The sequence below is a fragment of the Georgenia wangjunii genome (assembly GCF_036421975.1).
Lineage (GTDB): Bacteria > Actinomycetota > Actinomycetes > Actinomycetales > Actinomycetaceae > Georgenia_A > Georgenia_A wangjunii.
Window position 1 is genome coordinate 335,394 of the sequence record NZ_JAZGON010000002.1, and the last position, 57,000, is coordinate 392,393.

The following is a 57,000-nucleotide window of genomic DNA, read 5'->3' on the forward strand; positions in this document are numbered from 1 at the left end:
TCCAGGTCGTCACCCTGACCAACGGTGAGGACGTGCCGGTCGCGGTGGGAGCCACGTCGCCGTTCGGCGCACGGCAGACCGCCGCGCTGGCGCCGGGCCGCAGCGCGTCCTACGCGTTCACGACCCGCCAGGTCGGGATCGCCGGCGGCTCGGTCGAGGTGAGCGCCGAGGCCACGGTCGACGGCGGCGTCGTCAGGGACTCGACGGCTCTCACCTACGGGGCGTCCTCCTGCGGATGACCTGAGCGGTCGCACGGCGCGCGCGCCGCGGACGGGGGAGACCCGTCTGCGGCGCGCGTCGTCGTACCGGGCCCCGTCAGCGGCGGTTCGTCAGGCGGCGCCGCAGCCGCGCGCGCAGGCCCCGGCCCCTGTCCGGGTGGACGAGCGCGAGGGGGCGCCGGTGAGCCGTCCCGGCCGGCGGGACGTCGAGGCGCAGGTCGGCGACGACGTCGAGGTCCGGCCGGTCGGGCGGCCCGCCGAGGACGCGCCCGCCGAGCCACACGGTGCGCAGGTCGTCGCCGTCGATCTCGAGGACGGCGACGTTGTTGTCGAACCACGGGCCGGCGATGCCGTGCCAGCGCCACGGCGGCTCCGGCACCCGCGCCCAGCGGGACATGAGCGCCCCGACCGGGCGCGCCGCGTGGGACCCGACGGCGGCGAACGCGCGCAGCGCCCGGGGGAGGGGGTTGCGGATGGGGGAGCACACGAGCTGGAGCATCCGTGAGCCGGAGGCGCGGTCCACCTCCGTGATGTAGGAGAAGTGGACGTCACCGGAGAGGAAGAGGATCGACGCGGGCGGGGACCCACGGCGCCCGTCGGCCACCTCGGTCACCATCGTCGCCACCGCGGTGAAGGCGCGGTTGAACGCACCCCAGTGCTCGAGGTCGAGACCCTGGCGCAGCCGCTCGCCGAGGCCCGCGAGTCGCCGGCCGAGCCTCCCCTGGGCGACGGCCTCGTCGAGGGCCTCGATGTGGTGCAGGCCCATGGGCAGGAGGAACGGCAGCGACGTCGCGACGAGGAGGTGCTCGACGTCCCCGGTGAGCTGCGTGTCGAGCCAGGCCATCTCGTCGTCGTCGAGCATGGAGCGGTGCTGCGGGTCAAGCTCGCGGGCGGCGCGGGAGTCGACGACGACGAGCCGCGAGTCGCCGAGGTCGTGCGTGTAGCTCCACCGGTAGCTGCGCGGGTCGGCGTCGGCGCGCTCGGCGAAGGCGTCGACGGCGTCGGTGAGGTCCACCTCGCGGTCGGTGCCCTCCTGCCGGCGCTGGAGCTCGACCCACAGCGGGTCCGCGGCGCGCTCGGCGCGCGAGAGGTTCCCGAGGTGCTGGTACACCCAGTACGAGCCGAGCCCGGCGACGATCCGCCCGTGCCACCAGCTCGTCGCCTCCATCTGGGTGCGCCACGTCTGGGACGTGTTCCAGTCGTCCCGGACGTCGTGGTCGTCGAAGATCATGAGCGAGGGCAGCCAGGAGAACAGCCACCGCAGGGCCGGCTCGCCCCAGGCCAGGCGGTACAGGTGCGCGTACTCGGCGAAGTCGGCGAGCTCGTCACCGGGTGCTTGCGTGATGTCGCGCCGCGCGGCGATGAACTCCTGCATCGCGTCCGACGTCGCGTCGGCGTAGACCTGGTCGCCGAGGAGGAGGAGCAGGTCCGGCGCGGAGGCGAGCGGCCCGGTGTCTCCGTCGGCGATGGCGAGCGCGTAGGTCCGCAGGGCGTCGACGCCGTGGCTGACGTGGTGCACCGGGTCGTGCGGCACGCTCGTGCGGCACGAGCCGAACGCGACGCGCACCGGTCCGTCGCCCCCGGGAGTGGCCAGGGTGCTCGCGGGAAGGGTGGTGCCCGGCTCGGGCCAGCAGACCTCGTCGTCGACGAGCACCTCGTACGCCCGGCGCTCGCCTGGGCGCAGGCCGGTCACCTCGACGAGCGCAAAGTGGTGCCCGTGAACGGCAAAGGTGCGGGCCGACCACGCGACGTCGTCGTCCCGCTCGGGCAGCCGGACGGTGACGACCGCCGCGGCGGCCGTCTGCACCCACACGGCCGCCGACGTGGCGTCCACGCGGCGGACCATCGGGCCGAGCACGAGTGCGGGCATGGAGGCAGTGTGCCTACGCCGGGGGCTCGTGCGCACCTGAACGGCGTGACCGGGACGGCGCGCGCCAGCAGCGCGAGCGGAGCCGAATCCGCCTCGACCCTGGCGGCGGCCGGGTGTGCGCGCTAACATCGACCCGTACGACGCGCTCCGCCCCTGCCTTCCGACGATGACGTCCGGACCCTTCGACGACGACCTGGCGGCAGGGTCACCGGCGCCGCCACCCGCTGTGCCCGCTCCACCGCGTCGGCCGAGGAGTCCCCCCGGCCACGCCCCGAGACCCCGAGGTGACAGGTTGAAGCACTCCACGTTGCGTCATGACCACCGTTTCAGGAGGCCGCGCGTCGCCGCGGCGATCGCCGCGCTCGCGCTCGTGCCCATGTCCCTCGGGGCGCTGGCGCCGGCCTCGGCCGACAGCGCCCCCGTCGCGGCCCCGGCCGTGAGCGTCGCCGCGGCGCCGGACGACGGGCTCGTCGGCGAGTTCGTCTTCTCGCAGACCGCCGGCGCCACGGTGGAGAACACCGCGACCGGCCCCGGCGCCGTCGGCGACGCCCGCGTCGTCAACGGCACGGACGCCCTGTGGACCGGGGACTCCCTCGTCTTCACGGGCGGGGCGAAGACGAGCCCCACGGCGAGCTGGGTCGAGCTCCCGGACGACATCCTCGCGGGTGCGGAGTCCGCGACCGTCACGTCCGAGGTCAAGATCGACGCCTCGATGAAGAACACGTACAACTTCCTCTGGAACATCGGCAACGACGCCAACGAGACCTACTACTTCGTCTCCGTGCGGGACACGCCCCGCACCGCGATCACGACGACCTCCGGCGGTGGCGAGGTCAACGCACGCGCCGGCGCCGGGCTCGACGCCGACCGGTGGTACAGCCTCACGTCCGTCATCGACGGCGAGGCCGGGACGATCAGCTTCTACGTCGACGGCGTCCGGGTGGCGTCCGCGCCGACGACGCTCACCCCCGCCTCGATCACGGACCAGTCGCTCAACGCGATCGGCCGCTCGCCGTGGCCCGACCCCATGTTCATGGGCGAGGTCTCGACGTTCCGGGTCTACGACCGCGCCCTGAGCGCTGACGAGGTCCGCGACGTCTCCGAGGCGGACGCCCTCATCCACGAGGAGAGCTTCGCGGCCGCCGCCCAGGCGGTGCTCGACGACGTCGCGCCCGTCACCGTGAGCGACTCGACCACCGTGCTCCCCAGCTACGACGGCGTCATCACGTGGGCGTCCGCGAGCGAGGGCCTCGTCGTCGCCGCCGACGGCGCCACGCTCACGGCGGTCCAGCCCGCCCCCGGCGAGCCGGCCGCCCACGGCACGCTCGTCGCGACCGCCACCGTCCGCGGCGCCACCGCGACCGTCGAGGTGCCCGTGACGATCGAGCCCGTCCCCGCGGCGGAGGACGCCTACGGCTACCTCCTCGTCCACTTCATCGAGAACTCCGCCGGGTACGCGGAGAAGATCTACCTCGACGTCTCCCACGGCGACAACCCCGAGCAGTGGGACCCGCTCAACGGCGGCGCCCCCATCCTCGCCTCGCACCTCGGCACGACCGGCGTGCGCGACCCCTTCCTCACGTACAACCCCGAGACGCAGACGTACTACATCATCGCCACCGACCTGCGGGTCTTCGGCGGCGACCGCGGCTCGGGCTCGTGCGTGGAGTGGTGCTACTGGTCGAGCCAGGGCAGCACCGAGCTCAACGTGTGGGAGTCGACGGACCTCGTCACGTGGAGCGACGTGCGCCAGATCGACCTCGGCGTCGGCGCGGCTCCCGAGATGGGCATGGCGTGGGCGCCGGAGGCGACGTGGGTCGCGGACTACGACGGCGAGGGCGAGGGGGCGTTCGTCTTCTACTGGTCCTCGAACGTCTACGCGAACGAGGCCCACACCGGCACGACGTACAGCCGGGTGCTGTGGGGCGCGACGACCGACTTCACGCAGGAGACGTACTCCTACGGCGGCACGTTCGTCGACGAGGCCGGGATCAACAACATCGACACGACGATCGTCCAGCACGACGGGACGACGTACCGGGTGACGAAGGACAACACGGCGGGCCGCGGCCTGTACATGGAGTCGACGGACGACGCCCGCTGGTGGGAGGCCGGCACGGAGTGGACGACGCTCCAGACCCGCATCGGCGCGGAGTGGGCCGGCGGCAACGCCGGCGGCGTCGAGGGCCCCGCCGTCTTCAAGAGCAACGACGAGGACCGGTGGTACCTCTACGTCGACGTCATCCCCACGGTCGGCTACCGGCCCATGGTGACGACGGACCTCGACGAGGGCTGGGACCTCCTCACGAGCCCCGACTTCTACATGGCCCCGAGCACGAAGCACGGCGGCGTCGTCTCGCTGACGAAGGCGCAGTACGACACCGTGCGCGCCGCCGACGCGACGGGCGGCGTCGCCGACGACCTCGGCACCGTGACGGTGGAGGAGGGGGCGACGGCGGACGAGCTCGCCGCCGCGCTCCCCGCGACGGCGGAGGTCACCCTCGCGTACAACCGCGGTACCGCCCAGCTGCCGGTGGACTGGGACGCGTCCGCCGTGGACGCGTCGACGGCCGGCGAGTACGAGGTGACCGGGACGGTGCGCTCGATCGGCGCCAACCTCAACCAGTGGATCGGCGCGGGCGGCTCGACGGCGTGGGACGCGCCCGACCGGGTGCCCTACAGCTCGACGGCGATCACCGTGACCGCCACCGTGCGCGTGACCGAGGCGGCGAGCGAGGGACCGGCGATCGCGGTCACGGCCGACACCCGGTGCGTCGCGGGCAAGGTCGTCGAGGTCGTCCGGGTGACGAACGAGTCGTCCTCGTCCGTCGAGGCCGTCATCATGACGTCGCACGGGACGCGCACGACGACGGTCGCCGCCGACCGGGCCACCTCCGTCACCTTCAGCACGCGGGCCGGCTCGGTGCCCCCCGGTGAGGCCCGTGTGACGGCGACTGCCGCGGGCATCGCGGGGACGACGACGCAGACCGCGCCGTTCGCCGCGCGGTCGTGCAGCTGACGGTTCGATCCGGCGGCTGACGGCTTGCGGCTGACGGCCGTCGCTCTCAGAAGTCGATGCGGACGACGGCGCGGCGCGGCGTGGGCCGGCTGACCTCGGTGAACCCGGCGGCGGCGAACATCCTCGCCGTGCCGACGTGGAGCTCCTCGGAGATGACCGCCGTCGTGAGGATCGGGTAGCCCTCGAGCGCGTGAGCACCGCGGTCGCGGGCGAAGTCGACGGCGGCGCGGGCGAGGGCGTGGGCCACGCCGCGGCGGCGGTACGCCGCTCGGGTGACGAAGCACGTCACCGCCCACACGCCCGCGTCCGTCCGGTCCTCGTCCCGGCCGAGCCACGGCACGCGCTGGCTGTTGCGCACGAGGCCGGTGTACGCCGGGCGGGGCTCGACCGCGCACCAGCCGACGGGCTCGCCGTCGAGGTAGGCGACGAGACCGGACGTGGCCTCGGCGTCGGGTTCACCGGCGCGGGTCTGCGCGCGCATCCGCTCGGCCCGCTCCTCCGGTGCGGTGCCGGCGAAGGTCTCGCGATGCGCCAGCTTGGACCGCTGGCAGTAGCACCGCGAGGACGGCCCGCGCGTGCCGAGGACCGTCTGGAGGTCCTCCCAGCTCGCCTCGTTGGCCGGCAGCACCGTCACGCTCTCGCTCGTCGCGCTCATGGGCCCGATTGTGCTCCCCGGCGCCGCGGCAGGCGCCCCGTTCGGTCGTACTCGATGCCGTTCGCCGTGGTCCCGCCGAGCCTCATCGGTGGCCGCGCCCTTTCGCGTCGGCCGTGCTCGGTGCAACGGGCACGGCGCACCGTTCGGGGCGCGGTCCCACGTCGGAAGGGGCGCGCTGTGCCGTTGGGAGCGCGGTCCCTCGTGGGAGCGGGCCTCCCGCTCCGCTTCCGCCGCACGGTCACCCGGTGGGTGGCGCCTCGGCCGCGCGCCGGAGCTCGGCGAACGCCTCGGCGAGGGCGGCGGGCGTGTAGTGCGCGTTGAGCCCGCTCGGGTTGGGCAGGACCCACACGCGGGTCGCGCCGATCCGCCGGTCCTGCTCCCCGAACGTCGCCTTCGGGAGGTCGAACGCGGTGCGGTAGGCGGTGACGCCGAGCACGGCGAGCCACGCCGGCACGTAGCGCTCGACGTCGGCGACGAGGCGCTCACCCCCGGCGCGGAGCTCGGCTGCGGAGAGCTCGGCCGCCGTCGCCGAGGCGCGCGCGACGACGTTCGTCACCCCCAGACCGAGGTCGAGCAGCTCCAGCTGCTCGTCCGGACCGAGCTGACGCGGCGTGAAGCCCGAACGGTGCAGCGCCGGCCAGAACCGGTTGCCTGGCCGCGCGAAGTGGTGCCCCGTCCACGCCGAGTACAGGCCGGGGTTGATCCCGCAGAAGAGGACGCGGAGCCCCGGAGCGATGACGGTCGGGAGCGTCCGGTCGGCGGCAGCTTCGAGCTCGGCGCGCGTGGGGCGCCGGGAAGGCGGCGGGGTCATGCACGGCACTCTAGGACGGCGCGCGCCAACGCGGCCTCGGGTAGTGGGAGGACGCGGCGGGAGGGGTGCGTGCTTCGCGCGACCCCTCGCGCTTCAGGGCGCGAGCTGGTGCCTGGGCGGCGCCGTCACCCGCGGGCGAGGAAGTCCGACACCAGGCGGTGGAAGTCGTGCGGGTGCTCGACCGCCGGCACGTGCCCGCACCGCCCAAGGACGTGCAGGCGGACGTCGCTGAGGTGGTCGAGCAGAGGCAGGGCCGCCGGGCGCAGGGGAGTGACGCGGTCCTGGGCGCCGTGGACGAGCAGCACCGGCGCGCGGACTGCCGCCAGCGTCTCCTCCGACAGGGTCAGGTCTTCGGCCCACCGTGCCCGGGGCGGGGGGAAGAGCGTCGCGAACGCGGCCTCGCCGGCCTGCATCGCTGCGGTCCGGGCCGCGACCGCCGACTCCGTGACGAGCGACCGGTCCAGCAGGAGGCGGCCCAAGAGGTCCCGCGCGCCGTCTTCGGTGGCGGGGGCGGCCCACAACGCGTCGAGCTCGGCCGACAGCGGCGCCCCGGGGGTGCCCATGGTCGACACCGGCACGACGTGCGTGACCTGCTGGGGCCGCGTGGCCGCCAGCGCCAGGGCGACCGCGCCGCCCATGGAGTGGCCGACGACGGCGTACGAGCGGTGCCCGAGGGCGTCCATCAGTGCGCCGGCCTGCTCCGTCCACAGCCGTAGCCCGCCTCGGGAGCCCGGCGGGAGCGGCGTCCGGCCGAAGCCCGCCTGGTCGGGGGCCACCAGGTGCCGCGACCCCGCGAGCGCCTGGATGGTGGCCGCCCAGGCCCCAGACCCGGTGGTCCCGGGTCCGGAGCCGTGCAGGAGCAGCACCGCGGGTCCGGTTCCGCCCTCGGTGACCTGGACGGACGAGCCGCGGACGGCGACGGTGCGTTCGGCCGTCACCGGCCGACGGCGGACGTGCTCATCAGGCGTTGACGGACTTAGCGAAGAGCTCCATCATCGCCCGTCCGAACTGCGGCATGTCGGGCCAGCCCCGGCAGGAGACGAGGTTGCCGTCCACGACGTCGGGGGCGTCGATGACCGTCGCGCCCGCGTTCTCCATGTCACCGGTGATGGGCGGGAAGCACGCCGTCTTGCGGCCCTTGAGCAGCCCGTACACCGCCGGCACCTGCGCGCCGTGGCAGACGAGGGCGATCGGCAGGTCGCGAGCGAAGAAGTGCTCGGTGATGCGCCGCACGTGCTCGTCCACCCGGATCCACTCGGGGGCCCTTCCCCCGGGGATGATCAGGGCGTCGTAGAGCTCGACGTCGACGTCCTCCCACGGCACGTCGACCGGCAGCTTGCGGCCGTTCTTCTCGACGTACGCGTCGGAGTTCGGGTCGAACTCGTGGATGACGAGCTGCACGTCGCGCATCGTCCTCGATGAGACGTCGACGTCCCAGCCGCCCTCCTGCACGCGGTAGTAGGGGTACATCGTGTCAAGCTCCTCGGCGGCATCGCCGGTCAGGAGCAACGCTCTGGGCACCTGGTTCTCCTCGCACTCAACGTTGGGTGTGGGGTGGCGCTCGGCCACGTCGGACGAGCAGATCGGATCGGATCGGATCCGATCATATGCGCAAGGATCGCGCGCCGCGGCCCGTCCGTCAAGCCCCGGTTGCGGACCTTCCCGGCGTCGGGGCGTCGTCGAACAGCGGACGGAACCGGTCGGCCGAGAGCAGGATGTGCTGACGCATGGCGTAGGCCGCCGCATCGGGGTCGCGCGCCGCGATGGCGGCGAGGATCTCGTCGTGCTCGCCCATGGCCAGGTAGGTGACCTGGGTGTCGTAGAGCAGCCGGAACAGGTGCACGTGCGTGTGCAGCCGGGCGAGCGCCTCGCGGACGAGCTGGTTCCCCGCACTGCGCGCAACGAGGTCGTGGAAGGCGGCGTCGCGCAGGCCGAAGGCGCCGTAGGCCATCGGCTCGTCACCCTTCTCCAGCTCCGCCATCTCGTCGAGCAGCCGGTAGAGCTCGCTGACCTGCGACGTAGTGGCTCGTTCCGCCGCGCGGCGAGCGGCCGCGGGTTCGAGCAGCAAGCGGATCTCGAGCATGTCGTCGAACCGCTCACGGGTGATCTGGGGCGGGATCCGGTAGCCGGCGTGTGGCACCCGGACGACCAGCCCGTCGGCCTCCATGCGGTTGAGGGCGTCGCGGATCGGCGTCTGCGAGACCCCCAGCTCGCGCGCGAGGGCGTCGATCGTGACGCGCGAGTCGGGCACGATGCGCGACGACATGAGCTGACGGAGCAGCGTGTCGTGCACCTCGTCGGCGAGCCGTCCGTGGGATCGCGCGTGCGGCTGCGTGCCGCGGGTCCCACGGTCCCGTCCGATCGTCGCTCCTTCGTCCACAGGTGGGTGCCGCCTTTCATCTCGTTGGCGATCATGGTTGACAGCAGCCGCTTGCCTGCTCCATGATCTTCGCACATCAGATCGTATAGGAAATCAGGGCGTCGTCTCTTGCGCATTGTCGCGCATCGGCCCCGCTAGTTCCTCCTCCGACTGTCTATCTCTGGAGTCTCCATGAGCATGCTCGGCGTCCTGCGTGGGCCTCGGCAGGTTGTGTTCGGCGCCGGGCAGCGGCGCGCCCTGGGGACGCTGACCGCGGCCCTCGGTTCCCGCGCGCTCGTCTGTACCGACGCCCGTTTCGGTGAGACGGCCGAGTTCGCCGAGCTCGTCGGGCTGCTCGAGGGTGCGGGTGTGCGGGTGACGGTGTTCGCCGAGGTGCTGCCGGATGTCCCGGTCCACCAGGTGACCCAGTGCGCCGCGCTCGCCGCGGACGCCGCCCCGGACGTCGTCATCGGGATGGGCGGAGGCAGCTGCCTCGATCTCGCCAAGGCGGTGGCCGTGCTCCTCACTCACGGTGGCGAGCCGTCGGACTACTACGGCGAGTACAGGGTCCCCGGGCCGGTGATGCCTGTCGTGGCCCTGCCGACCACCGCCGGGACCGGGTCGGAGGTCACGCCCGTGGCCGTCCTCACCGATCCCAAGCGCGTCAGCAAGGTGGGCATCTCCAGCCCGTACCTCATCCCGCACACGGCCGTGTGCGACCCGGAGCTCACCGCCGGCTGCCCGCCGGGTCTCACGGCGAGCGCGGGTGCTGACGCCCTGTCGCACGGGATCGAGGCCTTCACCGCGGTGCGCCGCCCGGTGACCACCGAGCTGGCGACCGAGCGCGTCTTCGTCGGCAAGAACGAGCTGACGGACTCCTACGCCCTCATGGCCGTCCGGCTCATCGGGGGCAGCCTGCAGCGTGCCTGGTCGGACCCGAGCGACACGGGTGCTCGTGAGGCGATGATGCTCGCCGCCACCGCCGGCGGGTTCGCCCTCGGCACGGCCGGCACGGCGGCGGCGCACGCGATCCAGTACCCGGTCGGCGCCCTGACGCACACCCCGCACGGGATCGGGGTCGGGGTCCTGCTGCCCTACGTCATGGAGTTCAACCGACCCGTGCGCGTCCCGGAGCTCGCCGCTGTCGCGCGGGCGATGGGTGCGTCCCCGGAGGCGTCCGACGAGGACCTGGCCGACGAGGCGATCGACCGGGTCTCGGCCCTGCTCGCCTCGGTGGGGATCCCGGCCACCCTCGCGGATCTCGGGCTGCCGGGCGACCGGCTGCGCTGGACGGCCGAGCAGGCGCTGGGGGCCGCGCGGCTCGTCGCGAACAACCCGCGTCCGCTCGACGTCGACGCCCTGGAGCAGATCGTCCGCGCCGCGTACACCGGTGACCGGGCGGCCCTGCGCGAGCCCCGAGGGTCATCCTCGCCGGACCTCACCACGACAGCAGGTGCCCGATGAGCAGCACGATGCACGAGTCCATGCGTCCCGTCCTCGACCGCCTCGACGTGCCCACCGACCTGCTGGTCGCCGGTGCCTGGCGCGGGGGCTCGGGCGGGGGACGGATCGACGTCCGCGATCCCGCGTCGGGTGCGGTGCTGGCGTCGGTCGCCGACGCGGGCATCCGTGACGCCGAGGCGGCGGTCGACGCCGCGGCCGCGGCCGCGGCCGGATGGGCGGCCACGGCGCCCCGCGCCCGAGGTGAGCTGCTGCTGCGCGCCTTCACGCTCATGCACGAGAGGAGCGAGGAGCTCGCCCTGCTCATCAGCCTCGAGAACGGCAAGTCGCTCGCGGACGCGCGCTCCGAGGTGACCTATGCCGCCGAGTTCTTCCGCTGGTACGCCGAGGAGGGTGTCCGGCTGCGGGGCCAGGTGGGCCGCTCCCCGAGCGGGGCCAACCGGCTGCTGGTCACGCACCAGCCCGTCGGCATCAGCGTGCTCATCACCCCGTGGAACTTCCCCGCGGCCATGGCGACCCGCAAGATCGCGCCGGCCCTGGCCGCCGGGTGCACCGCGATCCTCAAGCCGGCCACCGAGACGCCCCTGACGGCGCTCGCCGTGGCAGCCCTGCTGCAGGAGGCCGGGCTACCACCCGGTGTGCTCAACGTCGTCACGACGACCCAGCCCGGTCCCGTCGTCGAGACGATGCTCACCGACCGCCGGACGCGCATGCTGTCCTTCACCGGGTCGACGGAGATCGGCCGCCGCCTGCTGCGCACCGCCGCCGACCAGGTGCTCAAGTGCGGGATGGAGCTCGGCGGCAACGCCCCCTTCGTCGTCCTCGCCGACGCGGACGTCGACGCGGCGGTCGAGGGCGCGATGATCGCGAAGATGCGCAACGGCGGCCAGGCGTGCACCGCCGCGAACAGGTTCTTCGTGCAGGGGCCGGTTCACGACTCGTTCGTCGAGGGTCTCGTCGCCCAGATGGCCGCGGTCCGGGTCGGCCCGGGCTCCGACGAAAGCACCCAGTGCGGCCCGCTCATCAACGAGGAGGCCGTGCGCAAGGTCGACGAGCTCGTCCGGGACGCCCTCGACCGGGGCGCCCGCGCCGTGCTGGGCGGGCGCCCCGGAGACGGGGCGGGCTGCTTCTACCCCCCGACGGTGCTGGTCGACGTACCGCCGGAGGCCCGCGTCCTCCACGAGGAGATCTTCGGACCTGTCGCCCCGGTGGTCCGCTTCGAGCGGGAGGAGGAGATGCTGGCGATGGTCAACGACACCGAGTACGGCCTCGTGAGCTACCTCTACACGGGCGACCTCGGCCGCGGCCTGCGTCTGGCGGAGGGCATCGAGAGCGGCATGGTCGGCCTCAACCGCGGGATCGTCTCCGACCCGGCGGCGCCCTTCGGCGGCACCAAGCAGAGCGGCTTGGGGCGCGAGGGGAGCACCGAGGGACTGCTCGAGTTCATGGAGGCCCAGTACATAGCGACGTCCTGGTGACGCCGGACCGCGCGTCAGCAACACATCCAGCAACATCCCCGATGCAGGAAGCAGGAGAACTGATGAGCAACGTGCAGCGAGACCGACGTAGTTCTCGCCACAGCCGCAAGGTGCGGGCGGCGGCGGCGGCCACGTTCGTCGCCATGACCCTCGCGGCCTGCGGCGGCGGCGGCGACGACCCCGACGGCGAGGGCGGGGAGACCGCGGACGCGAGCGGTCCCGCGGCGCCTGCGACGATCCCCGAGCTCACCGACGAGCCACTGGACCTCAGCTTCATCTGGTTCGAGTGGCCCCCCGCTCAGCTGCTCGAGGACTTCGCGAACGCGGAGTACACCAAGGAGCGGCCGAACGTGACCGTCACGGTCAACACCGTGCCGAACGCGAACTGGCACGACGCGATGTTCACGCAGTTCGCCGCGCGACAGACGGACTTCGACATCGCGGTCCTCGACTCGCAGCACATCGGCGAGGCCGTGACGAACGGCAACATCCTCGACATCACCGACTTCATCAACGAGAACATCGAGACCGACGCCTACGACCCGTACCTCCTCGCCGCCTACGGCCAGTACCCCCAGGCCGAGACGGGGCAGCGTGACGAGAGCGCCAAGATGTACGGACTCCCGCTGCTCGGCGACACCTGGACGATGATCTACCGCAAGGACCTCATCGGTGACGAGCCCCCCGAGACCTGGGACGAGATGATCGACGTCGCCGCGCAGTGCCAGGCGGACAACCCGGGCGTCAGCGGACTGGCCTTCCACCAGGCCAACGGCTCCGACGCCGCGGCGGTCACCTACAACACCGTGAACGCCCTTTACGGCGGCAACCTCTGGAACCGGGAGGAGGGCCAGATCGAGGGCGTCATCAACGACGAGGCCGGGCAGAAGGCGATGGACGTCCTCGTCAACGAGATGAAGCCGCTGACCGCGACCGGCTCGGGCAACTGGTTCATCGACGAGGTCAACGCGGCAGTCGCGCAGGGCACCGCGTGCATCGCGTTCAACTGGATCGCTGCCAGTGGCGGCCTGCTCGACCCGGCGCAGACGGTGCTCGGCGAGACGCGCGAGGAGATCCTCGAGAACCTCGGCTTCGCCACCCTGCCGACGCAGGAGACGGACCTCGTGCCGCTCGGCGGCATGGGGATGCACATCTCGGCCTACGCCCCTGACGACCGTGTCGCTGAGGCCCTCAACTTCATGCGGTGGTTCGAGCAGGAGGACATCCAGAAGAAGTGGGCCGCGGCCGGCGGCGTGCCGTCGCGCACGGACGCCCTCGAGTCCCCGGAGTTCCTCGAGGCGGGACCGTTCAACCAGGTCTACGCCGACTCCGTCTCCCGGCAGCGGGACATGTGGAACGTGCCCGAGTACGCCCGCCTCATCGACATCGAGAACACCAACGTCAACGCGGCCCTCAACGGGGCCAAGGAGCCCGAGACGGCGCTCGACGACATCGCCAGGGAGCAGCAGTCCGTGCTGGACGGCGACGGCGGGCTGTGAGTCGACCATGACGACGTCGATCGACGCCCCGGTGCAGGAGGCAGCAGCCGTGCCTCCTGCACCGGGGCGGTCCCCCCGCGTGCGTGACCGCGGCCTCGCCGTTGCCTTCATCTCGCCGGCGATGCTCCTGCTGCTCGGCATGTCGGTCTTCCCGTTGCTGTGGGCCCTGTACCTGTCGTTCACGGACTACTCGGCCACGAGCACCGTGCCCGGCAGCTTCGTCGGGTTCGCGAACTACGCCGACGTCCTGACGTCGTCGGAGGTCCACACGCGAGCGCTGACGACGGCGCTGTTCGTCGCCGGTGCGGTGATCCTGCAGACCGTGCTGGGCTTCTCCATCGCGTACCTGATCTCGCGGCGGACGCGGGGGCGCGGGCTGCTGACCACGCTCTTCCTCGTCCCGATGATGCTCTCGCCGGTCGTCGTCGGGCTGTTCTGGCGCTTCATGCTCGACGCGCAGTTCGGCGTGGTCAACAGCATCCTCGGCTCCCTCGGGATCGAGCCGGTGGAGTGGCTCACCCAGCAGCGGATGGCGCTGATCTCCCTCGTCCTCGTCGACACCTGGCAGTGGACGCCGTTCATCATGCTCATCGCGCTCGCCGGGCTCACCGCGGTGCCCAAGTACCTGTACGAGGCAGCGTCCATCGACCGGGCCTCGGAGTGGTTCCGGTTCCGCAACATCACCCTGCCGATGGTGTGGCCGCTGCTCCTCATCGCGGTGATGTTCCGTGCCATCGAGGCCTTCCGCCAGTTCGACCTCGTGTACGTCCTCACGAACGGCGGACCAGGGGTGTCCACGGAGACGTTGTCGTTCCACGTCTACAAGGTCGCGTTCCTCGGCTTCCGCACCGGGACCGCGTCGGCGTACGGGATCCTCATGGTCATCGTCGTCATCGTCCTGGCGCAGTTCTACCTGCGCTACCTCAACAAGCTCAAGGAGGGCTGATGGCGATCTCCGTCGACGAGGCCGTACCCGGCCCCGTCACCCGCGGCTCGACCCGGGCGCGCCGGGGGAACGCCGGCAGGGTCCGCTCCGCGATCGAGATCGCGTTGCTGCTCCTGCTCATCGGCTCCCTGCTCTTCCCCGTCGTGTGGATGCTCGAGACGTCGATCAAGACCGGCCAGGACATCTACGCGGTCCCGGCGAAGTTCTTCAGCTTCGACGTCACCCTGCAGCACTACAGGGACGTCTTCGTCGGCCCGAACGGTGGCGCCTCGGACCTGTCCCAGTCGTTCCTCAACTCGGTCGTCGTGGCCGGGTCGTCGACCGTACTGGCCACCCTGCTCGGTGTCCCCGCGGCCTGGGCCTACTCACGGTTCACCCTCAAGGCCAAGAAGGACCAGCTCTTCTTCATCCTCTCCACCCGGTTCATGCCGCCCGTCGTCGTCGTCATCCCGGTCTTCCTCATGTACCGCGAGCTGGGACTCATCGACACCAGGCTCGGCCTCATCCTCATCTACACGGCGTTCAACCTCCCCTTCACGATCTGGATGATGAAGGGGTTCGTGGACGAGGTGCCCGCGGAGTACGAGGACGCCGCGATGCTCGACGGCTACACCCGCCTGCAGGCGTTCCACAAGTTCACCCTGCCCCTGCTCGTCCCCGGCATCGCTGCGACGGCGGTCTTCGCGCTCATCTTCTCCTGGAACGAGTTCGTCTATGCCATCTTCCTCACGTCCAGCCAGGAGGTGCGGACGGCCCCACCGGCCATCGCCGGCCTCATCGGGGGCACGACGGTGAACTGGGGGCTGGTCGCCGCCTCTGCCGTCGTGTTCGCGCTGCCGGTGCTCGTCTTCGCCTACCTCGTGCGCAAGCACCTCGTCGCCGGCGTGACCCTCGGGGCGGTGCGACGCTGATGGCGGGCATCGAGGTCACCTCCCTCCACAAGCAGTACCCGGACGGCACGGTGGCGGTGGAGCACGTCGACCTGTCGATCGGCGACGGCGAGCTCTTCGTCATGCTCGGACCGTCGGGGTGCGGTAAGACGACGACGCTGCGGGCCATGGCGGGTCTGGAGCGGCAGACGTCGGGCGACATCCGCATCGGGGACAAACTGGTCAACGACCTGCCGCCCGCCGAGCGGGACATCGCGATGGTGTTCCAGTTCTACGCCCTCTACCCGCACCTCAAGACGTGGGACAACCTCGCCTTCCCGCTGCGCGCCGAGGGCATGCCCAAGGCGGAGATCCGCGAACGTGTCGACGAGGCCGCCCGGATGATGCAGCTCGGCGCGCTCCTGGACCGCAAGCCGCACCGGCTGTCCGGCGGGGAGCAGCAGCGGGTCGCGCTGGCCCGGGCCCTCGTGCGGAGGCCGCGTGCCTTCCTCATGGACGAGCCGCTCACCAACCTTGACGCCGAGCTGCGTGCGGACACGCGCACCGAGATCAAGCACCTCCAGGCCGAGCTCGGCACGACGATGGTGTACGTCACGCACGACCAGGTCGAGGCGATGTCGCTCGGGCATCGCATCGCCATCCTCAACAAGGGTCGGGTGGAGCAGGTCGGGACGCCCCTGGAGGTCTACGACCGCCCGGCGAGCCTGTTCTGTGCCGCCTTCATCGGCTCCCCGCCGATGAACCTCTTCGAGGTCGAGGTCGCCGACGGTGCGCTGCGTGCGGCGGGTGGGCTCGCGCTCGCTCCGCCGCCAGGGCTGGGGCGCGACCGCCCGCTCGTCGCAGGCGTGCGGCCCGAGGCGCTGGAGATCACCGCGGCCGGGACTGACGGGACCGTGCCGGGACGGGTGGTGTCCGTCGAGGTCCTGGGCGACGAGATCATCTACGTCGTCGCCAGCGGGGGGCGTGACGTCCGCGTGCGGATGCCTCCTACCAACCGCTTCGGACCCGAGGCGGCGGTGGGTCTGCGGCACACCGGCGGGACCCCGCCGGTCTACGACTCGAGCACGGAAGAGCTGGTGGCCTGATGGGAACGGTGGCCGCGTACGGGCTTCGTAAGTCCTTCGGTGAGGTGCAGGCGCTCGACGGGGTGACGCTGGAGGTGCCGGACGGCGCGTTCTTCGTCGTCCTGGGGCCCTCCGGCGCGGGCAAGACGACGACCCTGCGGTCGATCGCCGGGCTCGAGAAGCTCGATGCGGGCTCGGTGCACATCGACGGCAGGGACGCGACCGGGGACACCCCGGCCGCGCGCGACCTGGCGATGGTGTTCCAGAGCTACGCCCTCTACCCGCGCAAGACGGTCTTCGACAACATCGCCTCGCCGCTGCGCGCCCGGCGCGCCTCGTCCGCGGAGATCACCGCCGCGGTGGAGCAGGTCTCGGGCCTGCTGCACATCGAGCGGCTGCTCAAGCGCAAGCCCGCCCAGCTCTCGGGAGGTGAGATGCAGCGCGTCGCACTCGCCCGTGCGCTCGTCCGCAACCCGCGCGCGTTCCTCATGGACGAGCCGCTGACGAACCTCGACCTCAAGCTCCGGGTCGAGATGCGCACCGAGCTCACCCGGATCCACCGCAGCCTCGGCGGCACGTTCGTCTACGTGACGAACGACCAGGTCGAGGCCCTGTCCATGGCCGACCAGGTCGCGGTGCTCCGGGAGGGCAAGGTCCAGCAGGTCGGGACCCCGACCGAGGTGTACGACCGCCCGGCCAACCAGTGGGTCGCCGGCTTCGTCGGGAGCCCGCGGATCAGCCTGCTCGCGTGCCACGCCCAGGGGGACCGGCTCGTCGGGGCGGAGGGCTGGACGCTCCCACGGCCGCGGTGGACGACGGCGGAGGACGGCCGTCCGCTCATGCTCGGCGTGCGCGCCGAGGACCTGTCGGTCGAGGCGCGCGGGGACGCGGCGCTCGCCGGGGAGCTCTACGGGCTCGAGCCGCTCGGCGACCGCACCGTCGTCGACGTCAAGGTGGGCAAGGAGATGCTCAAGGTCAAGGCGCGGCCGACCGTCACCGGCACCCTCGGCGAGCGCATGCAGGTCACCATCGACCTCGACCGTGCGCACCTCTTCGACGCGGGCACCGGGCTGACGCTGTCCGAGGTGGGCCGGTAGGGGATCGTTGGCCCCTCTCCTACGAGGCCGCCGCCTCGGCGCGTCGGTCGAGCCGGATGACGACCGACTTGCTGGTGGGGGTGTTGGACCCGTCAGCCGTCGAGTCGAGGGGCACGAGCACATTGGTCTCCGGGAAGTAGGCGGCGGCGCAGCCCCGTGCGGTGTCGTAGCCGACGACGCGGAAGCTTGTCGCACGGCGCTCGACCCCGTCGGTGAACTCCGAGACGAGGTCGACGACGTCGCCGTCGGCCACCCCCAGGTCCGCGAGGTCTGCCGGGTTGACGAGGACGACGCGTCGGCCGCCGCTGATCCCCCGGTAGCGGTCGTCGTTGCCGTAGACCGTGGTGTTGTACTGGTCGTGCGAGCGCAGGGTCTGCAGCAGCAGGCGGCCGGGCGGGACCCGGGGCCACCACAGCGGCGTCGTCGTGAACCCGGCACGCGTGCTCGCCGTGTCGAACGTCCGGCTCTCGTGCGGTCCGTGCGGCAGCCGGAAGCCGCCCGGGTCGTCGATGCGCTGCTCGTAGTCGGTGAAGCCGGGGACGACCGCCTCGATGTGCCGGCGGATCACCCGGTAGTCGTCCTCCATCGCCTGCCAGTCGACGTGGGGCGTTCCCCGCCTCGGACGTCCGTGCTCGTCGTGGAACAGCGCCCGGGCGAGCCGGCAGACGATCGCGATCTCGGAGAGCAGATCGCCCGACGGCGGGGTGAGGTGCCCCTGGGAGGCGTGCACCATCGACATGGAGTCCTCGACGGTCACCCGCTGGCGGCCGGACCGCTGGACGTCGAGGTCCGAGCGGCCCAGGGTCGGCAGGATGAGCGCGGTCCCGCCGGGCGCCAGGTGCGAGTGGTTGAGCTTGGTGCTGACCTGCACCGTCATCTCGCACGACCGCAGCGCCGCCTCGGTCACCGCGGTGTCCGGCGCGGCCTTGAGGAAGTTGCCGCCCATCGCCATGAAGAAGCGCACCCGGCCGTCGCGCATCGAGCGGATGGTGTCGACGGTGTCGAACCCGTCGTCGCGCGGGCTCGAGAAGGCGAACTCCTTCTCGAGCGCGTCGAGGAAGGAGGCGGGCATCCGCTCGAAGATGCCCATGGTCCGGTCGCCCTGGACGTTCGAGTGCCCCCGCACCGGGAGCAGCCCGGCGCCGGGCCGGCCGAGGTTCCCCTGGAGCAGGACGACGTTGACGATCTCCGCGATCGTCGCGACCGAGTGCTTGTGCTGGGTCAGTCCCATCGCCCACGCGACGACCGTCCGCCTCGAGGCGAGCAGGTGCTCCCCGACCTCGCGCAGCTGTTTCTCCCGCAGCCCGGTGGCCTGCTCGATGTCGGCCCACGGTGTCGCGCGCACCTCGGCGAGGTAGTCCTCGAGGCCCTCGGTGTGCGCCTCGAGGAAGGCGTGGTCGAGGACGGTGCTCATCCCGACGGTGTGCCGCCCCGCGTCCTCGGCTTCGAGCAGGACCTTGGCCAGCCCGCGGAAGACCCCGAGGTCTCCACCGAGGCGCACCTGGAGGTGGATGTCGGCGAGGGAGGTCCCGGGCCCGACCATGCCGCGCACGGTCTGCGGGTTGCGGTAGTGCAGCAGACCCGCCTCGGGCAGGGGGTTGATGGCGACGATGACCGCGCCGGCGCGCTTGGCCTTCTCGAGCGACGTGAGCATCCGGGGGTGGTTGGTGCCCGGGTTCTGCCCGGCGATGAGGATGACCTTCGCCGTCTCGACGTCCGGCAGGGTGACCGAGCCCTTCCCGATCCCGATGCTGCGGACCAGCGCCGTGCCCGAGGACTCGTGGCACATGTTCGAGCAGTCGGGCAGGTTGTTGGTGCCGAGGCCGCGGACCATGAGCTGGTAGCAGAACGCGGCCTCGTTCGACGTCCGGCCCGACGTGTAGAACGCCGCCTGGTCGGGGCTCTCGAGGCTGCGGAGCATGGCCGCGATGCGCGCGAACGCGTGCTCCCACGTCGTCGGCCGGTAGTGGGTGTCGCCGGGCTCGCGGAGCATCGGCGTGGTGATCCGGCCCAGCCGGTTGAGGTGGTAGTCGTCCATCGCGTAGAGCTCGTCGATCGAGTGCTCGGCGAAGACGGCCGGCTTCACGCGCTTGCGGGTGGCCTCTGACGCGAGCGCCTTGGCCCCGTTCTCGCAGAACTCGGCGTGGCTGCGCTCACCCGCCGCCGGGTCCGGCCACGCGCAGCTCATGCAGTCGACACCACCGGGCTGGTTGAGCTTGAGCAGCCCGGAGGCCGTCTTCGCCGGGCCCAGCTCGCGCAGCGAGTGCCGCATCGCCGAGACGACGGCGGGGAGTCCCGCGGAGGTCCGCTTCGGCGGCGTGACGTGCAGGTCTGCGGGATCGGTCCGGTGCTCGGGACGGTCGCTCGTCGGCGGCGTTGCCATCGGGCCATCCTAGGCGTGACGCGCCGCCGTGGCGCGGACCCGGGTGCGGCCCGCGCCATGGGAGAAGATGCGGCCATGACACGGGTGACCAAGCGCTGGCCGGTGCGCCGGATGACCGGGGCGGGCACCGTCCAGCGGGTGGACGTCCTCGCGGGGGAGGAGCCGCTGGAGATCGGGCTGCACGGCACACCCTTCACCGTGACGATGCGCACGCCGGGTCACGACTTCGACCTCGTCGCCGGCTTCCTCGTCTCCGAGGGGGTGGTCCGCGCCCCGGAGGACATCGTGCGGATGGACTACCGCACCGGGATCGGGGCCGACGGCCTGCGGGACTTCAACGTCGTCGACGTGCGCCTGGCCGCGGGCGTGGCGCTCCCCAGCCCCGCGGCGCAGCGCAACGTCTACACCTCGAGCAGCTGCGGGGTGTGCGGCACGGCGTCCATCGAGGGGGTGCGCAAGGTCTCCGCCTTCGCCGTCGAGCCCCACCGCGGCGTCGTCCGGCTCGACCACCTCCTGGCGCTGCCGGAGCGGCTGCGGGAGCGCCAGGAGCTGTTCGGGCGCACCGGCGGCGTGCACGCGGCCGGGCTGTTCGTCCCGGGGGCGGACGACGGCACGCCGCCGGCGCTCGCCTGCCTGCGCGAGGACGTGGGCCGGCACAACTGCGTCGACAAGGTCGTCGGCTGGGCGCTGCGCGAGGGGATGCTGCCCGCCGCGGGCGCCGTCCTGCAGGTCTCGGGCCGCGCATCGTTCGAGCTGGTCCAGAAGGCCGCGATGGCCGGCATCCCGGTGCTGTCGGCAGTGTCCGCGCCGTCGGCCCTCGCGGTGGAGCTCGCGGAGGAGGCCGGGCTGACCCTCGTGGCCTTCAACCGTGGCACGCAGCTCAACGCCTACACCCACGCGCACCGGATCCGTCCGGCCTGACGACGGCGGTGGCGGCGGATGAGCTGCGCACCACCGACCCGCGCAGCGCCGTGACCCGTCGCGACGCACGGGCAGGGCGAGCGCCGCGGGGGCTCCGACGCGCCCGCGCAGGGGCGGCCGCTGCGCGACCGCCCCTGCGCGTGGTCAGACGTCAGCGCGTGGCCGCGAACCGCCGCGTCCCGGCGATGACCGCCCCGCCGAGGAGCAGGAGACCTGCGCCTGCGCCGACGAGCGCACCCGGCACCGTCGCACCCGTCGACGGGAGCGAGCCCGGCCCGGAGGCCCCGGGGCGTCCGCCCGTGCCGCCGGCGCCACCCGCGCCGGCTCCGTCCGTGCCGTCCCCGGTGCCGCCGGTCGGACCGCCGTCACCGGCGGGCGGGCCGTCGGGGCTCGGGGTCTCGTCGGGGCTCGGGGCCTCGCTCGGCTCCTCGCTCGGGGCGGGGGAGCTGGGCTCGGGGGCCGGCGTCGTCGGGGTCGGCTCCGGAGTCGTCGGCTCCGGCTCCGGCTCGGGCGCCGGGGTCTCGGCGTCGTCGGCGTCGGTGCACTCCTCGTCCCACACGCTCGGCGTGCTGATCGCCGTGCAGCGGAAGAGCGTGGGGTTGATCGTCTCGGGCGAGCGCCACAGCTGCGTCGCCTGCTCGAAGTCGTAGGCCAGGGCGAGGAGGCTCTCCTCGGTCCACTCCGTGCCGAGGAAGACGAGGCCGGTGGGCCGGCGGTTCGCCTCGGCGTAGCCGTTGGGGACGATGACCGAGGGGTAGCCGGCGCGGGCGCCGAGACCCGTTGTCGCCGAGGCGGAGACGATGGCGTCGAGGTCGCCTCCCTCGAGCACCGAGTCGATCGCCGCGCGGGTCTCCGTGATGCCCTGGTCCCGTGCGGCCTCGTACTCGGCCAGCTGCGCCGGGTCGCCGAGGTCGACGGCCTCGGACTGGATGAGCGTGGTCTGGCCGAACTTGAGCGCGTCCTGGGCGTGCGCCTCGTTGTACTGGATGATGTCGGCGAGCGACTGCATGGGTGCGTCGTCCGGCAGCCGGTCGAGGTAGGCGTTGAGGTCACGCTTGAACTCGAGCGCGAGGATGTTGGGCGCGGTGGTCCCGGTCATCGTCACCGGGACGAGGGTCGCGCCCTGCTCCTCGAGCTCGGCGAGCGCGGCGTTGTAGAGCGCGTCCTCGTTCGCGACGACGCCGAGGCGGGCGCCCTCGAGCGCCGTGTCGGACAGCGCGGCGCGGTAGTCGATGCCGGGGCTCGGGTTGCCCGCGGTCGCGGGGTCCTCCGCGTCGACGGCCGTCATGGCGGTGAGGAGGGCGGCCGCGTCGTCGACGCTGCGCGTCATCGGGCCCGCGGTGTCCTGGCTCGCCGAGATCGGGATGATGCCGGTGCGGCTCACGAGCCCGACCGTGGGCTTGATGCCGACGAGCGAGTTCGACCGCGCCGGGCTGAGGATGGATCCGGACGTCTCGGTCCCGATGGTCAGCGTCGCGAGGGCGGCGGCGCCGGCGGACCCGCTGCCGGCGCTCGACCCGCTGGGGCTCTGGCTCGCGTCGTAGGGGTTGAGGACCTGGCCGCCGAGGGAGCTGTAGCCGCCGGGCATCCCGTTCGTCATGAAGTTCGCGAACTCGGTGAGGTTGGTCTTGCCGAGGATGACGGCGCCGGCCTCGCGCAGCTGGGTGACGAGGGGGGCGTCGCCGGCGGGGAAGGAGCGCGCGAGGGCGACGGAGCCCGCGGTGGTCGGCATGCCGGCGACGTCGATGTTGTCCTTGACGAGCACGGGGACGCCGTGGAGCGGACCGCGGACCGTGCCGGCCGCGCGCTCGGCGTCGAGGGCGGCGGCGTCCGCGAGGGCCGCGGGGTTGACCGAGCGGACCGCGTTGAGGTGCGGGCCGTGGACGCTGAGCGCGTCGATCCGCTCGAGGTACGCCTCGGCCAGCTCGACCGAGGTGAACGACCCGGAGGCGAGGCCGGCCTCGACCTCGATGAGGCCCGCGGTCGCGAGGTCGAGGGGGAACGGCTCCTCGTCGGCGAGGGCCGACGACGGCGCGAGCGTCGCGGCGGCGAGGATCCCGGCGGCGAGGCACGTGGTGAGGCGCGTGCGGCGTCGCGCGCGAGGGACGGTACTGAGGTCCACTGGGGTTCCTTCCGGACGGTGAGTGCGCCGACCCGGCGCGGGGGCCATCGGACCACCGCGGTGTTGAGCGGCTGTGTCGCCGGCGTTACAGCGGCGTGACGCCGCCGGGGCCCGGGCGCGGCGCGCACACGAGCGTGCGTGTCCGTAGGGTCTGCGTCATGCGCACCATCGTCATCACCGGCGCCAGCGACGGGATCGGCGCTGCCGCCGCCCGTGAGCTCAGCGACGCCGGGAACACCGTCGTCCTCGTCGGTCGCTCGCCGGAGAAGACCGCGGCGCTCGCGGACGAGCTCGGCCAGCCGCACCACGTCGCCGACTTCGCCCGCCTCGACGAGGTCCGCGATCTCGCCGACGAGCTTCGCACGACGTACTCACGCATCGACGTCCTCGCCAACAACGCCGGGGGAATCATGGCTGAGCGGGAGACGACGGTCGACGGCAACGAGAAGACCCTCCAGGTCAACCACCTCGCGCCGTTCCTCCTCACCCACCTCCTCATGGACGTCCTCGAGCGCTCGCGCGCCACGGTCATCGCGAGCTCGAGCGCGGCTGCCCGCGCGTTCGGGCGGCTCGACCTCACCGACCTCGACAACGCCCGTGCCTACAGTCCGAACAAGGCCTACGGTGACGCCAAGCTCGCGAACATCCTCTTCACCAAGGAGCTCCAGCGCCGCCACGGCGAGCACGGGATCGCGGCCGTCGCGTTCCACCCGGGGATGATCGCGACGAACTTCGCGGCCGGCTCGACCTCACCCATGCGGTTCCTGTACCGCACCCCGCTCAAGCGGCTCCTGCGCGGTGCCGAGAAGGGCGCCGACCAGCTCGTCTGGCTCGCCCGGGGCGCGCCGGGCCGCGACTGGGAGCCGGGCCAGTACTACGAGCGGCGCAAGGCCGCCCGGACGAACCCCCAGGCCGACGACGCCGCGCTCGCCCGCGGCCTGTGGGAGGCGAGCGCCGCGCGCGTGGGTGTCTACGAGGACTGAGAACGGCGTGCCGGTCCCGTTGGGCGCGCGGCCGCCCGGGGCGTGCGCGCACCGCCGGAGCTCGTCGTCGACGTCGGCGGCGAGGAGCCGTGGACGGGCACACCGCGCGGTCTAGGAGACGCTGCTCCCGAGGAGCGAGGCAGCTACCCACCCGATGACGAACGCCTTGCCACCCGCCAGCCGGCGCTCACGCCCTGGCGTGGGTCCCCGCCTCCAGGCGGGCACGGGTTCGAGGACGAGGAACGCGACGATGACCGGTGGCACGGCCACGATCATCCAGAACCACGCCCACCTCGTCGCAAGGCGCGGTCGCGGTCCGCCCACGAGGAGGCCTCGCGCGGGGGTCCCCAGGAGGCGATCGTGGACACGACGAGGACGGTCGCGAGCACGAGCCGGACGGCGAGCGCGACCGGCCCGGACTGGGCCACCAGCCTCATGTCCGGCGCGAGCCCGCTGCGCTCCCCGAGGACCTTCTGGCATGCCTGGAGACTAGGCGGCAGGGCGCGCCGTGTCGGCGACACCGGGACCATGGGCCCGAACCGGGCACGCCGCCATTTGTAACACTGGACCCATGAAGCGACTGACGACCGTGACCGCCGCCCTCGCACTCGGTGTCCTCACCGGATGCTCGGCACAGACGCCGAGCCCCGCGGACGCATTCCTCACGCAGCACGACCTCGGCGGCATGGAGCCGTCGGAGATCGTCGAGCACCTCGACAGCCTCGGCGTTGCCGAGCGCCCGACGGAGCTCATGGCCTCGGTGCGCCCGGACGAGCTGCTCCTGTCGGACGGCGTCGAGGAGGTCAGCCTCGCGCTGCCCGAGGACGAGTTCTACCTCTCCCTCGCCCCGTACGTGGAGCAGACGCACGACTGCTTCTTCCACAGCCTGACGACGTGCCAGGGCGAGCTCGTCGGCGAGGACGTCGAGGTGACGGTGCTCGACGACGCCGGTGAGGTCATTCTCGACGAGGCGATGACGACGCAGGAGAACGGGTTCGTCGGCATGTGGCTCCCGCGGGACGTCACGGGCACGATCGAGGTCACCGCCGACGGCCGCACCGGCACCGTCCCGTTCTCCACGGACGACGACGGCGCCACCTGCCTCACGACGCTCCAGCTCGCCTGAGCGCGAGAGGCGCCGGGCCTACCTACGAGCTCCCAGGGGTGTGCGGGGCGCACCTGTGTCGGCCGCGTAGCAGCGAGCGGCCGGGGTGCCCAGTGCCTCCGGCGTGGCAGCGCCTACGGGTGACCGCCACCGCCGGGTCCGGCCGCTACCGCGAGACCTTGCCGGTGAGGGCGGCGACCGGCTGTGTGAAGACCGGCTTCGCGAGCACCCACGCGGCCACCATGACGATGACCGAGCCCGCGAAGTAGGCGAGGCCCAGCCACCCGCCGTCGTCCCGGGCCGCGTACATGTGGTTGAGGTTGTCCATCGCCCCCGTGGCGAGGACGAGCGCGACGTGGCTGACCGTGAACGCGACGAAGTAGATCATCACGGGGAAGTGCAGCGCCCGGGCGAGCCCGATGGGCAGCACCCGGTTGAGCGCCCCGTTGTCCTTCGGCCAGCCGGGCGACATCCGCAGGCCGCTGAGGACGGCGAGGGGCGACGCGACGAAGACGGTGACGAAGTACGTGAGCTGCTGCAGCGCGTTGTATGTCACCCACCCGTCCTCCGTCGGCCAGTCGAGCGAGGCGTACTGGACGAGCACCGAGAGGGCGTTGGGGAAGACCGACCAGTCGGTCGGCACGATCCGCATCCACTGCCCGGTCGCGAAGAGCAGGACGACGAACGCGAGCCCGTTGAGGACCCAGAAGAGGTCGACGGCGAGGTGGAGCCACAGGTTGAGCGAGATCTTCGCCGGCTTGCCCTTCGTGCGGAACCGGCCGGTGTTGTGCCGCTGCCAGTGCCCCTTCTGCCGTCCGCCGGCGTGGATGAGCCAGCCGGTGCGCACGAGCAGGACGAGGAAGAACGCGTTGAAGAAGTGCTGCCACGCCAGCCACCCCGGGATGCCCTCCGGGGTGGCGTCGGGCTGCGGGGCACCGCCGGGGTAGTCGGCCATGAACGAGGCGACCGCCGGCAGGTCCCGGACCCACCGTGCGAGGAGGACGACGGCGAGGAGCCCCACCAGCGCGGCCGGCACCGCCCAGGCCAGCGTGCGCCAGCGGCTCGGGGACTGCTTCTTCGACGTCGTCACTGCTGCGGCATCCTTCACGGGAGGGAACGGTGCGAGGCACGGGGCGTGCGGGACCGCGCTCGACGGTCGGCGAGCCACGCGCCCGAGCCACCCTATTGCGTGGGGCGGGTGCGGCTGGGCGGGGCGCCCCGGTGCTACTGCGGCACGTCCACGGGGCGAGGCGGGCGGGCAGCGTGTCGCCCACGTCGGGCGGACGCGGTGGCGCGGGACGGACGGCGGCCGAGGTCTGGTCCTCGCGCTGGTCGCGCTCCTACGATGACGGCGTCACCGCCGACGCCGACCGGGCGCCGGCGGCCCGGACGTGGAGGTTCCCATGACAGGCCTGGTGATCCACTTCGAGATCCCGTTCGACGACAAGGAACGGGCCAAGCGCTTCTACACCGACGTCTTCGGCTGGCGTCATGACGAGATGCCCGGGCTCGACTACGTCGGCGTGTCCACCGGCCCGTCCGGCGAGGACGGGATGCCGAGCGAGCCCGGGTACATCGGAGGTGGGATGACGGCCCGCGACGACATCAACGCGGCCCCCCTCATCACGCTGGCGAGCGCGGACATCGACGCGGACCTCGCCCGCGTGACCGCGCACGGCGGTGAGGTCGTCGCCGGGAGGAGCGCGGTGGCGGACATGGGCTACGCCGCCTACTTCAAGGACTCCGAGGGCAACGTCGTCGGGCTCTGGGAGAGCGCCTGAGCGACGCGGCCCGGGCTCAGAAGAGCGCGTGCTGCATGACGGCGTCGGGGGCGCTCGGCGGCAGGAGCGCGGCGGGCGGCGCCATCGCCTCGGCGCCCGCCCGCTCGGCGTCCGCGACCTCGCGCAGCCGGGAGCTCCCGGCGAGGCCGTGCCGGCGCAGCAGCGGGCGGGTCCGCTCGCGCAACCAGTCGCGGTACTCGGTCGAGACGTAGGACCCGCGCCCGTACAGCCGGCGGTACCCGGCCACGAGAGCGGGCCGGTGCGTGCTCAGCCACTGCATGTACCACTCGCGCACGCCCGGCCGCAGGTGCGCGGGGAAGGCATGGGCGGAGCTCGCGCCGGCCTCGGCGACGGCGGCGAAGAGGGCGTCGAGGTGGCTGCGCGAGTCCGTGAGCCAGGGCAGGACCGGGGCCACCATGACGTGGCACTCGAGCCCGGCGTCGCGGATGGAGCGGATGAGGTCGAGGCGGGCGCGCGGCGTCGGCGTGCCCGGCTCGACGAGTTGCTGGAGCTCCTCGTCGAGGATGGCGAGGGAGACGCCGAGGGAGACCGGCACGCGCCGCGCCGCCTCGACGAGGAGCGGGAGGTCCCGCCGCAGCAGCGTCCCCTTCGTGAGGATCGACAGGGGCGTGCCGGACTCGGCGAGCGCGCTGATGATGCCCGGCATGAGGCGGTAGCGCCCTTCCGCCCGCTGGTAGGGGTCGGTGTTCGTCCCGAGCGCCACCTGCTCGTGGGTCCACGACGGCTTCGCGAGCTCGCGCCGCAGCACCTCGGCGGCGTTGACCTTGACGATGATCTGGGAGTCGAAGTCCGCGCCGGTGTCCATGTCGAGGTAGCGGTGGGTCGAGCGGGCGTAGCAGTACGTGCAGGCGTGGCTGCAGCCGCGGAACGGGTTGACGGTCCACCGGAACGGCATGCTCGACGCCTCGGGGACCTTGTTGAGCACCGAGCGGGCGGCCACCTCGTGGAACGTGATGCCGGCGAACTCCGGTGTGCGCACCGTGCGCAGGAGCCCCGCCATCCGGGCGAGGCCCGGAAGCGCCCCGTCCGTCTCGCTCGTGATCTGCTGCCCGTCCCACCGCATGGCGAGAGTCGAACACGTGTTCTACCGGCTGTCAAGGGCGCCGCGCGGGTGCGCCCTCCGGCGCGCTGGGCCGGTGATCGGCTCACGTCGCGACCCGCCGGCCCGGGATAGCCGCGAGCAGCTCGCGGGTGTACTCGTGCTCGGGGCGATTGAAGACGTCGTCCGCCTCACCGACCTCGAGGAGCTCGCCCGCGCGCATGACGCCGATGCCGTCGGACACCTGACGCACGACGGCGAGGTCGTGAGAGATGAACAGGTACGCCAGGCCGAGGTCGGACTGGAGATCGACGAGCAGCCGGAGGATCTGGGCCTGCACCGAGACGTCGAGCGCGGAGACGGGCTCGTCGAGCACGAGCAGCCGGGGCCGCAGCGCCAGCGCCCGAGCGATCGCCACCCGCTGGCGCTGACCACCCGAGAGCTCGGCGGGACGGCGCCGGGCGGCCTCGGACGGCAGGGCCACCTGATCGAGCAGCTCGCGCACCCGAGCGCGGCGCTGCGCCGTGGTTCCGACCCGGAACGCACGCAGCGGCTCGGCCACGATGCGCTCGACCGTGAACCGGGGGTCGAGCGAGGCGTACGGGTTCTGGTAGACGATCTGCATCTCCGCGCGGAGCTTGCGGAGCGGCTCGCCCCGGACGCTCGTGACGTCCTGCCCGCCGAGCAGCACGCTGCCCGACGTCGGGCGCTCGATCATCATCGCGATCCGCGCCGTGGTCGACTTGCCGGAGCCGGACTCGCCGACGAGGGCGAACGTCTGGCCCGCTGGGATGGAGAAGGAGACGTCGGCCACGGCGCGCAGCACACGGGACGACCCGCCGTCCGGCAGCGGGAACTCCTTGACGAGCGAACGGACCTCGAGCACCGGGGCGGAGGCACTGCCCGCGGCCCCGGGCGGGCGCGTCGCGCCCGCCCTCCCGGCGCTCCGGACTGCGACGCTCGGGCCCGTGGCGGCCGCACCGGCGGCGGTCGGGTCCGTGGCGGGGGCGCTGGCGGCACCCGAGCCCGCGGCCGGCGCCCCGCCGCTGCTCGCGCGCGGGCGCGGCTGGATCCGCGTGCTCGACATCGACGGCGCCGCCGCCAGGAGCTGCCTCGTGTAGGGGTGCTCGGGGGCCCCCAGCACCTCGGTCGCCACCCCCGTCTCGACGACGTTGCCGTCGCGCATGACGACGATGCGGTCGGCGCGGTTGGCGGCGACGGCAAGGTCGTGGGTGATGAACAGGACGGCCGTGCCGGAGCGAGCCGTGACGTCGGCGAAACGGTCGAGCACGGTGCGCTGCACGGTGACGTCGAGCGCCGAGGTCGGCTCGTCGGCGATGACCAGCGGCGGCTCGCACGCCAGGGCGATGGCGATGAGGACGCGTTGCCGCATCCCACCCGAGAGCTGGTGCGGGTACTGCTGTGCCCGTACGGCCGGCTCGGGCAGGCCGGCGAGCCCGAGCAGCTCGACGGCGCGCTCGGCGGCTCCGGTGCGCCCGGCGAGCCGGTGGATCCGCAACGCCTCGGCGACCTGGTGGCCGACACGGTGCACGGGGTTGAGGGACATGCTCGGGTCCTGCGGCACGAGCCCGATCTGTGCACCGCGCACCCGTGCCATCGCCCGCGGGGCGAGCGCCGTGATGTCGCGGTCCCGCAGGAGGATCTGCCCGTCCGTCACCGCCCCGTTGCCGGGCAGGAGGCCGATGACGGCGTGGGCGAGCGTCGTCTTGCCGGACCCCGACTCGCCGACTACTGCGAGCACCTCCCCGGCGTGGACGTCGAGGTCCACGCCGTGCACCACCTCCTGCAGGCCGCTCCGGCCGCGGTACGCGACGTGCAGGTCGCGTACCCGGAGCAGGGGTGCTGCCGCGCCGGTCGATCCGTCCGCCCGAGCCTGCGTCGTCATCGTGTCCCTGCCGTGATGGCCCGCGAGAGCCGGTTGAAGGAGAGCACGACGGCCACGATGACGAGGCCCGGCAGCGTCGAGAGCCACCACGCGCCGGCGAGGAAGTCGCGCCCCTCGGAGACGAGGACGCCCCACTCCGGCGTGGGCGGCGGCTCGCCGTAGCCGAGGAAGCTGAGCGAGGAGACGGCGAGGATCGCCGTCCCGAGCTCGAGCGTGGCCAGCGAGATGATCGGGCCGGCGCTGTTGGGCACGACATGACGAAGGAGGACCGAGGGCCACCGGGCGCCACTGGTGAACGCGGCCTCGACGTAGAGGGACTCCCGCACCCGCAGCACCTCGCTGCGAGCGACGCGGGCGAAACCTGCGATCCCGGCAACCCCGACGGCGACCGCTACGCGTATGGTCCCGAAACCGAGCGCGGTGACGATCATGAGGGAGAGCAGGAGGCCGGGGATGGCGAGGAGGACGTCGACGGACCGCATGACGACGTCGTCGACGACCCCGCCGATGAAGCCGGCGAGGAGTCCCAGCGTCGTCCCGACCGTGAGCGAGATGGCCACCGCCAGGACCGTGGCCTGGAGCGAGAGCCCCGCGCCGTGGACCATGCGCGCGTAGAGGTCGCGCCCGGTCTGGTCGGTGCCGAACGGGTACTCGCCGCTGGGCGGGGAGAACGAGTCGCTCGTCACGCCGACGAGCGGGTCCGCCCCGGTGAACCACGTGGGGAACAGGGCCCACAGCACGGCGAGGACGACGACGGCGGCGGAGACGACCAGCCCCGGCGTCACGAGCCTCCGCCACCGGTCGCTGCCGGTTCGTGGCCGGCGACGCGGACGCCCGGCACCGTCGGGGCCGCTGGCCGGTCCGGTGCCCGCCAGGTCCTGGGAGACGGCGACGACGTCGCTCATGCGGCTGCCCTCCGGCGGGTGACGATGCGCGGGTCGATGAGGGGGTACGCGAGGTCCACGAGCAGGTTGACGACGACGAACACGACCGCGGAGAGCACCACGAGGCCCTGGACGAGCGGGATGTCCTGCTCGGTGACGGCGGTCTGCAGGAGCCGCCCGATCCCGGAGCGGGAGAACACCGTCTCCACGACGACCGACCCGGCGAAGGCGTTGCCGATGACGAGGCCCACGATGGTGAGCGCGGGGATGGTGGCGTTGCGGAGCACGTGCACGAGGTGGGTGCGCAACCGAGAGGCGCCCTTGGCCTGGACGATCTCCACGAACGGCTGGCGCCACGTCGCGACGAGCGACCCGGCCAGCACCTGCGCCACCACCGCGCCGGTCGGCAGCGCCAGCGCCAGGGCCGGGAGCACGAGCGAGCCGAAGCCGGTGTTCCCGAAGGCCGGGAACCACCCCAGCCGGAAGGAGAACACCTGGAGGAGCATGAGCCCCGCCCAGAACGTCGGCACGGCGATGCCCAGCGGCGGCAACGACAGCAGCGCCTCACGCAGCCATGCGCGACGCAGGTAGGTCGCCAGCACCGCCAGCGCGGCGCCGCCGAGCAGACCGATGCCCAGACCGAGTCCCGCCAGCTTGAGGGTCTCCGGCAGCGCCTCGGTGATGGCGGCGACCACGGGGGAGCCGGAGCGGATGGACATGCCGAAGTCGCCCTGCACCGCGGCGACCAGCCGCTGCCCGTACTGGACGGGCAGCGGCTGGTCGAAGCCCAGCTCCGCGCGCAGGTCCGCCTCGGCCTGCGGGTCGACGTACGTGGCCTGGCCCCCGGGGTTGAGCATGATGGAGACCGGGTCCCCAGGGAGCATGAAGAGGATGACGAAGCTCACCGTGAACGCCGCCCACAGCACCAGGGCCGCCTGTGCGAGGCGGCCGAGCAGGTAGCGACCCATCAGTCGGTCGCGGCCCGCCAGTCGATCTCCTCGACGTGGAACCACTTGACGTGCGCCGTGCGGCGGGTGATGCGCCAGCCCTCCTCGGTGCGCCGCAAGTCGTCCTCGTACCAGCCACCCCCACGGTTCCAGCGCGCCCGCCCGGGCGTCTCGACCCGCTCGAAGGTGTTGAGGATGTACTCCGACCGCGCGGTGGCGCCGTCCCCGTCCACCTCGATGAGCGTGTTCGTCAGCAGGTGCTGCCCGGCCGGGATGCGCGCCTCGTTGGCGTCGAAAGTCGCGCGTGCCTCGGCGATGCTCTGCACTCCCAGGCCGACGGGCGTGAAGTCGAGGACGGCGTCGGGCGTGAAGGTGCGGTCCCACTCGGCCCAGATCCGCTGGTCGAGCCCGTAGGAGTAGCGGGTGATGGTGTCGGTGATCTCCAGCCGGTCGGAGATCTCGGTGAGGGAGAGCGGCATGTCAGTCCTCCAGCCAGGTGTCGTACAGGTCGAGTCGGGTCGAGGCCTCGAGGGAGGCGTCCTTGACGGACGAGGAGAAGGCGAAGACCTGCGCCTGCTCGACGAGCGGGATGGCGTGCGTCTCCTCGATGATGATCTGCTGCGCCTGCGCCGCCGCCTCGGCGCGGGCGGCGGGGTCGAGCGTGGTGGACATGGCGCTCAGCACGTCGTCGAGCGGGTTCGGCGCCAGGCGCGGCACGTTGGTGTACTCGGTGGAGAAGATCGCCTTGAGCACGTCCGGATCGGCGCGCGTGAGGTTGTAGCCGGCGAGGTCGTAGTCGCCGCTGGCCTGGATCTCGACGTACTGGGCGGCGTCCACCTCGCGGATCTGCAGGTCCACGCCGACGGCCGCGAGCTGCTGCTGGACGAGCGTGCTCTCCACGCCGCCGCCGAGGAGCGAGATGCTCAGCCGTTGGCCGTCCTTCACCCGGATGCCGTCGTCACCGAGTGCCCAGCCGGCGTCGTCGAGCAACGTTGCCGCGCCGTCGGCGTCGAAGGAGAGGTCCGTGGAGAGGTCGACGTACCCCGGCGTCGTCGAGCCGAGGACGGACGTGGCCACCGGGTAGCGCTCGTTGTAGAGGGTGTCGACGATCTCCTGCCGGTCGATCGCGAGCTGGAGTGCCCGCCGCACGACCGGGTCGGCCATGATCGGCCGCTGCTCGTTGGGGATGAAGCTCGTGACGACACCGGGGTTCGTGACGGCGAGCAGGGAGTACTCGCCGCCGTCGAACTGGTCCTGGTCGACCGGCTGGACGTCCTGGACACCCTGGACCTGCCCGGACCGGAGGGCCCCCGTGCGGACCGAGGCCTCTGTGATGATCTGGAGCACGACGGAGTCGAGGTACGCCTCGCCCTCGTGCTGGGCCAGCGCGCTCGGCCAGTCGTACCCCTCCCGCTTGGTCAGGGTGATGGACTCGTCCGGCACGTAGTTGTCGATGACGAACGGGCCGGACCCGATGAGGTCACCCGCGCACCGCTCTTCCGGCGTGAGCGCGAGAGTGGCGGGGGACAGCAGGCCGAGCGTGATCGTCGCGCTCGCCTGGAGGAACTGGGCGTTGGGCTCGTCGAAGGTCAGCTCCACCGTGGTCGGGTCGACGACCTCGGTCGAGCTCAGGCCGTCGAGATAGGTGGAACCGAGCAGCGAGCGGGCGCCGAGCCCCTGGATGCCGTCGAAGTTCGCCTTGACCGCCTCGGCGTCGACCGGCGCGCCGTCGGAGAAGGTCGCGCCCTCCCGGAGCGTGAAGGTGAAGACCGTGCCGTCCTCGGAGGTCTCCCACGACTCGGCCAGCCAGGGCTTGATCTCCCCGGTCTCCGGGTCCTGCACGGTGAGCGAGTCGGTGATCTGGCGCCCGACGGTCATCGTGATGCCCTGGGCGAGCTGCTGCGGGTCGAGGCACCCGGGTGAGATGGAGGCGCCGAAGGTGAACGTGCCCCCGGCGCGGTCGGCCCCGGTGGCGGCGTCCGTGGCGCCGTCATCGGTGGTCGCGTCGTCCGCGCCACAAGCCGTGAGGGTGAGGGCGAGGGCAGCGGCGAGCAGCAGCCCGATCGGGCGGGAAGGGCGTGGGGACACGTGGGTTCCTTGGTTCGTTGTGCCGACGCTCCGCGAGGACCGACGAAGGCGCGGACGGCTGCGGAAGCGCGGGGACGTGCATGGGACGAGGCCGACGTGCGCCGGGCCCGGCGACGGGCACCGCGCGCGGTCGCCGACGATCGGGCGCTGTCAGCGACGAGAAGCGCCGGAGCGGCGCGGTCAGGAGCGAGGAGGTGCGTGCGGCGTCGGTCAGCGGCGCGCGCGGCGCGGGCCGGGCGTACGGCGCAGGCCGGGCGTACTCAGCGGGACGGCAGACAGCGCTGGCTGCAGGCGCGACCGAGGTCGAGCCAACGACGCTCAGTGAGGCGGATCACAGTCCACATGGCGCTGACGCTAGCGGCGTCCGGGGGCGTCGGGGGCCGTGTCCGCGTAGTGGACCAGACGCCGCGGGCGTCTCACGCCGCGTTCCCTCGCCCACGCGGCGCCGCCCCGCGCGAGCGCTCGCACCCTGGACGCGGCGCCGCCGCCGGTGTCGAATTCTCGGTACGGCGTTCGTACAGAGGGTGAGAGGCCGGCACGACGCCGGCCACCGGCACACGGAGGTGCACCATGTCCCAGTACCTGCTCAGCGTCATCGAGCCCGTCGGCCCCACCCCGCCCGCTGAGTTCCTCGAGCCGGTCATGGCGCGGCTCGCCGTCATCAACGACGAGATCAAGGCCGCCGGCGGCTGGGTGTTCTCCGGTGGCCTCCACGGGCCCGAGACGGCCACGACCGTGCGCCCCGGCGACGGCGGCGAGGTGCTCGTCACCGACGGCCCGTTCGCCGAGGGCAAGGAGCACCTCGGCGGGCTCTCCGTCGTCGAGGCACCCGACCTCGACGTCGCCCTCGGCTGGGCCAGGCAGATCTGCGAGGCGAGCGGGCTGACGATCGAGGTCAAGCCCTTCCGCTACGCGGACGCCGGCTGAGGCGTGGCCGGGCCGCGCGCGCGGGCCGGGCCCGGTGCGCCGCGCGCGCCCGGGCCGAACTCCGGTCCGCGGTCCGTGCTCGCACCTGCGGCCGGCTCAGGTGCTGAGCCGGCACCGGCGGTCGTGCCCGGCCCGGGCGCTGCGCCCGGCGCCGCCGCCGACGTCGAGCGCGTCTTCCGCGAGCAGTACGGCCGCGCCGTCGCCGTCCTCGCCCGCCTCCTCGGCGACATCGGCCTCGCCGAGGAGGCGGTGCAGGACGCGTTCGTCACGGCCGTCGAACGCTGGCCCGCGACGGGCGTCCCGCCCAGCCCGGCCGCCTGGATCATCACGACCGCCCGGAACAGGGCGATCGACCGGCTGCGGCGAGAGTCCACGCGCGAGGCCCGGCACGCCGCGTCTCACCTGCTGTACGCCCGCGACGAGCCGGGGGAGGAGAGCACCGTGCGCGACGACCAGCTTCGCCTCATCTTCACGTGCTGCCACCCGTCCCTCGCCCGGGCAGCCCAGGTGGCCCTCGCCCTCCGTCTCCTCGGCGGCCTCACGACGCCGGAGATTGCCCACGCGTTCCTCGTCCCCGAGCCGACCGTCGCCCAACGCATCTCGCGCGCCAAGGCGAAGATCCGGGACGCGAACATCCCGTACCGGGTGCCGGGCGAGGCGGAGCTCCCCGACCGGCTGCCCGCCGTGCTCGGCGTCGTCTACCTCGTCTTCAACGAGGGGTACGCGGCGACGTCCGGCGACGACCTCGTGCGCCAGGACCTCTGCGCGGACGCGATCCGGCTGGGCCGTCTCCTCGCCGAGCTGATGCCGGACGAGGAGGAGGTGCTCGGCCTCCTCGCCCTCATGCTCCTCACCCACTCCCGCCGCGCGGCGCGCACGGCAGCGGACGGCGCCCTCGTCCCGCTCGGCGAGCAGGACCGGCGCGCCTGGGACGCGGACCTCGTCGCCGAGGGGCAGGCCCTCGTGCGCCGGTGCCTGCGGCGCAACCGGCCCGGGCCCTACCAGCTCCAGGCAGCGATCAGCGCGGTCCACAGCGACGCCCCGCTGGCCGCGGACACCGACTGGGTCCAGGTCCTTGCCCTCTACGACCAGCACATGGCGAGGGCGCCGAGCCCGGTCGTGGCGCTCAACCGGGCCGTCGCGCTCGCCGAGGTGCACGGTCCGGCCGCTGCGCTCGCCGTCGTCGACGCGCTCGACCTCGCGGGCTACCACGTGCTCCACGCCGTCCGTGCCGACCTCCTGCGCCGTCTCGGTCGCCCGAGGGAGGCGGTCGCGGAGTACGACGCGGCGCTCGCGCTCGCGGGCAACGCCGCCGAGCGGAGGTTCCTCACCCGCCGGCGTGCCGAGGTGGCAGGAGGCTGACGAGGAGCACGACGGAGAGGGTGGCCGACGTCACGACGCGTGCACTGGTGCAGTCATTGCATGAGTGCAACCATTGCCGCATGAGTTCTCCCTCTACCTCGCTGCGCGAACGCCGGAGGTCCGAGACGTGGATGTCCATCCACGAGGCCGCCGCGTCCCTCGCCCTCGAACGGGGTCTGGAGAACGCGACGGTCGAGGCCGTCGCCGAGGCGGCGGGTGTCTCGCCCCGGACCTTCTTCAACTACTTCGCGACGAAGGACGACGCGGTGCTGGGGATGCGCCAGCCCGTGCTCGAGCCGGCGCTCGTGGACGAGCTGAGGCTCGACCACGACGTCCTCGACCAGGTCTCGCGCCTGCTCCTCGCGGTGTACCGCAGCGCCTTCTCCGGCACGGACGTCGCCCGCCGCCAGCGGTTGGTCAGGGACAACCCGCGCCTGGGTGAGCGCCGGCGAGAACTGATGGCGGGAGCCGAGGACCTCGTCCGCCAGACGCTGACCGACCTGCTCGGCGCGCACCCCGACTGGTCGGCCGGTCTCGGTCAGCACGCGGTCGAGGACGTCGCGCGCATGCTCGTCATCCTCGCCGCCGTCCCGCTGCGCTCGGCGATCCAGTCACCCGACCACGACGCGGCGGCGGGCCTCACGCCCGAAAACCTGGCGTCGTCCCTCTCCCTCCTGCACCAGCTCCTCGGAAAGCTCTCATGACCTCGACGACCACCAGCCGGCGGACCGAACTGGGCGCCGGCACCCAGCACGTCGGCCTGCTCTTCGCGGGCCTCATGCTGTCCATGCTGCTCGCGTCGCTGAACCAGACCGTGCTCAGCACCGCCCTGCCCACGATCGTGGGGGAGCTCGACGGCGTGAGCCAGATGCTCTGGGTCATCACCGCCTACATCCTCGCCTCGACGATCATGATGCCCATCTACGGCAAGCTCGGTGACCTCATGGGTCGCAAGCCCCTGCTGCTCGCGGCGATCGTCCTGTTCATGGTCGGGTCGGTCGTCGGCGGACTCGCCGACGGGATGAGCGCGCTCATCGTCGCCCGGGCGATCCAGGGGCTCGGTGGCGGCGGGCTCATCATCCTGTCCCAGGCGACCATCGCCGACGTCGTCCCGGCGCGGGAGCGCGGGAAGTACATGGGCGTCATGGGCGCCGTCTTCGCCGTCTCCTCGGTCGCCGGGCCCCTGCTCGGCGGCTGGTTCACCGAGGGCCCCGGGTGGCGCTGGGCGTTCTGGATCAACATCCCGCTCGGGCTGCTCGCGCTCACCGCCGGGCTCGTCTTCCTCAAGCTGCCTCGTCACCGCGGCCGCATCCAGCTGGACATCGGCGGCATGGCGCTCCTGGCGGTCGCGACGACGTGCCTCGTGCTCGTCACCTCCTGGGCCGGGCACACCTACGACTGGACCGACCCCGTCATCCTCGGCCTCGCCGCCGCCACCCTGCTGACCGCGGTGGCGTTCGTCTGGGTCGAGCGCCGCACGGCCGAGCCGATCCTGCCGATGCACCAATTCGCGCAGCGGAACTTCAACCTCACGACCGTGGCCGGGCTCCTCATCGGCGTCGGCATGTTCGGCGCCATCGGGTACATGCCGACGTACCTGCAGATGACCTTCGGCGTCGACGCCACCGGGTCCGGGCTGCTCATGATCCCGATGATGGGGACGATGCTCGTCACCGCGACCGTCACCGGCCAGCTCGTCTCGCGCACCGGGCGCTACAAGTGGATGCCGATCGCGGGCAGCCTGCTGCTCGCGCTGGGCCTCGTGCTGCTCTCCACCCTCACCCCGGACCTCGGCGTGTGGCACGTGTGCGTCTATGTCGGCGTCGTGGGCCTCGGACTGGGGATGTCCATGCAGATCCTCGTGCTCATCGTGCAGAACACCTTCCCGCTCCGCGAGGTCGGGACCGCGACGGCCTCGAACAACTACTTCCGCCAGATCGGGGCGACCCTCGGCTCGGCGCTCGTGGGGAGCATCTTCACTGGTCGCCTCGCGAGCCTGCTCGCGGAGCGCCTGCCCGCCGGGGCGGCCGGCAGCGTCACGGGCGGCGGCACGGAGTCGCTGACCCCCGCCGTGGTCGCCGGCCTGCCGGAGGCGATCCGTCAGCCGATCCTCGAGTCCTACAACGACGCCCTGACGCCGATCTACCTCTGGATCGCGCCGCTGGGCCTCATCGCGGCCGTGCTCCTGTGCTTCGTCAAGGAGATGCCGCTGGCCACGAGCCTGGACCACGAGCCGGCCGCCGACGCGGTCCTCGTGGGCGACCCCGTCGCCCCGGCCGAGGCAGCCCCGCGTGCAGGCGACCCGGCGACGGAGGCGGCCGAGACGGCCTCTCGCGGCAGTGACGAGCCGGTCGCCGCTCCGACGACGCGACGCTAGCTGGCACCCCACCTCCTCGCCCGGCCCCCGAGAGACGACGCGGGGAGGGTGCCGGCCCCGCGTCGTGGCCCGGCCTGGGGGACGACGCCGGGAGCGCGGCCCGTCCCCCGCGCCGCCCGCCCCGGGGGACGGCGCCGGGCACGCTGCCCGGCTCCGGTGTCGGCGGCCGTGGCACGTGGGGAACCGTCGTGCCGAGGGCGCCGCGAGCGCCCGGTCGATGTGCCACGCTGGGCCGAGCAACCCTCGCGTCGAAGGAGACACACCCATGCCCGTGCTCGCCGAGCTGCTCACCGCCCTGCGCTCCGGCGCCGTCGAGGTCGTCGACCTCACCGCGCCCCTCACGCACGAGACCCCGATCCTCGAGCTGCCCGAGCAGTTCGGGCAGACGGCGCGCTTCACCCTCGAGGAGATCTCGCGCTACGACGACCGCGGCCCGGCCTGGTACTGGAACAACTTCCGCACCGGGGAGCACACCGGCACGCACTTCGACGCGCCGAACCACTGGGTGAGCGGCAAGGACGGAGCCGACATCGGCTCCGTGCCCGCCGCGGACCTCGTGGCGCCCGCCGTCGTCCTCGACGTCACGGCCGAGGTGGCGCAGGACCCGGACTTCCTCATCGAGGTCGAGCACATCCGCGCGCTCGAGGCCGAGCACGGCCCGCTGCCCGAGGGCGGTTGGCTCCTGTGCCGCACCGGCTGGTCCGCGCGCACCACGCAGGAGGACATGCTCAACAACGACGACGACGGGCCCCACAGCCCCGGCATGTCCGCCGAGTGCGCCCGCTGGGTCGCCGAGGAGAGCCCGCTGTGCGGGATCGGCGTCGAGACCGTCGGCACGGACGCCGGCGCGGCGTCGGGCTTCGACCCGATGTTCCCGTGCCACTCCTTCCTCATGGGCAACGGGAAGTACGGGCTCGCGCAGCTGCAGAACCTCGACCGGCTGCCCGTCACCGGCGCCGTCGTCGTCGCCTCGCCGCTGAAGATCGTCGGCGGGTCCGGCTCGCCCGCGCGCGTGCTCGCCCTCGTCGAGCGCTGATGCGCGTCGCGGACGCCGTGGGGCGAGCCCTCGTCTCCGCGGGCGTCGACCACGTCTTCGGCGTCGTCGGCTCAGGGAACTTCCACGTGACGGCGGCGATGGCGGCCGCGGGCGCGCGGTTCGTCGCCGCACGGCACGAGGGCGGCGCGGCGACGATGGCCGACGCCTATGCCCGCACGGCCGGGGGCGTCGCCGCGCTCACCGTCCACCAGGGCTGCGGCCTGACGAACGCGATGACCGGCATCGCCGAGGCGGCAAAGTCCCGCACCCCGCTCGTCGTCCTCGCGCCGCAGGCGACCGTGACGACGTCGAACTTCTACGTCGACCAGGACGCCCTCGCGCGCGCCGTCGGGGCGGTGCCCGTGCGGGTCACCGACCCCGCGACGGCCGCCGCGGACGCCGTCGCGGCGGTCGCGCTCGCGCTCCACGAGCGGCGCACCGTCGTCCTCAACCTCCCGCTCGACGTCCTCGAGGCCGACGACGGCGGGGGAGCGGCCGAGCCCGCGGCGCCCGGTGCGCTTCCCGAGACCGCTCCGCCCGCCGAGACCGCTGCGCCCGCCGAGCCGGTTGCACCCGGCGAGCCGGCGGGCGACTCGGTGCCCCGGGAACCCGCCGCAGCCGCCATGCCGCCCGGTCCCGTGCCGGAGACGCCCGCGCCCGACGACGTCGCCCGCCTCGTCGCGGCGCTCGCCGGGGCGCGCCGGCCGGTCTTCGTCGCCGGGCGGGGCGCGCGCTCGCCCGCGGCCCGCGACGCGCTGCGCGACCTCGCCGAGGCCGGCGGCGCGCTGCTCGCGACGTCCGCCGTCGCGAAGGGGCTCTTCCACGACGACCCGTGGAGCCTCGACGTCTCGGGCGGCTTCTCCTCACCGCTCGCCGCCGAGCTCATCCGCGGGGCGGACCTCGTCGTCGGGTGGGGCTGTGCGCTGAACATGTGGACGATGCGCCACGGCCGGCTCATCGCACCCGGCACCACCGTCATCCAGGTCGACGACACGCCCGAGGCGCTGGGGGTGCACCGCGCCCTGACGTTCGGCGTCGTCGGGGACGTCGCGGCCACCGCCCACGCCGCGCTCGCGGCCGTCGACGCGGGCGCCGCGCGCCCGGCCCGCCGGTACCGCACGCCCGAGGTCCGCGCGCGGCTGGACGCCGAGCTGCGGTGGCGCGACGTGCCGTTCGCCGACCTCTCCGGCGCCGGGCGCATCGACCCACGCACCCTGACGATCGCCCTCGACGACCTCCTGCCCGCCGAGCGCATCGTCGCCGTCGACTCGGGCAACTTCATGGGCTACCCGAGCATGTTCCTCGAGGTCCCCGACGAGGAGGGCTTCTGCTTCACCCAGGCCTTCCAGTCCATCGGGCTCGGCCTCGCGACCGCGATCGGGGCGGCGCTCGCGCGGCCCGACCGGCTCCCGGTCGCCGCCCTCGGCGACGGCGGGGCGCTCATGGGTGCGGCCGAGCTCGACACCGTCCGCCGGCTCGGCCTGCCCATGGTGGTCGTCGTCTACAACGACGACGCGTACGGCGCGGAGGTCCACCACTTCGCCGGCGAGGACGTCGGCACGGTGACGTTCCCGCCGACGGACGTCGCCGCGATCGGATCCGGGTACGGGTTCGACGCCGTGAAGGTCCGCGAGGTCGCCGACCTCGGTGCCGTGCGCGCGTGGCTCGCCGGCCCGCGCGAGCGCCCGCTCCTCGTCGACGCCAAGGTCGTCGCGGACTCACCCTCGTGGTGGCTCGCGGAGGCGTTCGGCCACTGAGCGCCGTGACGGCCGGCCGACCTACCCTGGAGCCATGACGAACCTCGAGCCGCGGCCGCAGGAGCAGGTGTGCGTCGCCGGCCCCGAGGTCGGCGTCGAGCTCATCGAGCCGCGGGAGGTGCCGCTCGGCGGGCCGCGGGCCATGACCGTGCGGCGCACGCTGCCCTCACGGCAGCGCTCCCTCGTCGGGCCGTTCTGCTTCGCCGACCACTACGGCCCGGACGACATCGGGGCCTCGGGTGGCATGGACGTCGGGCCGCACCCGCACACCGGGCTGCAGACCGTCACCTGGTTGTTCGAGGGGGAGGTCCTCCACCAGGACGCCCTCGGCTCGGTCCAGACGATCAAGCCCGGGCAGCTCAACCTCATGACCGCGGGAGACGGGATCTGCCACTCGGAGGAGGGCACGCTCGCCCGGTTCCCGGCCCAGGGGCGGCTGCACGGGGTGCAGCTGTGGACGGCGCTGCCGGACAGCGTCCGGCGCGGCGACCGCGCCTTCGAGCACGTCGCCGACGTGCCCACGTTCACTGTCGACGGCGCGCACGCCCGGGTGTTCATGGGCACGCTCGGAGGCGTCACCTCGCCCGCGCGGGCGTACTCCCCGCTCGTGGCCGCGCAGATCGACGTGTCGGCCGGTGCGCGGGTCCACCTTCCGGTCGACCCCGCCTTCGAGCACGGCATCCTGCTCGACGACGGCGACCTCACCGTCGCCGGGACCGCGCTCGCGCCCGCATGGCTCGCCTATCTCGCGCCCGGGCGGGACGAGATCGTCCTCGAGGCCGGCGCACGGCCGGTCCGTGCTGTCCTCATGGGTGGAACGCCGTTCGAGGAGGAGGTCCTCATGTGGTGGAACTTCGTCGGCCGGACCCACGACGAGGTCGTCACGGCGCGCGCGCAGTGGCAGGCGGCGCTCGCGGGTGATCCGGACGGTGTCGCTCGCTTCGGGCGGGTCTCGGGCTACGACGGGTCGGCGCTCCCGGCGCCGGAGCTGCCGCAGGTGCGGCTCAAGCCCCGCTCGCGCTGACCGCTGAATTCGTACCGCTGACCGCTGGCCGCCGCTGATCCGCTGGTCGCTGGCCGCTGGCCGCTCGGCGAGGATCCGAGCCGAGGAGCCTGGCCCGACGGCGGTCAGCCGGCTCGGCGACGGCGACGGCGTGCGGGGCCGAGGGCCGCGTCGAGGGGCGGGGCGGGGCCGACGGCGGCCGGCCGGCTCGGCACCGGCGACCGCGGGCGGACGCCGGCCCCGGCGATGCCTCAGCCGACCCAGCGGCGGACGAAGGCGTTCGTGAACGTCCGCTCCGGGTCGTACGTCCGGAGGAGGTCGAGGAAGTCGGCGCGCCGGGGGTAGAGCGCGCGGACGCGGTCCGGGTCCGCGTCGAAGACCTTGCCCCAGTGCGGCCGGCCGGCGAGCGCGCCGAAGGCCTCCTCGAGGAGCGGCAGGACGGCGCCCACCCGCTCGACGTCGCGCACGAGGGTGAAGTGGATGCCCACGCACGGCTGGTTGTACATCGGGCTCATCCACGCGAGGTCCGCGGCGATCGAGCGCACCTCGCACACCTGGACGAGGCCGGCGAGCGGCTCGGCCAGGCCGGCGAGCGCGCGCAGGGCGAGCCGGGCGTTCTGGCGGGGGACGAGGTACTCGCACTGGATCTCGGCGCCGGCGCTGGGGAGGTGGTCGGCGCGGAAGTGGGGAAGCCGGTCGGCGGCGGGGCCGGGCACGGCCCGCTGCGCCGTCGCGTTCTCGGGATCGATCCCGGGGATGGGGTGGACCTCGACCGGCTTGGCGGGGGCGCCGAGGACCTTCCCGCCGTCGTCGCCCGGGCGGCGCGGGTCGTGCACCCGCTTGAGCCAGACCGTCTCGAACTCGGGCGAGCGCAGCGTCGTGAAGCAGCTGACGGAGTAGGCGAGCGCGCTCACGTCGTCGAAGGCGTCGGCGAGGTCGGTGAAGGCGACGGGTCCGTGGACGGTCTGGACGACGTCGAACCCGGGGACGGTCTCGAGCGTGACGGCGTGGACGAGGCCGAGCGCGCCGAGGGAGACCGTCGCGCCGTGGAGGGCGTCGCCGTCGGTGTCCCGGTCGATCGTCCGGGTCGTGCCGTCCGCGGTGATGAGCTCGAGCGCGACGACGGACGACGCGAGCACGGGGTTCTCCGTGCCGGAGCCGTGCGTCGCGGTGGCGATGGCGCCCGCGATCCCGATGTGAGGCAGGGAGGCGAAGTTCGGCAGCGTGCGGCCGTGACCCTCGAGGTAGCGGGCGAGGTCGGCGTACCTGGTGGCGGCCGAGACGCGGACGCGGCCCGTCAGCGGGTCGAGCTCCGGCTCGGGACCGCCGGGCAGAGCGTCGTCCTCCGAGCGGTCGCGGAGCCCCCCGGGGCGGCCGTCTGGCGCGCCGTGGGCGGAGGCGTCCGGCGTGGAGGCGTCGTGCGCGGAGGCGCGCGGCGCAGTGTCCGCGCCGCCGGCGGGCCAGTCCTCGTCGCGCGCTGCGCTACCCGCGTCCTCGTCGGGCCCGCCACGCCCGGCCTGTGCGTCGCTCTCGTCGGCCCGCAGGAGCCCGGGATGGCGGTAGGCGAGGCGGTCGAGGCTGACGAGCGTCTCCTCGGAGTCGACGATGTCGTTGAAGCTGTGGCGCGAGCCCACCGCGCGCACGCGCCGCGAGCGGGCGACGACCTCCGCCGCCTCCTCGAGCGACGCGGGGCGCACGAGCGCCCCGGCGTACTCGTGGTTGCCCGCCCAGTTGCTCATCATGTCGTTAGCCACCGCACGAGCCTGCCACGTCATGCGGGCCCGCGGGCGTCGGCGAGGAGAGCGCCGCCGGCGGACCGCGGCCGCAGAGCGCGGGGCCGGGCTCAGACCGCGGCGTAGAAACCGCTGTACCAACGAACCACATCGACGTCGCCGTCGTAGCCGTACGCGGCGAGGAGCTCGGGGACGTGCGCACCCATGCCGTTGAACGTTAGTGACCACAGCCCGGTACCGAGATCGGCTGCCCGGTCCGCGACTCCCAGCGTGCCGAGGTCGAGGAACCCGCTGACGTTGCCGTCCTCGGTCAGGAGGATGTTCGGGGCGCACAGGTCGCCGTGGCCGACGACCAGCGCCGTCTCCGGCGGCGCCTCAGCACCCATCTCGTGGGCAGCGGCCGACAGCCCGCTCCGGCGCAGCCGGTCCTCCACCGTCCAGCTGAAGGGGCACTCCTCGACGAGGTCGGCCAGGGAGTCGTGGAACTGGCGGACAGCCTCACCCATGACCCAGGCGGTCCGCCTGGGCGTGCTCGACCAGCGCGGATGGCTGAGGGGGATGCCGCGCACCTCGCGTGTCCTCAACCACGTGAACTGGTCCGAGCATCCGACGTCGACGACTTCCGGCACCGGCAGGCGCCGTCCCACCCACTGGAGCCTTCTGGCCTCCCGCACCGGATCGTGGCTGGAAGGCAGGCCGACCGGGGAGACCTTGAGGTAGTGGATGTCGCCTCCGACGTCGGCGCGGAAGGTCCGACCGCCGAGCGGGTTCGTCCAGACGAGCTCGAGCCGGCCGTGGCCGATGATGCTCTCCGCCAACATGCTCATCTCCACGTCGGTCGTGGCTCCACCATTGACCCGCAGAGGTGTCGGCTCCGTCACGGCGGGCGGCGCTTCTGCGGGTACGGCGTCTCCCCGCGCGCGAGCATCGCGACGAACTCACCGAGCTTGCGCGCGCGCGTCTCGGGGCGCTTGACGGCGTCGAGGCGCTGGACGAGCGCGAAGCGGTTGGCCGAGGTGAGGACGTCGAACATCGCCTGGGCGGCCGGGTCGGCGGCGACTGCCGCCGCGAGGTCCGCGGGCACCGTCGTGGTCGCAGGTCCCGCGTACGCGCGTTCCCACCGGCCGTCCGCCTTGGCGGCCTCGACGGCGGCGCGTCCCGCAGGGTGCATCCGCCCCTCGGCCTCGAGCCGCTCGACGTAGGAGACGTTCCGCGCCGACCACGGGCTCGTGGGGCGCCGCCGCGTCATGCGCTGGAGCGTGCTCGCGGCATCCCGGCGGGCGGCCTGCCCGTCGATCCAGCCGAAGCACAGCGCCTCGTCGAGCGCCTGGGCGTACGTCAGGGTCGTGACGTCACCGCCCTTCCTGTGCAGGACGAGCCAGACCCCGGGCGAGGAGCCGTGGTGCTCGGCGAGCCAGGCCCGCCACGCCGCGGCGTCGGGCACGAGCAGCTCCTCGAGCTCGATCATCGGCCCACCTCCCGGCCCGATCGTGGCACCGGCCAGGGCGCCGGACAAGGGTGGCACCGTGCGTCCGTCCAGGTGGCCGACGACGGTCCCGGTGGCCCGTCGGCTCGGCGGGTGCAGCCCGGTGCCCTGGCGGGCCGCGCACCCCCGTCCTAGCGTGGCCGCATGCGAGCCATAGGAGTGCGGACCACCGGCGGACCCGACCAGCTCGAGGTCCTCGACATCCCTGAGCCCGAGCCGGGTCCGGGTGAGATCCGGATCGCAGTGCGCGCCGCGACCGTCAACCCGACCGACACGATCCTGCGCGCGGGCATGCGGGAGCTTCCCGATCTCGCCCTCCCGTACATCCCGGGCATGGACGCCGCGGGCACCATCGACGCGATCGGGGACGGGGTCGAGCTCTCGGTCGGCGACCGCGTGGCCGCCGTCGTCAACCCGCACACGTCGCGCGGTGGCGCGTACGCGGAGAAGATCGTCGTGCCCGCCGAGTCGGTCGCCCGGGTCCCGGACGGGGTCGACCTCGTCGAGGCCGCGACCCTGCCGCTCAACGGCCTGACGGCCTGGCGGGCCCTCGAGGTCATGCGGGTGCCCGACGCCGGCACCATCGCGGTGACGGGCGCCGCCGGAGCGGTCGGTGGCTTCGCCGTCCAGCTCGCCGTCCACCACGGCCTGCGCGTCGTCGCCGACGCCAAGCCCGACGACGTCGACCTCGTGCGGTCCTTCGGTGCCGACGTCGTCCTCGAGCGCGGCGACGGCTTCCCGGCAGCCGTCCGCGACCGCGAGCCGGGCGGGGTCGACGCCCTCCTCGACGCCGCGGTCATGGGTCCCGCGGTGCTGCCGGCGGTGCGTGACGGCGGGGTCATCGCGGCGGTGCGCGGCTTCGACGGCGAGCCGGAGCGCGGGATCGACGTCTACGTCGTCCGACCGGTGAGCTACCTGGGCAAGGGCGCGTGGCTCGACGAGCTGTTCGACCTTGCCGCGCAGGAGATCCTCACGCTGCGGGTCGCCCGGACGTTCCCCGCCGAGGACGCCGCCGAGGCCCACCGCGCGCTCGAGGCGGGGGGCGTGCGCGGCAGGCTCGTCCTCACGTTCTGAGCCGCGTGCAGTGACGCTGGGCTGCCCGCTGGTCGCCAGGGGCCGACCCGCTTCCCGCTGGCGAAGACCTGCAGGTCGTGGTCCGATCATCGCCATCATGATCTCGGCGAGGAGGCGGCGACGATGACGGAGCGGGCGGCAGCACCAACGGGCTTCAACGCACGGATCTTGGGGATCTCCCTGGCGGCCGCCATGGGTGGTTTCCTCTTCGGTTTCGACACCTCCGTCATCAACGGGGCCATCGACGCGATGAGCACCGACTTCGAGATCACGGGGTTCCTCCAGGGCTTCACGGTCTCGTCTGCCCTGCTCGGTTGCGTGGCCGGAGCGTGGTTCGCGGGCCCGATCGCGGCGCGCAAGGGCCGCATCCCCGTCATGGTCATCGCCTCGGTGCTCTTCCTCGTCTCGGCCGTCGGATCCGGCCTGTCGGTCGGACCGATCGACCTCATCCTCTGGCGGGTGCTCGGTGGCCTGGGCGTCGGCGCGGCCTCGGTCATCGCGCCGGCGTACATCGCCGAGGTCTCGCCGGCGAACGTCCGTGGGCGGCTCGGCTCGCTGCAGCAGCTCGCCATCGTCACCGGCATCTTCGCGGCCCTCCTGAGCGACGCCGTCCTCGCGGACACGGCCGGGGGTGCGGCCGAGGAGCTGTGGCTGGGGCTCGAGGCCTGGCGGTGGATGTTCCTCGCAGAGGCCGTCCCCGCCATCCTCTACGGGATCTTCGCGATGACGATCCCCGAGTCGCCCCGCTACCTCGTCGACGTCGGGCGGGTGAAGGAGGCGGCGAAGGTGCTGAGCACCTACACGGGCGTCAAGGACACCGCCGCGAAGGTCGCCGAGATCCGCAAGTCGCTAGCCCGGGAGCAGGCCGAGAGCCTGAGCGACCTCCGCGGTGACCGGTTCGGGCTCAAGCCGATCGTCTGGGTCGGCATCCTGCTCGCGGTGTTCCAGCAGTTCGTCGGGATCAACGTCATCTTCTACTACTCGACCTCGCTGTGGCGCTCGGTCGGGTTCCCCGAGGACCAGGCGCTGCTCACGTCCGTCATCACGTCCGTGACGAACATCGTCGTGACGATCGTGGCGATCATGCTCATCGACAAGGTCGGTCGACGTCCCATGCTCCTCACCGGTTCCGCCGGCATGGCGGTGACGCTCGGAGTCATGGCGCTCGCGTTCTCGCAGTCGACGCTCGTCGACGGGGAGGCGCAGCTCCCGCAGCCGTGGGGCACGGTCGCCCTCGTCGCTGCGAACGGGTTCGTCGTCTTCTTCGGAGCGACCTGGGGCCCGATCATGTGGGTCATGCTCGGGGAGATGTTCCCCAACCGGATCCGGGCGACCGCGATCTCGGTGGCCTCGGCGTTCAACTGGCTGGCGAACTTCGCGATCTCGACGACGTTCCCCGTGCTCTCCGGCTTCAGCCTCACCCTTGCGTACGGGTTCTACGCGGCCTTCGCGCTCATCTCCTTCGTGTTCGTCCTCAGGCGCGTTCCCGAGACCAAGGGGCGCGAGCTCGAGGACATGGGCAACGAGGCCTACGTCAAGGAGGCGAAGGTCGCCGCGGACTGACGCACGGCGATGCGACGGCGGGAGGCCGTTTCCGCCGTCAGGCCGGGCTGGGAGTGGCGCCGCGGGCCACCGTCGTGCCGTGCGGGGTGGTGGCGCGCGGACCACGGCGAGCTCCGCCGCCGGGCCGGGTAGGGAGTGGCGCCGCGGACCACGGCGAGCTCCGCCGTCGGGCGTCGCTGTGCCGTGCCGGCCCGGTCAGGAGGTGGGTCCCTGGACGTCAGGAGGTAGGTTCCTGGACGCCCTCGAGTGCGGAGCCGCTGCCCATGGCGCTCGACGGGATGACGCTGAGCGTGCCGTCGCTCTCGAGGACGATAGCGCCGACCTCAGCCAGGTCGCCGTTCCCCGTGCTCCGCACGGCCTGCCGCAGCTCGCCGATCGTGACCCGCTGGCTCTGCATCGCGCCGGCGAGCGGCTGCCCGTCGCAAAGCAGGAGCGTCGGCTTCGCCGTGATGAGCGACCGCGACGACGGCGCCCGGGTGGAGGTCCACGTGACGACGAGCTGGAGGACGGCGAGGAGCAGCAGAGCGACGACGCCCTCGGACCACGAGACGTCCGAGCTGAGCAGGATCGTCGCGAGCGTCGAGCCCAGGGCCACCGTGACGATGAGGTCGAAGGCGTTGAGCTTTGCCAGGGTGCGTTTGCCGGTCAGGCGGAGCACGACGACGAGCGTCACGTAGGCGGCGGAGCCGACGGCGAGTACACGGACGATGTCGGACCACGAGTCGAACCACATGTGCCCAGACCTAGCACGTTGCCGGCGACGGGGCGAGCGGGTTTGCGGGGCGCAGCGTCAGACCGACGTGACGCGTTGTGCAGCGTCGGCGGCGGCGCGCACCTCCCGCCCGGGGTCGTGGCGCGGGCGTGACGCCGCTATGTCCACACCCGCGAGCGAAGTCGGTGTTGATGTCGGTGGTGGGTGGTTGGCTTCAGGTAGTGGTCGAACGCACGTAGTAGTGGGGTGGTCCGGGTGGCTGTCGCGATGGGGGCGCTGGGGGATCTGGAGCGCGCCGCGACGACGCTGGCCGGCGCTGATCTCGGGGACCTGTCGGGTGAGGCGCTGGGGGAGGCCCTGGTCCGGTTGTCGGCGGTGGAGGGCCAGGTGTGCGCGGCCCGGGCGCGCCTGGTGGCGGCGATCGACGCCGACGGGACGTGGGCGGCGGGCGGGGCGCGGTCGTTCCCGGCGTGGGTGCGGGAGCGGACGGGCCGGTTCGAGCGGGAGGCGTCGCGGATGGCGCGGGAGGCGCGGGCGTTGCGTGATCACCTTCCCGGGACGGTGAGGGTGTTGGCGGCGGGGGAGATCGGTCCGGACCACGTCGCCGCGCTCGTGCGGTACGGCACGAGCTCACCGGAGTGCATCCGGGTGCTGGCGGACCCGGACGTGGGCGAGGAGTTCCTGCTCGGTCAGGCGCGGGTGCTGGACGCGAGCCGGTTCAACACGTTGATGAAGAACTGGGTGCTGCGGGCGGATCCGGGGGCGGGGGACCGGCGCTGGAAGGAGGAGTCGGAGCGGGAGGAGGTGTCGTTGGCGAGGACGCTGGACGGCTACCACGGCAAGGTCTGGCTCTCCGAGGCGAACGGGGCGTTGGTGCTGGCGGCGTTGGAGGCGCGGGCGGGCCGGCGCGGCAAGGGCGATACGCGCACGGTGAACCAGCGTCGTGCGGGCGCGCTGGTGGAGCTGGCGGGGATGGTCCTGGACTCGGGCACGCTCAAGCCCGGGGCGCGTATCCGCCCCCACATCGCGATCACCGCCACGATCGGGACGCTCATGGCGATGGTCCGCGCCCAGCGCCCCGGCGAGCCCTGCCCGACCCAAGGCTCGGCCGGCCCCTTCGGTGTCCTCGAGGCCACGCCCACCGGCGCTGGCGGCTCCCGCGACTGGTCCGAGAACCCGAGCGGCGCACCTGCGGACCCCGGCTCCCTCTTTCTTGCTCACCCAGGTGGCACCGGCACCGGGGCGGGCGATGGCGCCGGCACCGGGGCGGGCCAGGGTTGCGGTCCGGCCGGATCCGTTCCCGAGGCCGGTGACGGGGCGGGGGTGTGGGGTCAGCTGCTCGGGAGGATCGAGACGGCCCTGGACCACAGCCAGCTCGTCGGGGTCGAGCCGGCCACGCTCGAGGACGGCAGCCCGGTCCCGTTCGGGCTCTTCGCCCAGCTCGCGTGCAGCTCGGCCCTGCACCGGGTCGTCTTCGGGGCGGACTCGGAGATCCTGGACGTGGGCCGCGAGGAGCGGTTGTTCACCACCGGTCAGGCCCGCGGGATCATCGCCCGCGACGGGCACTGCATGTTCCCCGCCTGCACCGCCCCACCCGGGCAGGGCGAGATCCACCACTCCCTGTGGTGGTACGCCCACCACGGCACGACCGACACCGCCAACGGCATCCTGCTGTGCCGCTACCACCACGGCTTCGTCCACCAACGCGAGCTCAGCATCGAGCGCTACCCCGACTCCTGGCGCTTCGTCAGACCCAACGGCCAGACCTTCGCCACCACCCAGACCCACAACCAACCCATGCTCGTCTAGCCCGACGGGCGCGCGCCCTCATGGCGGTGCTCGTGCTGGCCGACTCAGGCAGGCGAGCACCGTGTGCAGCACGAGCGCGGACCCGTATGTTCGTCGCCCGCCTCGGTCCCGACGACCGTTCCGTCTCGGCGCCGCAGGGCGGTCGCGGAGGCGCGCAGTGAAGGCGGGTACGGGCCCCTCCCGGACGGCAGCGAGTGGGGCGCTGAGATCCGCGGCGAGGGCGGAGACAGGTACCTCCGCAGCGATGGAGGGTGGTCGAAACCAGGCGTCAGGAGCCAGCAGCGACACTCCGGACATCTCGAAGGGCCGCATCGATACGAGCGGTCTACTGTGAGCCCAATCACGTTCGGCGACGGAGCGAGAAGGTGATCAAGATGGCGGGTCGGGCGGTGTCGCGGCGCGACTTCCTCGTCCTCGGTGCGGCAGGAACAGGGCTTGCTCTGGCGGGGTGTGCGAGCACCACCCCCATCGCCGCGACCGGCCCCCCGCTCAGCGGCGGGTACGACGGCCCGCCCGTCACGATCGAGTACTGGAACGGGTTCACCGGCGGGGACGGCCCGGCCATGCGCCAGCTCGTCGCGGACTTCAACGCCAGCCAAGACCTCATCACCGTCCGGATGAACGTCGTCCAGTGGGCCCAGTACTACCAGCGGGTCATCGCCGCCGTGCACGCCGGCCAGGGCCCGGACGTCGGCGCCATGCACGTCGAGCAGCTGGCGACCCAGGCTGCGCGCCAGACGATCAGCCCCCTCGACGACGTCGTCTCCGAGCTCGGGCTCAGTGACGGGGACTACCCCACGGACGTGTGGGACGCGGGCCTGTACCGCGACCAGCGCTACGGCATACCGCTCGACCTGCACTCCCTCGGCGCGTACGCGAACACCGCTCTCCTCGAGCAGGCCGGCATCAGCGGCCCGCCGACGACGGGGGAGGAGATGGAGGAGCAGCTCGCCGCCCTCACCGGCGCCGGGGTCCAGACGCCCTTCTGGATGCCCAACCGGTGGCCGGCCCACCTGGTCTTCCTGTCCCTCCTGTGGCAGTTCGGGGGCGAGCCCTACGCCGAGGACGGGGCATCGGCGACGTTCGACTCCGAGGCCGGCGTCGACGCGCTCAGCTGGATGGTCAGCCAGATCGAGAAGGGGTACAGCCCCGCGGACGTCGCCCCCGACTCCCAGTACACGGCCTTCAAGAACGGCGAGGGCGCGTACACGTGGGACGGCATCTGGCAGATCAACGACCTGCTCGGCACGGCCCCCGACCTGCCATGGGCGCTCGCACCGCTGCCCACCATCGGCTCGGAGCCGGCGGTCTGGGCGAACTCCCACCAGCTCGTCCTCTTCCGCAGCCGTCGACCCGACGACAACCGGATGCTGGCGAGCAAGGAGTTCCTCCGTTACCTCATCGAGAACTCCGCCGGCTGGGCGGATGCCGGGATGATCCCCGCCCTGTCCGCGGCGCGCGAGACAACCGAGTTCCAGGCGAGCCCGCAGGCCGCCATCTCCGAGGCCATACCGTCGATGCGGTTCCTCCCACCGGTCGCGGCGGTCGGTGAGGTCCAGGCGCAGACCCTCGAGACCGCCGTCGCCGACTCGGTGCTCGGCCGGGCCGACCCGCAGGCGGCGCTCGCCGCGGCGGCGTCACGGGCTACCGCGATGATGCAGGGCAACCTCCGCAAGTTCGAGAGGGGACAGTCATGAGCGAGCGGACGCTCGGCTCGGCGGCCGCCGTGGCCGCCGCACCAGGCACCGGCAAGGAGCGGGCCCCAGCACCCCGGTCGGCGTCGCGCGCGCGCGACAACCGGGACGGCTGGATCTTCATGGCGCCGTACCTCGTCCTGTTCGCCGTCTTCGTCATCCTCCCGACGGCGGTGGGCCTGTGGATCAGCCTCCACGACTACGACTACACGCTCCCCGAGAAGCCGTTCGTCGGCGTCGAGAACTACACCGGCCTCATCTCGGGCACCTCGCCGTTCGCGGAGGCGTTCTGGCAGGGGATGCAGGCGACGGCCATCTTCACCGTGGCTGCCGTCCCGCTCCTCCTCGTCCTCCCGCTCGTCGTCGCGCTCGCCATGAACATAAGGTTCCGCGGACGGAACTTCTTCCGGGCGATGTACTTCGCGCCCTACGTCCTCGGCGTCGCCGTCGTCGCCGTCCTGTGGCGCTACCTGCTCGACACGAACATCGGCCTCCTCAACCACTACCTCGGGATGCTCGGCCTCCCGGACGACATCCCCTGGCTCACGCAGCTCCCGTGGGCGTGGATCTCCCTCGTCGGGGTGACCGTGTGGTGGACGCTCGGTTTCAACACGGTCATCTACCTCGCCGCGCTCCAGGACATCTCCCCGGAGCTGTACGAGGCCGCCAAGATGGACGGCGCGGGACCGGTGCAGCGGTTCCGCTTCGTCACCCTCCCCGGGCTGCGGCCCGTCCTCCTCTTCGTCACGAGCGTGACGATCATCGCCTCGGTCAACATGTTCGGGCAGTCCTACCTCATGACGCAGGGCGGACCCGGCCAGGAGACCCGCACCGCCATCTACCAGATCGCCGAGGTCGGCCTGACGAGCTTCAACTCCGGCCTCGCGTCGGCCATGTCGATGATCTTCACCGTCTTCCTCGCGATCGTCAGCATCGCCGTCTTCTTCGTCTTCCGTGAGCGCCCCGCCCCACCGGCGGGCGGGAGGGATGACCGATGAGCACCAGCGCACCTGGAACGAGCCGGGCCGCCGGCGGGCTACCGGACCCGACGGCACCCGCCGGCGGCGAGGCCCCGCAGCGGTCCGCAGGTGGCAGCACCCGCGCGGGCGGGGGGCGCACCCCGCGCCCACCGCGGTCGACGAGCCGCGACAACCCGCGCGGCGGGCGGGGTAGCCGGGCGCTGCTGTACGCGCTCCTGGCGATCCTCACCCTCATCTTCATCTCCCCGCTGCTGTACATGATCTCGACGTCGTTCAAGACGACGGCGGGCGCGGCGTCGCCCACGCCGCAGTGGATCCCGCAGGAGCCGACGCTCCAGGCGTACGACGCGATCCTCGGCGCCGAGGGCACACCGGTCATCCGGTGGCTCCTCAACAGCCTCCTCGCGGCGTCGCTGCAGACGATCCTCATCCTCATCACGGCCTCGATGGCCGGCTACGCCCTTGCCAGGATCGAGTTCCGTGGCCGGGGCATCCTCTTCGCCATCATCATCGGCACGCTCTTCGTGCCGCCGGTCATCCTCCTCATCCCGAACTACCTCATCGTCGGCCGACTCGGCTGGCTCGATACGATCCTCGCCGTCGTCCTGCCCGGCGCCGCGGGGGCGTTCGGGGTGTTCTTCATGCGCCAGTTCTTCCTCGGGCTACCGATCGAGCTCGAGCAGGCCGCGTTCATCGACGGCGCCACTCGCTGGCGCACGTTCCTCCAGGTGGTCCTCCCGCTGTCCCGGCCGGCGCTCGTCACCCTCGCGCTGCTCAGCTTCCTCACGAACTGGAACGACTTCCTCTGGCCCGTCTACGTCCTGTTCTCCCCGGAGAGCCAGACGCTGCCCGCCGGCCTGTCGACGCTGCAGAACGCCAACGCCGTGCGCTACGACCTCCTGATGGCGGGCGCCGTCATCGCGAGCGTCCCCGTGCTGCTCATGTACTTCGCGGCCCAGCGCTACGTCGTCGAGGGCGTCGGCCGGGCGGGGCTCAAGGGATGACGGCGGACCGCCCGACGTTCACGAACCCGGTCTGGGAGGGCTACTTCGCCGACCCGTTCATCCTCGCGTCCCCGGCCGGGTACATCGCGGTCGGTACGGGCGGGGGCGAGGGAGGGCAGTCGCTCGTCGCGCTGCTCTCCGACGACCTCCTCACGTGGTCACCGCTCGCGGACGCGCTCGCGCCCGACCATGTCCCCGGTGAGGTGCTCACGCCGGACGACGTCCCCGGCGAGGCCACGCACCTGTGGGCCCCGGAGATCGCGCGCATCGGCGGCCTGTACGTCATGTACTACTCGGCCGGCATCGAGGACGTCGGCCACCAGATCCGCATCGCGACGAGCCCCGTGCCGACCGGCCGCTACCGTGACGCGGGCGTCGTGCTCACCCCGGACGAACCGTTCGCCATCGACGCCCACCCCTTCCGCGACGACGACGGCCAGTGGTACCTCTTCTACGCCGTCGACCGCCTCGAGGAACCACGCGTGGGCACGGCCGTCGTCGTCGACCGGCTCGTCGCACCCGACCAGCTCGCGGGCGACGCGAGACCCGTCGTCACGGCGAGCGGGGACTGGCAGCTCTTCCGTGCCGGTCGCCCGATGTACGGCGGGGTCCACGACTGGCACACGTGCGAGGGGCCGTTCGTCGTCAGGCGGCAGGGGCGCTACTGGTGCCTCTACTCGGGCGGCAACTGGCAGGAGAGCACGTACGGCGTCGCCGCGGTCTGGGCCGAGCACCCTCTCGGGCCGTGGCACGAGGCTCCGGGAGGCCCGGGTCCGAACGTCATCCGCACCCGGCCCGGGGTCGTCCACGGGCCGGGCCACGCGAGCGTCGTCACGGACACCTCCGGCACCGACTGGCTCGTCTACCACGCGTGGGACCCCGACGGCACGGCCCGGCGGATGTGCCTCGACCGGATCCGCTGGACGCCCGACGGGCCCGTGTGCGACGGCCCGACGACGACGCCGCAGCCCGGCCCCGTCACGCGCCGTGGTTCGTAGGTAGCGCCGGCGCGACGGCCGACGACGGGGTCGTCGGCGCCGTGCTCGTAGGGAGAACCGTCGCGACCGGCGTGGCCGCCGATCCGCCGGCGATGGGGCAGACTGCTGCGGTGGCGACCGACCCGATCGACCGGCTCCTCGCCTCCCCGCCCGACCTGCCCGTCGCCGCGGGGCTCGCGCCCCTCATCGAGGCGCTGCGCGCGTCCGGCGTCGCCGTCGTCCACGCACCGCCCGGCACGGGAAAGACGACGCTCGTCCCGCCGGCGCTGGCGGCGGAGGTGCCTGGGACCGTCGTCGTCACGCAACCGCGCCGGATCGCGGCGCGGGCCGCCGCGCGCCGGCTCGCCCACCTTCTCGGCGAGCCGGTGGGGGAGACCGTCGGTTACGCCGTGCGGGGCGACCGCAAGGCCGGGCCGCGCACGCGCATCGAGATCGTCACGACGGGCATCCTGCTGCGCCGCCTCCAGCGCGACCCGGACCTGCCGGGGGTCGGCGCCGTCATCCTCGACGAGGTCCACGAGCGGCACCTCGACGCCGACCTCGCGCTGGCCCTCCTCATCGACGTCCGGTCGAACCTGCGCGAGGACCTGCCCCTCGTCGCGATGTCGGCGACCGTCGAGGCCGAGCGCACGGCGCGGCTCGTCGGGGGTATGACGCCCGCGCCGGTCGTCGGGGTCGACGGCGCTCTGCACCCGGTCGACGTCCGCTGGGCGCCGCCGCCGGCGCGCGTCGCCCGAGCCGACGAGCGAGGCGTCACGTGGGGGTTCCTCGACCACGTCGCCGCCACGGTGCGCCGCGCGCTCGCCGAGTGCCCCGGGGACGTCCTCGTCTTCGTGCCCGGCGTGGGGGAGGTCGGCGGCGTGACGCGGCGGCTCGCCGGGGTCGAGGCCGACGTCCGGCCCCTCCACGGCCGCCTCTCCGGTGCGGAGCAGGACCTCGCGCTGACCGCCGGCCCGCGCCGCCGCGTCGTCGTCTCGACGGCGGTCGCCGAGTCCTCGCTCACCGTCCCCGGCGTGCGGGTGGTCGTCGATGCCGGCTTCTCCCGCGAGCCGCGCACCGACCACCGGCGCGGGCTCGCCGGCCTCGTGACCGTGAGCGTGAGCCGGGCGGCTGCCGAGCAGCGCGCGGGACGGGCGGGCCGCGAGGGTCCGGGCGCCGTATACCGCTGCTGGTCGCAGGCCGACCACGCGCGCCTGCCGGAGCACCCGCAGCCCGAGATCGCGACGGCCGACCTCACCGCGTTCGCCCTTGAGCTCGCGTGCTGGGGCAGCCCGGACGGCGCGGGGCTCGCGCTCCTCGACGCGCCGCCGGCGGTCGCCATGGCCTCCGCCCGCGCCACGCTCGCCGGGCTGGGCGCCGTCGACGTCGACGGGCGGGTCACGGCACGTGGGCGGACGATCGCCGGGATCGCCGCGGACCCTCGCCTCGCGCGGGCACTCATCGACGCCGCCCCCGTGCTCGGGGCGCGGCGCGCGGCGGAGGTCGTCGCCCTCCTCGCCGAGGACGTCCGACCCGGGGGCGGGGACCTCGCCGCGGCGCTGCGGGCCCTGCGCCGCGGGGGAGGCCCGGAGGCCGCGCGCTGGGCGGACCAGGCCCGGCGGTTCGAGCGCGACGTGCCGTCGCGGGAGGTCCGCGCGACGAGGCAGGGCCCGGGGGCCGCGGGTGGCGCAGCGTCCGCCCGCGGGAGGGCAGGCGCCGGTGCCGGCGGAGGCGGTGCCGGCGGCAGGGCTCGTGAGCGCTCAGGCGCCGACGAGGCCCTCACCACCGACGCCGCGGTCGGGCTCGTCGTCGCCCTCGCCCACCCCGACCGGATCGCGCGGCTGCGACCGGGCGGGTCGACCTACCTCATGACGTCGGGGACCGGCGCGACGCTCGCACCGGGCTCCCCGCTCGTCGGGCAGGTGTGGCTCGCCATCGCCGACGCCGACCGCGGCGCGG

At 73.0% G+C, this 57,000-nt stretch carries 48 protein-coding genes (2 of these 48 running past the window's edge); 28 read left to right on the top strand and 20 right to left on the bottom strand.

The genetic code is table 11. The features are described 5' to 3' along the window. On the top strand, nucleotides 1–239 hold the final stretch of the coding sequence (locus V2J63_RS05515; RefSeq protein ID WP_331230004.1) for a LamG-like jellyroll fold domain-containing protein. It extends 3,271 nt beyond the left edge of the window; the window shows 239 of its 3,510 coding nt (coding positions 3,272–3,510); its start codon lies beyond the left edge, outside the window; its stop codon occupies nucleotides 237–239. Between the two features lie 76 nt (nucleotides 240–315). On the opposite strand, the gene V2J63_RS05520 is transcribed toward V2J63_RS05515, so the two are convergent. Further along, nucleotides 316–2,088, bottom strand: a complete 1,773-nt coding sequence (locus V2J63_RS05520) for an alkaline phosphatase D family protein (protein WP_331230005.1) — start codon at nucleotides 2,086–2,088, stop codon at nucleotides 316–318. Nucleotides 2,089–2,380: 292 nt separating this feature from the next. Between V2J63_RS05520 and V2J63_RS05525 the strand changes: the two genes are divergently transcribed. Further along, a complete protein-coding gene (locus tag V2J63_RS05525) occupies nucleotides 2,381–5,107 on the top strand; it encodes a LamG-like jellyroll fold domain-containing protein (protein WP_331230006.1) in 2,727 nt (908 codons plus the stop codon). Nucleotides 5,108–5,153: 46 nt separating this feature from the next. On the opposite strand, the gene V2J63_RS05530 is transcribed toward V2J63_RS05525, so the two are convergent. The 5 genes from V2J63_RS05530 to V2J63_RS05550 form a co-directional block, all read right to left on the bottom strand. Further along, nucleotides 5,154–5,762 carry a GNAT family N-acetyltransferase gene (locus tag V2J63_RS05530; RefSeq protein ID WP_331230007.1) on the bottom strand — a complete coding sequence of 203 codons (609 nt, stop codon included), beginning with the start codon at nucleotides 5,760–5,762 and terminating at the stop codon, nucleotides 5,154–5,156. Nucleotides 5,763–6,000: 238 nt separating this feature from the next. Then, nucleotides 6,001–6,573 carry a G/U mismatch-specific DNA glycosylase gene (mug, locus tag V2J63_RS05535; protein WP_331230008.1) on the bottom strand — a complete coding sequence of 191 codons (573 nt, stop codon included), beginning with the start codon at nucleotides 6,571–6,573 and terminating at the stop codon, nucleotides 6,001–6,003. Between the two features lie 125 nt (nucleotides 6,574–6,698). Continuing rightward, the gene (locus V2J63_RS05540; RefSeq protein ID WP_331230009.1) at nucleotides 6,699–7,511 is read right to left on the bottom strand and encodes an alpha/beta fold hydrolase; all 813 of its coding nucleotides are present in this window, start codon (nucleotides 7,509–7,511) and stop codon (nucleotides 6,699–6,701) included. 22 nt (nucleotides 7,512–7,533) lie between these two features. Then, nucleotides 7,534–8,094, bottom strand: coding sequence for a DJ-1/PfpI family protein (locus tag V2J63_RS05545; RefSeq protein WP_331230010.1), 561 nt, complete (start codon nucleotides 8,092–8,094; stop codon nucleotides 7,534–7,536). Nucleotides 8,095–8,212: 118 nt separating this feature from the next. Further along, nucleotides 8,213–8,953 (bottom strand): GntR family transcriptional regulator, encoded by a 741-nt coding sequence (locus tag V2J63_RS05550; RefSeq protein WP_491062217.1) that lies wholly within the window; start codon nucleotides 8,951–8,953, stop codon nucleotides 8,213–8,215. Nucleotides 8,954–9,124: 171 nt separating this feature from the next. Here V2J63_RS05550 and V2J63_RS05555 point away from each other — a divergent pair, with 171 nt between their 5' ends. From V2J63_RS05555 to V2J63_RS05585, 7 genes are all read left to right on the top strand, one after another. Continuing rightward, nucleotides 9,125–10,396, top strand: a complete 1,272-nt coding sequence (locus tag V2J63_RS05555) for an iron-containing alcohol dehydrogenase (RefSeq protein WP_331230012.1) — start codon at nucleotides 9,125–9,127, stop codon at nucleotides 10,394–10,396. An 8-nt stretch (nucleotides 10,397–10,404) separates the two neighbouring features. Beyond that, the gene (locus V2J63_RS05560; RefSeq protein WP_491062221.1) at nucleotides 10,405–11,871 is read left to right on the top strand and encodes an NAD-dependent succinate-semialdehyde dehydrogenase; all 1,467 of its coding nucleotides are present in this window, start codon (nucleotides 10,405–10,407) and stop codon (nucleotides 11,869–11,871) included. A gap of 62 nt (nucleotides 11,872–11,933) precedes the next feature. Beyond that, nucleotides 11,934–13,370 (top strand): extracellular solute-binding protein, encoded by a 1,437-nt coding sequence (locus V2J63_RS05565; protein WP_331230014.1) that lies wholly within the window; start codon nucleotides 11,934–11,936, stop codon nucleotides 13,368–13,370. 7 nt (nucleotides 13,371–13,377) lie between these two features. Next, nucleotides 13,378–14,316: a carbohydrate ABC transporter permease gene (locus V2J63_RS05570; protein ID WP_331230015.1), complete on the top strand. Its 939-nt coding sequence runs from the start codon at nucleotides 13,378–13,380 to the stop codon at nucleotides 14,314–14,316. Further along, nucleotides 14,316–15,227, top strand: a complete 912-nt coding sequence (locus tag V2J63_RS05575) for a carbohydrate ABC transporter permease (protein WP_331230016.1) — start codon at nucleotides 14,316–14,318, stop codon at nucleotides 15,225–15,227. The genes V2J63_RS05570 and V2J63_RS05575 overlap by 1 nt, the downstream gene beginning before the upstream one ends. Continuing rightward, a complete protein-coding gene (locus V2J63_RS05580) occupies nucleotides 15,227–16,291 on the top strand; it encodes an ABC transporter ATP-binding protein (protein WP_331230017.1) in 1,065 nt (354 codons plus the stop codon). Before V2J63_RS05575 ends, V2J63_RS05580 begins: the two co-directional genes overlap by 1 nt. Beyond that, on the top strand, nucleotides 16,291–17,367 hold the full coding sequence (locus V2J63_RS05585; protein WP_331230018.1) for an ABC transporter ATP-binding protein: 1,077 nt from the start codon (nucleotides 16,291–16,293) through the stop codon (nucleotides 17,365–17,367). The genes V2J63_RS05580 and V2J63_RS05585 overlap by 1 nt, the downstream gene beginning before the upstream one ends. 19 nt (nucleotides 17,368–17,386) lie before the next feature. On the opposite strand, the gene V2J63_RS05590 is transcribed toward V2J63_RS05585, so the two are convergent. Then, nucleotides 17,387–19,750, bottom strand: a complete 2,364-nt coding sequence (locus V2J63_RS05590; protein WP_331230019.1) for an FdhF/YdeP family oxidoreductase — start codon at nucleotides 19,748–19,750, stop codon at nucleotides 17,387–17,389. A 75-nt stretch (nucleotides 19,751–19,825) separates the two neighbouring features. On the opposite strand from V2J63_RS05590, the gene fdhD reads away from it, so the two are divergent. Further along, a complete protein-coding gene (gene fdhD, locus V2J63_RS05595) occupies nucleotides 19,826–20,671 on the top strand; it encodes a formate dehydrogenase accessory sulfurtransferase FdhD (protein ID WP_331230020.1) in 846 nt (281 codons plus the stop codon). Between the two features lie 151 nt (nucleotides 20,672–20,822). On the opposite strand, the gene V2J63_RS05600 is transcribed toward fdhD, so the two are convergent. Beyond that, nucleotides 20,823–22,793, bottom strand: coding sequence for an amidase family protein (locus V2J63_RS05600; RefSeq protein WP_331230021.1), 1,971 nt, complete (start codon nucleotides 22,791–22,793; stop codon nucleotides 20,823–20,825). Nucleotides 22,794–22,951: 158 nt separating this feature from the next. Here V2J63_RS05600 and V2J63_RS05605 point away from each other — a divergent pair, with 158 nt between their 5' ends. After that, nucleotides 22,952–23,776 carry an SDR family NAD(P)-dependent oxidoreductase gene (locus V2J63_RS05605; protein ID WP_331230022.1) on the top strand — a complete coding sequence of 275 codons (825 nt, stop codon included), beginning with the start codon at nucleotides 22,952–22,954 and terminating at the stop codon, nucleotides 23,774–23,776. A gap of 111 nt (nucleotides 23,777–23,887) precedes the next feature. Here V2J63_RS05605 and V2J63_RS05610 read toward each other — a convergent pair whose 3' ends face one another. Beyond that, nucleotides 23,888–24,046, bottom strand: a complete 159-nt coding sequence (locus V2J63_RS05610; RefSeq protein WP_331230023.1) for a hypothetical protein — start codon at nucleotides 24,044–24,046, stop codon at nucleotides 23,888–23,890. Nucleotides 24,047–24,347: 301 nt separating this feature from the next. Between V2J63_RS05610 and V2J63_RS05615 the strand changes: the two genes are divergently transcribed. Continuing rightward, nucleotides 24,348–24,902 (top strand): CueP family metal-binding protein, encoded by a 555-nt coding sequence (locus V2J63_RS05615; RefSeq protein WP_331230024.1) that lies wholly within the window; start codon nucleotides 24,348–24,350, stop codon nucleotides 24,900–24,902. Between the two features lie 145 nt (nucleotides 24,903–25,047). Here V2J63_RS05615 and V2J63_RS05620 read toward each other — a convergent pair whose 3' ends face one another. After that, nucleotides 25,048–25,989, bottom strand: coding sequence for a cytochrome b/b6 domain-containing protein (locus V2J63_RS05620; RefSeq protein WP_331230025.1), 942 nt, complete (start codon nucleotides 25,987–25,989; stop codon nucleotides 25,048–25,050). Nucleotides 25,990–26,284: 295 nt separating this feature from the next. Here V2J63_RS05620 and V2J63_RS05625 point away from each other — a divergent pair, with 295 nt between their 5' ends. Beyond that, nucleotides 26,285–26,662, top strand: a complete 378-nt coding sequence (locus tag V2J63_RS05625) for a VOC family protein (protein WP_331230026.1) — start codon at nucleotides 26,285–26,287, stop codon at nucleotides 26,660–26,662. A gap of 16 nt (nucleotides 26,663–26,678) precedes the next feature. Here the strand turns inward: V2J63_RS05625 and V2J63_RS05630 are convergent, their stop codons facing one another. The 6 genes from V2J63_RS05630 to V2J63_RS05655 form a co-directional block, all read right to left on the bottom strand. After that, nucleotides 26,679–27,746, bottom strand: coding sequence for an Rv2578c family radical SAM protein (locus V2J63_RS05630; protein ID WP_331230027.1), 1,068 nt, complete (start codon nucleotides 27,744–27,746; stop codon nucleotides 26,679–26,681). Between the two features lie 82 nt (nucleotides 27,747–27,828). After that, nucleotides 27,829–29,628: an ABC transporter ATP-binding protein gene (locus V2J63_RS05635; protein ID WP_331230028.1), complete on the bottom strand. Its 1,800-nt coding sequence runs from the start codon at nucleotides 29,626–29,628 to the stop codon at nucleotides 27,829–27,831. Beyond that, nucleotides 29,625–30,533: an ABC transporter permease gene (locus V2J63_RS05640; RefSeq protein WP_331230029.1), complete on the bottom strand. Its 909-nt coding sequence runs from the start codon at nucleotides 30,531–30,533 to the stop codon at nucleotides 29,625–29,627. The genes V2J63_RS05635 and V2J63_RS05640 overlap by 4 nt, the downstream gene beginning before the upstream one ends. Continuing rightward, entirely contained in the window at nucleotides 30,530–31,480 is a 951-nt protein-coding gene (locus V2J63_RS05645) for an ABC transporter permease (protein ID WP_331230030.1), read from the bottom strand. Before V2J63_RS05645 ends, V2J63_RS05640 begins: the two co-directional genes overlap by 4 nt. Beyond that, nucleotides 31,480–31,938 carry a nuclear transport factor 2 family protein gene (locus V2J63_RS05650; RefSeq protein WP_331230031.1) on the bottom strand — a complete coding sequence of 153 codons (459 nt, stop codon included), beginning with the start codon at nucleotides 31,936–31,938 and terminating at the stop codon, nucleotides 31,480–31,482. Before V2J63_RS05650 ends, V2J63_RS05645 begins: the two co-directional genes overlap by 1 nt. 1 nt (nucleotide 31,939) lies before the next feature. Then, nucleotides 31,940–33,547, bottom strand: coding sequence for an ABC transporter substrate-binding protein (locus V2J63_RS05655; RefSeq protein WP_331230032.1), 1,608 nt, complete (start codon nucleotides 33,545–33,547; stop codon nucleotides 31,940–31,942). A gap of 570 nt (nucleotides 33,548–34,117) precedes the next feature. Between V2J63_RS05655 and V2J63_RS05660 the strand changes: the two genes are divergently transcribed. The 7 genes from V2J63_RS05660 to V2J63_RS05690 all read left to right on the top strand — a co-directional run bounded on the left by V2J63_RS05660 (nucleotide 34,118) and on the right by V2J63_RS05690 (nucleotide 42,030). After that, nucleotides 34,118–34,474, top strand: coding sequence for a YciI family protein (locus V2J63_RS05660; RefSeq protein ID WP_331230033.1), 357 nt, complete (start codon nucleotides 34,118–34,120; stop codon nucleotides 34,472–34,474). 123 nt (nucleotides 34,475–34,597) lie between these two features. Then, entirely contained in the window at nucleotides 34,598–35,836 is a 1,239-nt protein-coding gene (locus tag V2J63_RS05665; protein WP_331230138.1) for an RNA polymerase sigma factor, read from the top strand. 80 nt (nucleotides 35,837–35,916) lie between these two features. Further along, a complete protein-coding gene (locus V2J63_RS05670) occupies nucleotides 35,917–36,540 on the top strand; it encodes a TetR/AcrR family transcriptional regulator (protein ID WP_331230034.1) in 624 nt (207 codons plus the stop codon). Then, the gene (locus V2J63_RS05675; RefSeq protein WP_331230035.1) at nucleotides 36,537–38,213 is read left to right on the top strand and encodes an MDR family MFS transporter; all 1,677 of its coding nucleotides are present in this window, start codon (nucleotides 36,537–36,539) and stop codon (nucleotides 38,211–38,213) included. The genes V2J63_RS05670 and V2J63_RS05675 overlap by 4 nt, the downstream gene beginning before the upstream one ends. 265 nt (nucleotides 38,214–38,478) lie before the next feature. Then, entirely contained in the window at nucleotides 38,479–39,249 is a 771-nt protein-coding gene (locus V2J63_RS05680; RefSeq protein ID WP_331230036.1) for a cyclase family protein, read from the top strand. Further along, a complete protein-coding gene (locus V2J63_RS05685; RefSeq protein ID WP_331230037.1) occupies nucleotides 39,249–41,006 on the top strand; it encodes a thiamine pyrophosphate-binding protein in 1,758 nt (585 codons plus the stop codon). The genes V2J63_RS05680 and V2J63_RS05685 overlap by 1 nt, the downstream gene beginning before the upstream one ends. 34 nt (nucleotides 41,007–41,040) lie before the next feature. Beyond that, on the top strand, nucleotides 41,041–42,030 hold the full coding sequence (locus V2J63_RS05690; RefSeq protein ID WP_331230038.1) for a pirin family protein: 990 nt from the start codon (nucleotides 41,041–41,043) through the stop codon (nucleotides 42,028–42,030). Between the two features lie 230 nt (nucleotides 42,031–42,260). On the opposite strand, the gene V2J63_RS05695 is transcribed toward V2J63_RS05690, so the two are convergent. From V2J63_RS05695 to V2J63_RS05705, 3 genes are all read right to left on the bottom strand, one after another. After that, on the bottom strand, nucleotides 42,261–43,763 hold the full coding sequence (locus V2J63_RS05695; RefSeq protein ID WP_331230039.1) for a D-arabinono-1,4-lactone oxidase: 1,503 nt from the start codon (nucleotides 43,761–43,763) through the stop codon (nucleotides 42,261–42,263). Nucleotides 43,764–43,852: 89 nt separating this feature from the next. Next, nucleotides 43,853–44,563 (bottom strand): phosphotransferase, encoded by a 711-nt coding sequence (locus V2J63_RS05700; protein ID WP_331230040.1) that lies wholly within the window; start codon nucleotides 44,561–44,563, stop codon nucleotides 43,853–43,855. Nucleotides 44,564–44,619: 56 nt separating this feature from the next. Beyond that, nucleotides 44,620–45,210: a YdeI/OmpD-associated family protein gene (locus V2J63_RS05705; protein WP_331230041.1), complete on the bottom strand. Its 591-nt coding sequence runs from the start codon at nucleotides 45,208–45,210 to the stop codon at nucleotides 44,620–44,622. Between the two features lie 162 nt (nucleotides 45,211–45,372). On the opposite strand from V2J63_RS05705, the gene V2J63_RS05710 reads away from it, so the two are divergent. Together V2J63_RS05710 and V2J63_RS05715 are read left to right on the top strand one after the other, a co-directional pair. Beyond that, nucleotides 45,373–46,302 (top strand): NADP-dependent oxidoreductase, encoded by a 930-nt coding sequence (locus V2J63_RS05710; RefSeq protein ID WP_331230042.1) that lies wholly within the window; start codon nucleotides 45,373–45,375, stop codon nucleotides 46,300–46,302. 123 nt (nucleotides 46,303–46,425) lie between these two features. Further along, nucleotides 46,426–47,865 carry a sugar porter family MFS transporter gene (locus V2J63_RS05715; RefSeq protein ID WP_331230043.1) on the top strand — a complete coding sequence of 480 codons (1,440 nt, stop codon included), beginning with the start codon at nucleotides 46,426–46,428 and terminating at the stop codon, nucleotides 47,863–47,865. Nucleotides 47,866–48,082: 217 nt separating this feature from the next. Here V2J63_RS05715 and V2J63_RS05720 read toward each other — a convergent pair whose 3' ends face one another. Then, a complete protein-coding gene (locus V2J63_RS05720) occupies nucleotides 48,083–48,598 on the bottom strand; it encodes a DUF421 domain-containing protein (RefSeq protein ID WP_331230044.1) in 516 nt (171 codons plus the stop codon). 234 nt (nucleotides 48,599–48,832) lie between these two features. Between V2J63_RS05720 and V2J63_RS05725 the strand changes: the two genes are divergently transcribed. From V2J63_RS05725 to V2J63_RS05750, 6 genes are all read left to right on the top strand, one after another. Beyond that, nucleotides 48,833–50,386, top strand: coding sequence for a DUF222 domain-containing protein (locus tag V2J63_RS05725; RefSeq protein WP_331230045.1), 1,554 nt, complete (start codon nucleotides 48,833–48,835; stop codon nucleotides 50,384–50,386). Between the two features lie 374 nt (nucleotides 50,387–50,760). Beyond that, a complete protein-coding gene (locus tag V2J63_RS05730; protein WP_331230139.1) occupies nucleotides 50,761–52,083 on the top strand; it encodes an ABC transporter substrate-binding protein in 1,323 nt (440 codons plus the stop codon). After that, a complete protein-coding gene (locus tag V2J63_RS05735) occupies nucleotides 52,080–53,078 on the top strand; it encodes a carbohydrate ABC transporter permease (protein ID WP_331230046.1) in 999 nt (332 codons plus the stop codon). Before V2J63_RS05730 ends, V2J63_RS05735 begins: the two co-directional genes overlap by 4 nt. After that, nucleotides 53,075–54,064: a carbohydrate ABC transporter permease gene (locus tag V2J63_RS05740; protein WP_331230047.1), complete on the top strand. Its 990-nt coding sequence runs from the start codon at nucleotides 53,075–53,077 to the stop codon at nucleotides 54,062–54,064. Before V2J63_RS05735 ends, V2J63_RS05740 begins: the two co-directional genes overlap by 4 nt. Then, nucleotides 54,061–55,062, top strand: coding sequence for a glycoside hydrolase family 43 protein (locus V2J63_RS05745; RefSeq protein WP_331230048.1), 1,002 nt, complete (start codon nucleotides 54,061–54,063; stop codon nucleotides 55,060–55,062). Before V2J63_RS05740 ends, V2J63_RS05745 begins: the two co-directional genes overlap by 4 nt. Nucleotides 55,063–55,154: 92 nt before the next feature. Continuing rightward, nucleotides 55,155–57,000, top strand: partial view of an ATP-dependent RNA helicase gene (locus tag V2J63_RS05750; RefSeq protein WP_491062218.1) — the 5' portion only. 788 nt of this gene lie beyond the right edge of the window; 1,846 of the gene's 2,634 nt are visible here — the first part of the coding sequence; its start codon is at nucleotides 55,155–55,157; its stop codon lies beyond the right edge, outside the window.

Excerpts from the sequence above, each read along its gene's own strand:
- V2J63_RS05565 (WP_331230014.1), top strand. The coding sequence starts at position 11,934 with ATGAGCAACGTGCAGCGAGACCGACGTAGTTCTCGCCACAGCCGCAAG.
- V2J63_RS05605 (WP_331230022.1), top strand. The coding sequence starts at position 22,952 with ATGCGCACCATCGTCATCACCGGCGCCAGCGACGGGATCGGCGCTGCC.
- V2J63_RS05615 (WP_331230024.1), top strand. The coding sequence starts at position 24,348 with ATGAAGCGACTGACGACCGTGACCGCCGCCCTCGCACTCGGTGTCCTC.
- V2J63_RS05740 (WP_331230047.1), top strand. The coding sequence starts at position 53,075 with ATGAGCACCAGCGCACCTGGAACGAGCCGGGCCGCCGGCGGGCTACCG.
- V2J63_RS05630 (WP_331230027.1), bottom strand. The coding sequence starts at position 27,746 with ATGCGGTGGGACGGGCAGCAGATCACGAGCGAGACGGACGGGGCGCTT.
- V2J63_RS05685 (WP_331230037.1), top strand. The coding sequence starts at position 39,249 with ATGCGCGTCGCGGACGCCGTGGGGCGAGCCCTCGTCTCCGCGGGCGTC.
- V2J63_RS05570 (WP_331230015.1), top strand. The coding sequence starts at position 13,378 with ATGACGACGTCGATCGACGCCCCGGTGCAGGAGGCAGCAGCCGTGCCT.
- V2J63_RS05625 (WP_331230026.1), top strand. The coding sequence starts at position 26,285 with ATGACAGGCCTGGTGATCCACTTCGAGATCCCGTTCGACGACAAGGAA.
- V2J63_RS05640 (WP_331230029.1), bottom strand. The coding sequence starts at position 30,533 with ATGAGCGACGTCGTCGCCGTCTCCCAGGACCTGGCGGGCACCGGACCG.
- fdhD (WP_331230020.1), top strand. The coding sequence starts at position 19,826 with ATGACACGGGTGACCAAGCGCTGGCCGGTGCGCCGGATGACCGGGGCG.
- V2J63_RS05700 (WP_331230040.1), bottom strand. The coding sequence starts at position 44,563 with ATGTTGGCGGAGAGCATCATCGGCCACGGCCGGCTCGAGCTCGTCTGG.
- V2J63_RS05660 (WP_331230033.1), top strand. The coding sequence starts at position 34,118 with ATGTCCCAGTACCTGCTCAGCGTCATCGAGCCCGTCGGCCCCACCCCG.
- V2J63_RS05575 (WP_331230016.1), top strand. The coding sequence starts at position 14,316 with ATGGCGATCTCCGTCGACGAGGCCGTACCCGGCCCCGTCACCCGCGGC.
- V2J63_RS05520 (WP_331230005.1), bottom strand. The coding sequence starts at position 2,088 with ATGCCCGCACTCGTGCTCGGCCCGATGGTCCGCCGCGTGGACGCCACG.
- V2J63_RS05645 (WP_331230030.1), bottom strand. The coding sequence starts at position 31,480 with ATGGGTCGCTACCTGCTCGGCCGCCTCGCACAGGCGGCCCTGGTGCTG.
- V2J63_RS05745 (WP_331230048.1), top strand. The coding sequence starts at position 54,061 with ATGACGGCGGACCGCCCGACGTTCACGAACCCGGTCTGGGAGGGCTAC.
- V2J63_RS05690 (WP_331230038.1), top strand. The coding sequence starts at position 41,041 with ATGACGAACCTCGAGCCGCGGCCGCAGGAGCAGGTGTGCGTCGCCGGC.
- V2J63_RS05720 (WP_331230044.1), bottom strand. The coding sequence starts at position 48,598 with ATGTGGTTCGACTCGTGGTCCGACATCGTCCGTGTACTCGCCGTCGGC.
- V2J63_RS05635 (WP_331230028.1), bottom strand. The coding sequence starts at position 29,628 with ATGACGACGCAGGCTCGGGCGGACGGATCGACCGGCGCGGCAGCACCC.
- V2J63_RS05650 (WP_331230031.1), bottom strand. The coding sequence starts at position 31,938 with ATGCCGCTCTCCCTCACCGAGATCTCCGACCGGCTGGAGATCACCGAC.
- V2J63_RS05590 (WP_331230019.1), bottom strand. The coding sequence starts at position 19,750 with ATGGCAACGCCGCCGACGAGCGACCGTCCCGAGCACCGGACCGATCCC.
- V2J63_RS05530 (WP_331230007.1), bottom strand. The coding sequence starts at position 5,762 with ATGAGCGCGACGAGCGAGAGCGTGACGGTGCTGCCGGCCAACGAGGCG.
- V2J63_RS05560 (WP_491062221.1), top strand. The coding sequence starts at position 10,405 with ATGCACGAGTCCATGCGTCCCGTCCTCGACCGCCTCGACGTGCCCACC.
- V2J63_RS05670 (WP_331230034.1), top strand. The coding sequence starts at position 35,917 with ATGAGTTCTCCCTCTACCTCGCTGCGCGAACGCCGGAGGTCCGAGACG.
- V2J63_RS05580 (WP_331230017.1), top strand. The coding sequence starts at position 15,227 with ATGGCGGGCATCGAGGTCACCTCCCTCCACAAGCAGTACCCGGACGGC.
- V2J63_RS05680 (WP_331230036.1), top strand. The coding sequence starts at position 38,479 with ATGCCCGTGCTCGCCGAGCTGCTCACCGCCCTGCGCTCCGGCGCCGTC.
- V2J63_RS05710 (WP_331230042.1), top strand. The coding sequence starts at position 45,373 with ATGCGAGCCATAGGAGTGCGGACCACCGGCGGACCCGACCAGCTCGAG.
- V2J63_RS05730 (WP_331230139.1), top strand. The coding sequence starts at position 50,761 with ATGGCGGGTCGGGCGGTGTCGCGGCGCGACTTCCTCGTCCTCGGTGCG.
- V2J63_RS05705 (WP_331230041.1), bottom strand. The coding sequence starts at position 45,210 with ATGATCGAGCTCGAGGAGCTGCTCGTGCCCGACGCCGCGGCGTGGCGG.
- mug (WP_331230008.1), bottom strand. The coding sequence starts at position 6,573 with ATGACCCCGCCGCCTTCCCGGCGCCCCACGCGCGCCGAGCTCGAAGCT.
- V2J63_RS05735 (WP_331230046.1), top strand. The coding sequence starts at position 52,080 with ATGAGCGAGCGGACGCTCGGCTCGGCGGCCGCCGTGGCCGCCGCACCA.
- V2J63_RS05715 (WP_331230043.1), top strand. The coding sequence starts at position 46,426 with ATGACGGAGCGGGCGGCAGCACCAACGGGCTTCAACGCACGGATCTTG.
- V2J63_RS05585 (WP_331230018.1), top strand. The coding sequence starts at position 16,291 with ATGGGAACGGTGGCCGCGTACGGGCTTCGTAAGTCCTTCGGTGAGGTG.
- V2J63_RS05555 (WP_331230012.1), top strand. The coding sequence starts at position 9,125 with ATGAGCATGCTCGGCGTCCTGCGTGGGCCTCGGCAGGTTGTGTTCGGC.
- V2J63_RS05675 (WP_331230035.1), top strand. The coding sequence starts at position 36,537 with ATGACCTCGACGACCACCAGCCGGCGGACCGAACTGGGCGCCGGCACC.